Annotated in this window: 44 protein-coding genes, 1 tRNA gene and 1 pseudogene (2 of these 46 cut by a window edge); 21 read left to right on the forward strand and 25 right to left on the reverse strand. The window is 66.4% G+C overall.

The genetic code is table 11. The annotated features are described in order from the left end of the window. On the forward strand, positions 1-1,097 hold the 3' portion of the coding sequence (locus HNR15_RS01935; RefSeq protein ID WP_343048375.1) for an alpha/beta hydrolase. Its footprint begins 358 nt before the window's first position; the window shows 1,097 of its 1,455 coding nt (coding positions 359-1,455); the start codon falls outside the window, past its left edge; its stop codon occupies positions 1,095-1,097. Positions 1,098-1,260: 163 nt separating this feature from the next. Then, a tRNA-Thr gene (locus HNR15_RS01940) sits at positions 1,261-1,333 on the forward strand. Between the two features lie 78 nt (positions 1,334-1,411). Here the strand turns inward: HNR15_RS01940 and HNR15_RS01945 are convergent. From HNR15_RS01945 to HNR15_RS01955, 3 genes are all read right to left on the reverse strand, one after another. Further along, the gene (locus HNR15_RS01945) at positions 1,412-1,690 is read right to left on the reverse strand and encodes a hypothetical protein (RefSeq protein WP_179478687.1); all 279 of its coding nucleotides are present in this window, start codon (positions 1,688-1,690) and stop codon (positions 1,412-1,414) included. A 383-nt stretch (positions 1,691-2,073) separates the two neighbouring features. After that, a complete protein-coding gene (locus HNR15_RS01950) occupies positions 2,074-2,241 on the reverse strand; it encodes a DUF4236 domain-containing protein (protein ID WP_179478689.1) in 168 nt (55 codons plus the stop codon). A 6-nt stretch (positions 2,242-2,247) separates the two neighbouring features. Then, positions 2,248-3,273 (reverse strand): hypothetical protein, encoded by a 1,026-nt coding sequence (locus HNR15_RS01955; protein WP_179478691.1) that lies wholly within the window; start codon positions 3,271-3,273, stop codon positions 2,248-2,250. Between the two features lie 300 nt (positions 3,274-3,573). Here HNR15_RS01955 and HNR15_RS18040 point away from each other — a divergent pair. Continuing rightward, a pseudogene (locus HNR15_RS18040) lies at positions 3,574-4,313 on the forward strand (ISL3 family transposase); the annotation flags it as partial. Positions 4,314-4,543: 230 nt separating this feature from the next. Here HNR15_RS18040 and brxL read toward each other — a convergent pair. Genes brxL through HNR15_RS01995 form a run of 6 tightly spaced genes read right to left on the reverse strand, consistent with a single transcriptional unit; the run spans position 4,544 to position 17,389 of the window. After that, positions 4,544-6,703, reverse strand: coding sequence for a BREX system Lon protease-like protein BrxL (gene brxL / locus HNR15_RS01970; RefSeq protein ID WP_179478697.1), 2,160 nt, complete (start codon positions 6,701-6,703; stop codon positions 4,544-4,546). A 12-nt stretch (positions 6,704-6,715) separates the two neighbouring features. Continuing rightward, positions 6,716-9,205 (reverse strand): BREX-1 system phosphatase PglZ type A, encoded by a 2,490-nt coding sequence (gene pglZ / locus HNR15_RS01975; protein WP_179478699.1) that lies wholly within the window; start codon positions 9,203-9,205, stop codon positions 6,716-6,718. Continuing rightward, positions 9,198-12,701, reverse strand: a complete 3,504-nt coding sequence (gene pglX / locus HNR15_RS01980; RefSeq protein ID WP_179478702.1) for a BREX-1 system adenine-specific DNA-methyltransferase PglX — start codon at positions 12,699-12,701, stop codon at positions 9,198-9,200. Before pglX ends, pglZ begins: the two co-directional genes overlap by 8 nt. Beyond that, positions 12,701-16,171 (reverse strand): BREX system P-loop protein BrxC, encoded by a 3,471-nt coding sequence (gene brxC, locus HNR15_RS01985; protein WP_179478704.1) that lies wholly within the window; start codon positions 16,169-16,171, stop codon positions 12,701-12,703. Before brxC ends, pglX begins: the two co-directional genes overlap by 1 nt. A 4-nt stretch (positions 16,172-16,175) precedes the next feature. Next, entirely contained in the window at positions 16,176-16,790 is a 615-nt protein-coding gene (locus HNR15_RS01990) for a DUF1788 domain-containing protein (protein ID WP_425484495.1), read from the reverse strand. Then, entirely contained in the window at positions 16,787-17,389 is a 603-nt protein-coding gene (locus tag HNR15_RS01995; RefSeq protein ID WP_179478707.1) for a DUF1819 family protein, read from the reverse strand. Before HNR15_RS01995 ends, HNR15_RS01990 begins: the two co-directional genes overlap by 4 nt. A 594-nt stretch (positions 17,390-17,983) precedes the next feature. Between HNR15_RS01995 and HNR15_RS18740 the strand changes: the two genes are divergently transcribed. From HNR15_RS18740 to HNR15_RS02010, 4 genes are all read left to right on the forward strand, one after another. After that, the gene (locus HNR15_RS18740; protein WP_179478708.1) at positions 17,984-21,067 is read left to right on the forward strand and encodes a PD-(D/E)XK nuclease family protein; all 3,084 of its coding nucleotides are present in this window, start codon (positions 17,984-17,986) and stop codon (positions 21,065-21,067) included. A 55-nt stretch (positions 21,068-21,122) separates the two neighbouring features. Then, the gene (locus HNR15_RS17870) at positions 21,123-23,255 is read left to right on the forward strand and encodes a UvrD-helicase domain-containing protein (RefSeq protein WP_218883509.1); all 2,133 of its coding nucleotides are present in this window, start codon (positions 21,123-21,125) and stop codon (positions 23,253-23,255) included. Continuing rightward, the gene (locus HNR15_RS17875; RefSeq protein WP_218883510.1) at positions 23,252-24,349 is read left to right on the forward strand and encodes a 3'-5' exonuclease; all 1,098 of its coding nucleotides are present in this window, start codon (positions 23,252-23,254) and stop codon (positions 24,347-24,349) included. Before HNR15_RS17870 ends, HNR15_RS17875 begins: the two co-directional genes overlap by 4 nt. 971 nt (positions 24,350-25,320) lie before the next feature. Beyond that, positions 25,321-26,373 (forward strand): hypothetical protein, encoded by a 1,053-nt coding sequence (locus HNR15_RS02010; protein WP_179478709.1) that lies wholly within the window; start codon positions 25,321-25,323, stop codon positions 26,371-26,373. Positions 26,374-27,151: 778 nt separating this feature from the next. Here the strand turns inward: HNR15_RS02010 and HNR15_RS02015 are convergent. Beyond that, on the reverse strand, positions 27,152-28,018 hold the full coding sequence (locus HNR15_RS02015; RefSeq protein WP_179478710.1) for a T3SS (YopN, CesT) and YbjN peptide-binding chaperone 1: 867 nt from the start codon (positions 28,016-28,018) through the stop codon (positions 27,152-27,154). Positions 28,019-28,185: 167 nt separating this feature from the next. Here HNR15_RS02015 and HNR15_RS02020 point away from each other — a divergent pair, with 167 nt between their 5' ends. Next, the gene (locus HNR15_RS02020) at positions 28,186-29,694 is read left to right on the forward strand and encodes an SIR2 family protein (protein ID WP_179478711.1); all 1,509 of its coding nucleotides are present in this window, start codon (positions 28,186-28,188) and stop codon (positions 29,692-29,694) included. After that, positions 29,691-30,011 carry a hypothetical protein gene (locus HNR15_RS02025; protein WP_179478712.1) on the forward strand — a complete coding sequence of 107 codons (321 nt, stop codon included), beginning with the start codon at positions 29,691-29,693 and terminating at the stop codon, positions 30,009-30,011. The genes HNR15_RS02020 and HNR15_RS02025 overlap by 4 nt, the downstream gene beginning before the upstream one ends. 122 nt (positions 30,012-30,133) lie before the next feature. Here the strand turns inward: HNR15_RS02025 and HNR15_RS02030 are convergent, their stop codons facing one another. After that, entirely contained in the window at positions 30,134-31,033 is a 900-nt protein-coding gene (locus HNR15_RS02030; protein WP_179478714.1) for a LysR family transcriptional regulator, read from the reverse strand. Positions 31,034-31,249: 216 nt separating this feature from the next. On the opposite strand from HNR15_RS02030, the gene HNR15_RS02035 reads away from it, so the two are divergent. Continuing rightward, positions 31,250-33,388 carry a PLL family lectin gene (locus HNR15_RS02035; protein ID WP_179478716.1) on the forward strand — a complete coding sequence of 713 codons (2,139 nt, stop codon included), beginning with the start codon at positions 31,250-31,252 and terminating at the stop codon, positions 33,386-33,388. A 15-nt stretch (positions 33,389-33,403) separates the two neighbouring features. Here HNR15_RS02035 and HNR15_RS02040 read toward each other — a convergent pair whose 3' ends face one another. Further along, a complete protein-coding gene (locus HNR15_RS02040; RefSeq protein WP_179478718.1) occupies positions 33,404-34,252 on the reverse strand; it encodes a phytanoyl-CoA dioxygenase family protein in 849 nt (282 codons plus the stop codon). Between the two features lie 111 nt (positions 34,253-34,363). Here HNR15_RS02040 and HNR15_RS02045 point away from each other — a divergent pair, with 111 nt between their 5' ends. Further along, on the forward strand, positions 34,364-35,368 hold the full coding sequence (locus HNR15_RS02045) for a LacI family DNA-binding transcriptional regulator (protein WP_343048376.1): 1,005 nt from the start codon (positions 34,364-34,366) through the stop codon (positions 35,366-35,368). A 28-nt stretch (positions 35,369-35,396) separates the two neighbouring features. Here the strand turns inward: HNR15_RS02045 and HNR15_RS02050 are convergent, their stop codons facing one another. Both HNR15_RS02050 and HNR15_RS02055 read right to left on the reverse strand, forming a co-directional pair. After that, complete coding sequence (locus HNR15_RS02050) at positions 35,397-36,128, reverse strand: anti-sigma factor domain-containing protein (protein WP_179478720.1); 732 nt, start codon at positions 36,126-36,128, stop codon at positions 35,397-35,399. After that, complete coding sequence (locus tag HNR15_RS02055) at positions 36,115-36,666, reverse strand: sigma-70 family RNA polymerase sigma factor (protein ID WP_343048377.1); 552 nt, start codon at positions 36,664-36,666, stop codon at positions 36,115-36,117. Before HNR15_RS02055 ends, HNR15_RS02050 begins: the two co-directional genes overlap by 14 nt. A 177-nt stretch (positions 36,667-36,843) precedes the next feature. On the opposite strand from HNR15_RS02055, the gene HNR15_RS02060 reads away from it, so the two are divergent. Continuing rightward, positions 36,844-37,464 (forward strand): hypothetical protein, encoded by a 621-nt coding sequence (locus HNR15_RS02060; protein WP_179478721.1) that lies wholly within the window; start codon positions 36,844-36,846, stop codon positions 37,462-37,464. 142 nt (positions 37,465-37,606) lie between these two features. On the opposite strand, the gene HNR15_RS02065 is transcribed toward HNR15_RS02060, so the two are convergent. The 4 genes from HNR15_RS02065 to HNR15_RS02080 form a co-directional block, all read right to left on the reverse strand. Further along, complete coding sequence (locus HNR15_RS02065) at positions 37,607-38,620, reverse strand: NADPH:quinone reductase (RefSeq protein ID WP_179478722.1); 1,014 nt, start codon at positions 38,618-38,620, stop codon at positions 37,607-37,609. 85 nt (positions 38,621-38,705) lie between these two features. Beyond that, the gene (locus tag HNR15_RS02070; protein WP_179478723.1) at positions 38,706-39,407 is read right to left on the reverse strand and encodes a cytochrome b/b6 domain-containing protein; all 702 of its coding nucleotides are present in this window, start codon (positions 39,405-39,407) and stop codon (positions 38,706-38,708) included. Continuing rightward, positions 39,379-40,023 (reverse strand): molybdopterin-dependent oxidoreductase, encoded by a 645-nt coding sequence (locus HNR15_RS02075; RefSeq protein WP_179478724.1) that lies wholly within the window; start codon positions 40,021-40,023, stop codon positions 39,379-39,381. Before HNR15_RS02075 ends, HNR15_RS02070 begins: the two co-directional genes overlap by 29 nt. An 86-nt stretch (positions 40,024-40,109) precedes the next feature. Further along, a complete protein-coding gene (locus tag HNR15_RS02080) occupies positions 40,110-40,301 on the reverse strand; it encodes a hypothetical protein (RefSeq protein WP_179478725.1) in 192 nt (63 codons plus the stop codon). A gap of 135 nt (positions 40,302-40,436) precedes the next feature. Between HNR15_RS02080 and HNR15_RS02085 the strand changes: the two genes are divergently transcribed. Beyond that, a complete protein-coding gene (locus HNR15_RS02085) occupies positions 40,437-40,937 on the forward strand; it encodes a hypothetical protein (RefSeq protein WP_179478726.1) in 501 nt (166 codons plus the stop codon). On the opposite strand, the gene HNR15_RS02090 is transcribed toward HNR15_RS02085, so the two are convergent. The 3 genes from HNR15_RS02090 to HNR15_RS02100 all read right to left on the reverse strand — a co-directional run bounded on the left by HNR15_RS02090 (position 40,938) and on the right by HNR15_RS02100 (position 44,649). After that, on the reverse strand, positions 40,938-42,011 hold the full coding sequence (locus HNR15_RS02090; RefSeq protein ID WP_218883511.1) for a beta-eliminating lyase-related protein: 1,074 nt from the start codon (positions 42,009-42,011) through the stop codon (positions 40,938-40,940). 78 nt (positions 42,012-42,089) lie between these two features. Continuing rightward, positions 42,090-43,025 carry a DUF2515 family protein gene (locus HNR15_RS02095; protein WP_179478730.1) on the reverse strand — a complete coding sequence of 312 codons (936 nt, stop codon included), beginning with the start codon at positions 43,023-43,025 and terminating at the stop codon, positions 42,090-42,092. Between the two features lie 139 nt (positions 43,026-43,164). After that, a complete protein-coding gene (locus HNR15_RS02100; RefSeq protein WP_179478731.1) occupies positions 43,165-44,649 on the reverse strand; it encodes a DEAD/DEAH box helicase in 1,485 nt (494 codons plus the stop codon). A gap of 282 nt (positions 44,650-44,931) precedes the next feature. On the opposite strand from HNR15_RS02100, the gene HNR15_RS02105 reads away from it, so the two are divergent. Then, positions 44,932-46,383, forward strand: a complete 1,452-nt coding sequence (locus HNR15_RS02105) for a phytoene desaturase family protein (RefSeq protein WP_179478732.1) — start codon at positions 44,932-44,934, stop codon at positions 46,381-46,383. Between the two features lie 151 nt (positions 46,384-46,534). Here the strand turns inward: HNR15_RS02105 and HNR15_RS18055 are convergent, their stop codons facing one another. Continuing rightward, the gene (locus HNR15_RS18055; RefSeq protein ID WP_179478733.1) at positions 46,535-47,533 is read right to left on the reverse strand and encodes a helix-turn-helix transcriptional regulator; all 999 of its coding nucleotides are present in this window, start codon (positions 47,531-47,533) and stop codon (positions 46,535-46,537) included. 122 nt (positions 47,534-47,655) lie between these two features. Between HNR15_RS18055 and HNR15_RS02115 the strand changes: the two genes are divergently transcribed. Next, complete coding sequence (locus tag HNR15_RS02115; RefSeq protein ID WP_179478734.1) at positions 47,656-47,904, forward strand: hypothetical protein; 249 nt, start codon at positions 47,656-47,658, stop codon at positions 47,902-47,904. A 24-nt stretch (positions 47,905-47,928) separates the two neighbouring features. On the opposite strand, the gene HNR15_RS02120 is transcribed toward HNR15_RS02115, so the two are convergent. After that, positions 47,929-48,798: an alpha/beta fold hydrolase gene (locus HNR15_RS02120; protein ID WP_179478735.1), complete on the reverse strand. Its 870-nt coding sequence runs from the start codon at positions 48,796-48,798 to the stop codon at positions 47,929-47,931. Positions 48,799-48,857: 59 nt separating this feature from the next. Here HNR15_RS02120 and HNR15_RS02125 point away from each other — a divergent pair, with 59 nt between their 5' ends. Continuing rightward, entirely contained in the window at positions 48,858-50,168 is a 1,311-nt protein-coding gene (locus HNR15_RS02125; RefSeq protein ID WP_343048380.1) for an MFS transporter, read from the forward strand. Between the two features lie 74 nt (positions 50,169-50,242). Here the strand turns inward: HNR15_RS02125 and HNR15_RS02130 are convergent, their stop codons facing one another. Next, complete coding sequence (locus HNR15_RS02130; protein ID WP_179478736.1) at positions 50,243-50,833, reverse strand: inorganic diphosphatase; 591 nt, start codon at positions 50,831-50,833, stop codon at positions 50,243-50,245. A gap of 99 nt (positions 50,834-50,932) precedes the next feature. On the opposite strand from HNR15_RS02130, the gene dacB reads away from it, so the two are divergent. Beyond that, a complete protein-coding gene (dacB, locus tag HNR15_RS02135; protein WP_179478737.1) occupies positions 50,933-52,354 on the forward strand; it encodes a D-alanyl-D-alanine carboxypeptidase/D-alanyl-D-alanine endopeptidase in 1,422 nt (473 codons plus the stop codon). 128 nt (positions 52,355-52,482) lie between these two features. Here the strand turns inward: dacB and HNR15_RS02140 are convergent, their stop codons facing one another. Then, positions 52,483-54,153, reverse strand: coding sequence for a carboxylesterase/lipase family protein (locus tag HNR15_RS02140; RefSeq protein ID WP_179478738.1), 1,671 nt, complete (start codon positions 54,151-54,153; stop codon positions 52,483-52,485). A gap of 306 nt (positions 54,154-54,459) precedes the next feature. Here HNR15_RS02140 and HNR15_RS02145 point away from each other — a divergent pair, with 306 nt between their 5' ends. The 4 genes from HNR15_RS02145 to ftsH form a co-directional block, all read left to right on the forward strand. Beyond that, on the forward strand, positions 54,460-55,512 hold the full coding sequence (locus tag HNR15_RS02145) for a zinc-dependent metalloprotease (RefSeq protein ID WP_246305874.1): 1,053 nt from the start codon (positions 54,460-54,462) through the stop codon (positions 55,510-55,512). Between the two features lie 18 nt (positions 55,513-55,530). Continuing rightward, entirely contained in the window at positions 55,531-56,517 is a 987-nt protein-coding gene (gene tilS / locus HNR15_RS02150) for a tRNA lysidine(34) synthetase TilS (protein ID WP_179478742.1), read from the forward strand. A gap of 4 nt (positions 56,518-56,521) precedes the next feature. Beyond that, complete coding sequence (gene hpt / locus HNR15_RS02155) at positions 56,522-57,073, forward strand: hypoxanthine phosphoribosyltransferase (RefSeq protein WP_179478744.1); 552 nt, start codon at positions 56,522-56,524, stop codon at positions 57,071-57,073. Between the two features lie 173 nt (positions 57,074-57,246). Then, positions 57,247-57,671, forward strand: partial view of an ATP-dependent zinc metalloprotease FtsH gene (gene ftsH, locus HNR15_RS02160; RefSeq protein WP_425484497.1) — the 5' end (the start) only. Its footprint extends 1,615 nt past the window's final position; the window shows 425 of its 2,040 coding nt (coding positions 1-425); the start codon lies at positions 57,247-57,249; its stop codon lies off the right edge, out of view.

The following is a 57,671-nucleotide window of genomic DNA, read 5'->3' on the forward strand; positions in this document are numbered from 1 at the left end:
ATCCGATCGAGTGTGTGAGCGGTTCGCAGCTCGACAGCATCCTGGGCTCCGACCCCACGCCGGACGACGCAGCCGAGGTGGCGGCTGCCACCGCCACGGCCAAGGGCTTCGGCGCGGCCTGTAAGGCGAACGCCGGGCCGCTGCTCGGGCACGTGTCGACCGTCGAGGTGGCCCGGGATCTCGACGTGCTGCGTGCCGCGCTCGGCAGCCCGAAGCTGGACTACCTGGGCAAGTCCTACGGCACGCTCATCGGCTCGACGTACGCCGGCCTCTTTCCGCACAACGTCGGTCGGATGGTGCTCGACGGGGTGGTGCCGCCGGATCTCACGTCCGAGCAGGTCGCGCAGGGGCAGGCGGGCGGCTTCGAGCTGGCCACCCGCTCGTACGTCGCGAACTGCGTGTCGTCGGGGGACTGCCCGCTCGGGTCTTCCGTCGATGCCGGGATGGCGCGCATCCGGGCGTTCTTGAAGCAGGTCGACGCGGAGCCGCTGCCGGTCTCCGGCCAGGGCGACGTGAAGAAGCTGACGGAGGGTTGGGCCTCGCTCGGCATCGCGGAGGCGATGTACGACAAGGGGTCGTGGTCGACGCTCACGAAGGCGATGAAGCAGGCGTTCAGTGGCAAGGGCGACCGTCTGATGGCGCTGGCCGACCAGTACGCCGACCGCGGCAGCGACGGCAAGTACCAGGGCAACATCATGCAGGTGGGCAACACGGTGAACTGCCTCGACCAGCCGTCCAGCTCGAACCCGGCGACCTACGAGGCCGACGTGACGTCGTTCTCCAAGACCGCGCCGACATGGGGGCCGTTCCTGGCGTGGTCGGGGCTGACCTGCGCCGAGTGGCCGCTCAAGGCGACCGGCACCGCGCACCGCATCTCTGCGGCTGGCTCGGGCCCGATCCTCGTGGTGGGCACGACGCGCGACCCCGCGACGCCGTACGCCTGGAGCCAGCGGCTCGCCTCAGAGCTGTCGAACGGGCACCTGCTGACGTACGACGGTGACGGGCACACGGCGTACGGCCAGTCCGGCTGCGTCGACGACACGGTGGACGCGTACCTGCTGGAGGGCAAGGTGCCCGCAGAGGGCACACGCTGCTGAGCTCCTCCATCCTGACGGCCTTCCCGCCCGTTGACGGCGTTCGATCCCCGTCACTCGCCGCCAACGCCGTCACCGTGGCTGGGTGCTCGCCCGATTCGAGCCTGGGCCGGGTCCCTGCGTATACTCGGCCGCGCGCTCAAGCAGCCTGGCTGCTGGGGCGCACGCCGCTTTAGCTCAGTCGGTAGAGCAATTCACTCGTAATGAATAGGTCATCGGTTCGACTCCGATAAGCGGCTCGACACGCCCTCACCGCTGGTGGGGGCGTTCTTGCGTCCGGGCACCTCATCCAGAGCAGACCCAAATAATTCCCCGGCTCACTCCGGAGCCGGCGGAAGTACGAAGTGCGTGCCCAGCGCCGCATTGATGGCCTTGAGGATCGGCGGGGTGTTCTGCCGAACCGCCAGGTACTTCGCTGCTGCAGTCGATGCCGAGTCAGGCTCGATGTCGAACGCGTCGGAGCAGAAGTTCTGTGAGGTGACCAGCCGCGCTTTGTACGTCGCAGGGTCCGCGCCCGGGAGCCGGCCGTCGATGGTCTTGATCTCGTCGACGATCCATCCGGCCGTCTTCTTCGCCCAGGCCGCATCGAAGTCCAAACTTGGCGCGGACGGTGTGGCGGGCGCTGTGGTGGTTGGGGCATCGGTGGCGTGGATCGTGGAAGTCGGCGAAGGCGGCGAGGAGCTCGATGCCGAGGTCGACGGATCCGCAGTGGATGCCGGGGTGTGGTCGCCATCTCCGTGGTCGTCAAGGGGCTCGGCATAGTGCTCGTCGATGAGGGTGCGACCGAGGTGGCGAAGGCCGTCGCCGTGACCGTTCACTGTGGTGGCCGGGAGCGAAGCTCATTTCGACGGGCCCGAACAGGCGGTGACCGACATGAACGCCACCGTGGTCAAGGCCAAGCAGTAGCGCGCCCTGAGGCCAAAGGTTGGAATGTGCGCAGATCCCCTTTGACAATCCTGTGACGTGACGTGAGACGCAATCAGACCTTGCTACGCCAACGCAATCCACGACCGAAGTTGATGTTGATGCGTCCGCGGCTGTTGACGGTCACCCGGCCAGCCCGGTGCGACGCGCTCAGCCCTGACTTCGAGACGTTCAGCCAGGTCTTCGGTCCGACTCGGCGACGCTTCTGGAACGAGAACGCCATACCGTCTCACCCGATCCGATCGAGGAGCTTGGAAAGGGCTGGCGTGCCCGCGAGGCGTGGGCCAGCGGCGACGATTCGTTTCCACCCCGGGGACGTAAGGTGCCTGATCTCGAAGTCGATCGCGCGCTCTGAAGTGGCGAGATTCTTGGCATCTCGTCCGTCAGCTTTCGTACGGTCGTGGTTGATTGACGTTTTCAGCTCGCGAAGCCCCTCCACGACAGAGTCGCGGCTGCGTGGTTCAAGGCCGACCAGAACGTCGAGCTTTGCCAACTCGCTGATGAAGACCGTGGATGAGGATTTTGCGATTACCGCGCCGAGTAGTGCCTTGGACGCAGACTTCACACCGACGGCAGCCGTGTTAATTAGAAGCTGGCCACCAGCCATACCGAAGCCTCCGGCAGCAAGGCTGCCCCCGCCGATGAACGCAAGTCCTGCGCTGGTTGCCGCTGCTCCGGAGAGGCCGAGGACCTGAGTCCCGACGGCTGTACCAACCGCGTTTACCGCCCCGCCCGACAGCAGGGCCCCGGCAGCCATGAACGCCCCCATACCGACTTGCGCTCTCGGGCTGAGCGCGTCCTTGCGGAGGCGTTTGCTAGCACGTCTGTGCGCCCCGATGGTGGAACTCACATCGTCCGTAGTGAGAGCCGGGTAGAGGAGTGCTGCCGACGTTCGGATCGACTGCGCCCGGCTGAGTGACCACCGACTTCCCTTCGGCCAGTCTGCTCCGAGTGCAGACTCAATGAGGACGGCGGCAAACGCATCTTCGCTCAGGTGTGGCGCATGCGCCTTGAGCAGCGTGGTCGCGCTGGCTTCGAGCTCCTTTCCCAAGCTCAGTGCGGTTATGGGTGCCAAGTGTTCCGGCAGTTGAATCGAGGTTGCCCAATCGACTGTCGCTTGAATGAGGGAGTCGAGGTGTGACCGTTTCGCCCCGCGTGCTGCAAGATCGGAGTGCTGGTAGTCCAAGTGCAATGCGCTGATCTGGATCACTCGAACTGATGCAGCATCGGCGAATGTGATCTGGTTGAGTTGCATGGGTCCCCTCGTGGCGGCAGAACGGCGGATCTGCTGACAACAAGATACAGAGATCGCAACCCAATCGGAGGCCTCAGCGCCCGGTCGTGACCGGAGACGTTGTCGAATCGGGCAGCTATCGAATCGTCCCCGTAGGTTAGGTGAGCTAGCCGGGAGACATCACGAAGGGGCTCCGCAGTGTCAACGGTGGTGTGACGTGGATTGGAAAGTGGATCCTCGCAATCCTGGGTGTAGTCGTGTGGTCTCGTCGTCGAGGGCGATGCTCGACGTGCCGGGCTTGGGGTAGGGATCGAGGCGCGGACCGGGATCCGTGACGGGAGTGGCCCAGTGGGGTTGCTGCACATGGTGCGGGGCCGCTCCAAGCAGGCCCTTTAAGACCCGGCTCGCACAGCGCCCACAGGCCTGACGCAGTTGAGGTGGTGGCGCTGGAAGGCTCACCAGCTTCAAGACGGCGATGACTGAGGAATTACCCGACACGGTCGCGCTAGTGGACCCCGTCCAGGTGGTCCGGTTAGCCGGCGACGCGCTGGACCAGTTCCGGCGCCGGTGTATGAGCACACTCACGGCCACCGCGGCCGCACCAGCGACTCCCTCTACCGGGCGCGGCGGACCCTGCACGCCGGCACCGGTCTGCCCACCGACAAGCAGATGGATCGGCTGGCCGAGATCTCTAGGCTGTTGTCGACCACGTCGAGGTCGAGACCACCTGGGGAATCTAATTGCGGATGGTCACGGCCGACCGTGACCTGACTGCGCGCAGGGCATGGCCACAATGACCAGGCTGACCCAGACCATCGGCTCAGGCGTCCCGACGGCGCTCACCGAGATCATCACGCTGGGCCTGACCTTAAGACGCGCGCCGCCGCCGTGCTGTCCTACGTCGACTGGCCCGGCACGTCCAACGGCCCGACCGAGGCGGTCAACGGACGCCTGGAACACCTGCGCGGCTCCACCCTCGCGTTCCGCAACCTCACCAGCTATATCTCAGATAGCTCGTGGCGACCGGCGGCGTCAGATCACGACTATACCTTGGTTTGTGAAGAGCCACTGATGATCTCGAGGAGCGGTGGGGACGTCCTGTCGAACAGCCGACTATTTGGCTGGCACAGTCAACGAGCGTCACACCTAGCGCTCGGTGGTCGGTCGACGGCGCCCGTACGTTTTGATCGAGTGGGCGGTGAGGGCGCCTCATGGCTTTCCATCGACCCGCCCCACCAACCGACGAAAATGCACACCGCGCGTCGCTGGCACGAGGAGATTGGGGGGCCACCTAACCGTCGCCGACTGTTGACTCTCGGATATAGGTGACACCGAACGCCTTTACCTGTCGATATGACTGAAGCTTGGCCGCGAGCTCGAACGTGTCACTCGCAAAGTACTGGAAGATGTCGAGGCCGCGGCCGAGATTGATGCGCCAGCCGGAGTTCGCGACGATGGAGCGGTCGTGGATCGTTGCATCGAACTTCACGTCGAGATTAATTCCAGCAACCTCAGCGGCCTTCTTCACCCGAAGAAGGAACTCCATCTGCTTCTGGATCTTCTCGGGGCCTTCGGTGTTCTCGCTAGTGACGAGGAAGACCTTCACCTCATCGGCGGGGTCCTTGGTGCGCGCGATCACCTCGATCAGTTCCATGAGGTTGCGGGCCTGGTGGAACTGACGGATGTAGGGGTCGACGATCCTGATGTCTGTCGCTCTCCGCAGATAGGGCAGCAGCAGGCCCTCGTAGGAGACTCCCCGCTGGTTCTCCTGGAAGTCGCGGTGCCCCTCGAACAGCGGCTCGGGCTTCGGCGCTACCTCGACCGCCGCAGCCGTCGACGCCGTGTCGTCGGTAGAGCCACCGTCGGTCGTCACTTCGCCACCGGTCGCGCCACCCCGCTGGTGGTAGTAAGCCGGGTACTCGTCCTCCTCAAGCGTCGTGACGGCACGCCATTCGCCGGCTTTGTCGGAGTAACCAAACTTGACGTCAGCCATCGTGGAGTCGATCCGCAGGATCTGGTCCTTAACGCGTTTGCGGCCCTCGACGGCGAACCGGAGGATCTCCTCGATCTGATCCTCCGTCGCCTCGCCGTGGGGGTAGATGATCTTCATGAGACCCGAGAACGTCTTGTGGATCCCGTCGCGGTCGCGGGTGGAGATGTCTGAGCCCAGTGTGAAGTGGTCTTGGTACCGATCCGAGTAGTCGGCGTCGCGCATCGACTTCAGCACCTCGGCGATGTAGTCGACGACGAACCCATAGCCGTCGCAGAACATCTCGCTGCGGATCGTGTCGACCTCCCAGCCCGGGATGTAGCAGTGCAGGCGGTCGAGATAGGCCGAATCGTGATAGCTCTCGGGCAGCTCGTCGAACAGGTCGGAGTGCTTGAGCATAAACGGCACGTTGTGCGATGTGTTGCCGACGAAGACCATCGACGCCTCGGCACCTAACGTCTCGAGACCACGGGAGAACGACTTGTTCGCCATATAGTTCTTCATGATGTCGACGAGCGCCTTGTCGGTGCGCTTTTTCTTGCCCGCGAACTCATCGAAGGCGACGACGTCCCAGTAGCCGACGAGGCCGAGGCGACCATTGGAGTTGTTGACGAATAGCTTCGGGACCGTGACCTCCCCGCCAGAGATCAACATGCCGTGAGGTGAAAACTCCGAGAAGATGTGTGACTTGCCGGTGCCCTTGGGTCCGAGCTCAACGAGGTTGTAGTTGCGCTCGACGAACGGGATAAGGCGCACCAGCTGGATGAGCTTGGCTCGGCGACCGAACAGCTCCGGGTCGAACCCGATGGACTGGATTAGGAGGTCGATCCACTCGTCGGTGGTGAACTCACGGCGCGAGGTGATGTAACCGTCGAAGTCGAAGTTCGACAACTGGATCGGCTTGATGGAGCCAAGAATCCACGGGACGACGCGGGCGTTCTCGCTGTGCTGGTACTCGATGTCGCAGATGCACCACACGCCGCTTACGAGCAGCTTCGGGTGCGCCTTGATAGTCGCTGGCGAGACGAGGATCTGCTTGATACCGAGGTTCGCGAACTCGGCCTCGTAGGTGTCGTCCTTTTCGTTGAGCTGGACCTGCACCTTGTCGATGACGCGGTAGCGGCCCTTCTCACGAATGTTCGACTTGATGAGCTCGGCCTGGTTTCGGTGGACGTAGTGGTCCGCAAGGATCTTGCGAACGCTCTCGATCCCGGACTGGATTGTCGCCTCGTCGTCTGAAGCGGCGTACTGGCCCAGGAGGTACTCCAGGACGAACGAGGGCACAATGGCGTTGCCCTTGACGGCCTTGACTAAGTCTTTGCGTACAACCGCGCCGCCGAAGACGTCGTTGATCTTCCGGTCGAGGGCGGACTTCGCAGGCGGGCCCGTAGGAGCTGACGCGTCATCAACGCCGTCGGGAAAATCGTCCACGGCCTCAGCAGGGTCGGTTTGTTCGGTCATCGCAAGAACCTCCTAGAAGTCGAAGTCCGTCGTGAACGAACGCTTGATGGTGTAGTTGCCCTTCGAGAACGACTTCCACTGCGTCGTATTCGGGATGGGCTCTTCGAGACGCAACTCGACCGGGCGGTTGTTGAAGTCGTCGGCGTCCTGAGTCAGGTAGAGGGTCGTCGACTGGTATCGCTGGCGCTGATCCTGAGATGCGCTATCGAAGGTAAGGATGGGCTGGTCGGAGATCAGCGTCTCACCGACATACAGGCCGAGGCGGACCTGGCGCGGCTGGATCTTGTCCGCCACCGGCTCCCGCTGAAGCAGTCTGACGGCAAGCTGGCCCGTTGTGATCTTGTCGGTCTCAGGCATCAGGTCGACGTTGACGCGTCGGACGTCGCTCTTGCGCTTCTTGTTGACCGTCACCACCGGGACGACGATCTCCTGGAGAGATGCGCCACCGTGTACGTAGCGGGTGCCGGCGCCCGGCAGTGGGATGCGGTGGACCGACTTCGGGATCTGGATGTCGATGTCGCCAGCGAGACCGGCCTGGGCCGACGTGAACGTCATGAACGACGGGGAGCCCTTCAGCGTCCGACCCAACACGAAGCGACGGTTGATCTTCGTGACTGCCTCACCCTGGGGTGACTCCGAGACGTAGTACGACTTCTCCAGCGGGATGTCCTGATAGAGGAACCCGTGATCCGCCGTGAGCAGGATGTTCGTTGCGTTCGCGTTTGTCCACTTTTTCACTAAGAGCATCAACTCCCGAAGGGTCTCTTCCGCAGCCTCGAAGACGGTCCGCTCGGTCGGAGCCTTGTCTCCGGCCGCATCGATGCGGTCGTGGTAGACGTAGAAGATCTGGTGCTGCTTATAGAGCTCACGCAGCTCGTCGCCGGGCATTGCCAACACGCTGGCAGCTAAGATTGCGTGGCCCTTGACCCCTTGCAGGATCTTGTCGCGGTTCACCGTGCCGTTCGTAGGCTTCCCGTCGGCCAGAACCGGCAACGCCTCAGGGTCCAGCTCCAGCGTCGATTGAGGAAGCAACGAAGCCATACCCAGCTGGGTGTAGCTCGGGACCACCCCCAATTGAGCCGAAATCGACGCGTCGAAGCGGTCTTCGTTGCGGATCAGCGAAGCGAGCTCTTCCGCCACCTCGTAGCGCATGCCGTCCGAGATGATGACCACCGCCTTGGTGCGGCCGTCCTTGACTACGGGAGCGACGTGGTTGTCGAAGAACTTCGCTTGAGGGGCGAGCACCTCCGACTTCCACTCGCCCGTCGGCTCCATCGCTTGCTGCCACAGCCCGCCGAAGTCATAGAGGAACTTGTTGGCGTACTGCTTATCCACCTCTGTCTTGAGCGCCGCTAGCGGCTGCTGGTAGTCAGCGGTCTGGTAGGCGTAGGTGAACCAGCGGTAGTGCTGGTCAAGACGGAACCAGTCGGACTGGTACTTCTGAAGTCCAAGGTCCAGGGAGCCGATCGCGTTCGGTAGGGCTGCGATGGTGGCCAGGAGTTCCGAGGCGCTCTGGATCGCCTCGTACAACTTGGCGTACTTGTTCTTCCAGAGGCTCTCCTGGCGCTGGCGCACCACATGGGCGACCTCGCGGGGTGCCACGGATTGAGCCGCCACAGCGGCCGCGAGGTCGACGATGACCTTGCGGTCGACCTCCTCGAAGATCGTGACCGGGACCAGCTCGCGGTAGTCGCGGTGCTCGATCTTCGACTTGATGTCGAGTGCATCAGCGGCACGTGAGGCCAGTTTCGCCATCATGTCTTGGCCACGGACGTCGTACCGCAAGCTGTTGAAGTCGATCCGGATGTTGCGGTACTCGCCTGGGACGTCGGAGGCGAAGTCCTCGGCAGCCCGGCTGAACGTCCACAGGATGAAGTCGTCGATTGTTGGGGTCGCACTGGGGTACTTGTAGATGCTGGCGAGCCCGTCCCAAAGGAATTGGTCGAGTCCGAAGTTGACGAGGTCATCCAGCTTCGCTGTCCTGCTTGCGGCATTCTCGGCCAGCAGTTCCCGAGTGATGTCAGTCAGCCTGTTGCCTGATGCCTTCACCAAGACCTGGCTCATCTTGGCGCGGAGGCGAGTGGCGTCGTCCCCGTCGGCCAGGAGCTTCTCGAGCGCCTGCTTACGGTTGTTCGCGGCAAAGAATTTTTGATGCTGCTCGATGACTGGTGCGAAAGCCGGGTCGTTGAGACCGAGCTCCTGCTGAAGCATCGAGGTCTTGTCCGCCGTGAAGACGCCATAGGCGAGTTCCAGGTCAAGCAGCCAGTTACCCGTTCCTCGCGGCGTGACGCCCGTGCGATACACGAGGTGTGGGGTGACGTGGTCTGCGAGGAGCCTGCTCTTCACGCTGAACTCGTCGTCCTGCACGCGGATGACGCTGACGCCGAGATCGAGGGCGTCAAGGTCCGCGGCATACTCGCCCGCCGGGTCATGCCAGAAAACGATCCGTTTGGCGGCGAGCCGACTTCGGAGGACGTCCTGGACGGAGGTCACGTCAGTCACTGGAAGACTCCAAGCCTGTGATCTTCTTCAGAGCGGTGCCGAACTTCGGGTAGTTGACCTTGACGCCGTCGTCGAGGTCAATGACGACGTTCTGGGATGCCTTCGGGTAAAGCGTGTCGTGCTCATACTCGTTCAACTCAACAAGGATCTTACGGAGCCGATCGGCTTCCTTCGCGTTTCCAGCGCGCTCCGCCTGCTGGAGGGCCGACTCCAGTTTCGTGACGTACTCCCGGAGATAGGACAGAACGGTTGAGACGGTCGAGGGTGTATAACGGTGCATGTAGATGAGGGCGTTGAACGAGCCCCTGGGGCTGGAGAAAAGCCAGTAGATCGGGCGCTTCTTGTACCGCCGGACGTGGTCGTCATAGAACTTCGACTTGCCCGCCGTGGTGATGAAGTAGTCCCGCAGGTTCCGCACTCCGAGCGACTCGGTGACGAAGTTGAGGTTTTCCTCAAAGTGCTGCTCACCGAACGCATTTCGCAGGAACCGCCGGCAGAGGCCGACAATGTCGTCCTCGAACCAGTCGCCGTCCACGATCGGGATCACATTGTCCGCTTCTGGCGTGAATGTCGGGCTCGGAACTTTCGCGAGATAGTCCTGCAAAGTCGCGCCCTGATCCACGAGGATCAGGCCCGGCTCGTCGGGACTGTAGCGCCCGAACATGCAACCGGCCGCATAGGAAATGAGGTCGCGCACGGCATCATCTCGCTGGGCGCGAAGCGCTTCTTGCTCTGCGAGTCCGCGATATGTAAATGCCGTGTTAGTTGTCAGTGAGACTCGTTCCAGCGACGAGACTTCGACGTCTCCGTTGAAGCCGAACAACTCTGCAAAGTGAAGATCGTTCTCCTGCTCGATCTGGTGCAACTCGCCGACCTGCGACGACCAGTCGGCCTGCACGGCAGCGACAGCAGATTCGATCGAGGGTCCATGTTCGGTCAGGGGGCTTCCTTCAAAGTCCCACGACCGTTCCTGAGTGTCCCAATCCGCCTGAGACAACTTCACTGCGCGTGCAGCCGAGGCTCGCGCCGCGTCGCGGGCACTATCGAACGGCGCGGGTACTGCTCCCAGATAGCCGGGGTGAAGGTTCATTGTCGGGTTCAGTCCGGCGAGCACCTGCTTGACGGACGAGGAATTTAAGAGAGCGAGCGTGTACTCGTCGTCGGTGGACTGACACAGACCCGCTGCGGCGTCGAATAGGTAGCCAGTGTCGACCTTGCGGAATGATGGGTCGTTGGTGGTGACGACTGTCCACGCAATTCCAGGCTTGAAGATTCGGTCAAGATTGAAGTTGGTTGCCCTGACTCGAGATCCATCATTTGTCAGCGTTTTCTGGATCAAGTTCCCGTCGCCTTCCCAATTGACGACCGCCTCAAGATTCCCAGCCCAGCGTCGGAAATCGCCCCCCTTTGCGTACGGGAACCAACGCGTGCCGGAGGCTTTGGCGGTCGCCCGGTCTGGATAGTCGAACCCGATGCGCGACCTCGCTACCTCCCACCATTGCCGAACAAAGGTCGCGTTATCGGCAGTAACAAGGCCTTTCGCGGTGCGGGCAGTCGTGTCGAGCGACGGTGAGTTCTTGAACGCGTCCAAGAGCGTGGGAGGGAACCAGTACGCCAACGGCGTACCGGGCAGCGCTATGAACGAGGCCGGAACGACGTTGTAGACACGAGAATCCCCAGGATCTCGGACGGCGTTTCGAATCGACGCTGCCTTCTCGGCCTCGTTTCGTCCGTCCACCACACGCAGATAGGTGCCATGCCAATATTGGCCTCGCTGCCGTTGCAAGACAAAGGCCGTCGTTGATACGACGGACCCGCCGATCGTATCAAAGGCGCGCTCTCCCAGATGGGCCATCGTCAGTGGAGGAGCTAGGTTGAGGAGCGTCGCTCGAAGCTTCTCGAAGGATGCCAAGAACATCCACGAGTGCATGGTGATCATCGCAACCAACCCGGCCCCGTTGTCTACAAGGGCCAGGCAGCGTTCGATGAACATTGCGAAGAGGTCTGCCTTGGAGTCTGTGTAGAACGTCTGGGCGAATTGGACAAGCTGCGAATCCATGTTTTTCATGCCCATGTACGGGGGATTCGCGATCGCAACGGCGTAGCGTGGCGTCAGGAACTCCGCTTGGCGAATCGCCTGCCGAGCCCAGAGGAGCGCATCGGCCCGATACAAGTCGCCCGCGTCGCTCAGCGTCTCCAGGTGAGTTGCAAGGCGGGTGACCAAGGCTGGGTCTGGCGTGATCAGAGATCCGAAGGTCTCGGCCTCCGCGAATTGATTCCAGAACGCCTCCTCCGCGTAACGATCACCGTCCTTGGTAACGAGGTAGTCGAGCTCGTCAGGACTGAACGCGATCGGGTCGAGGACGCAGATGTTCGGCTCGACCGGGTTCTTGAGGAAGACCTTGCGCTTGGCTACGGCCTTCATTGTGAGCGCGAACGCTGCGAGTGCGCCCGCGCGCGGGTCAATCTCCGTACCATGGAGATTACTGGCCAGGATCAGCCCCGGAATCTCTGAAGGCGCGTAGCCCTCCTCCTCGTAGATCGCGTATAGGAGGTCGAAGGCATACGTGAGCATGTGGCCGGATCCGCAGGCCGGATCGATGACCTTCAGGTCTTCGGGCTTGCTGATCTCTAGGAAGTCGGTCTCATCGTCGACCGGAGCGATGTAGTACTCCATGTGCTTCCCCAGACCCGACGCCGGTCGGTTGAGCATCCAAAGCCTGCCGAGAGAATTCTCGACCAGATAGCGGACGATCCAGTGAGGGGTGAAGAGCTGGGTGGCCGCGGGGATCTCATCGGCGCCGGCCTTCTTGTTCTTCTTAAACCCGGCGAAGACCTCGTCCTTCCGCTCCGAGATGTAGAACTGGTAGAGCCAGCCGATGACCTCGACGTCCTGGCAAACGTCTTTGGTCAGCACTGTGACGGACCGGCTGAGGACAGAGCCGTCGGCGAGCAAGTTCGCCGGGATGAGCAGCTCTGTGTAGTCGCCCTCGCGCTCGAACATGAAGGGCATGGCAGCGTTCCAGAAGCGGCAGTAGTCCGCTAGGAGGAGCGCGTATGCCTCGGCCTGGGCATCAACTCCGGGGCGCGGCTGACGGGTGCCGTCGAGCAGCCCAGTGATGGTCGCAAGGTGCGTGCCCTTGACCACGTCCTCGTCGACCTGGCCACGCTTGGCGGCGGCGAGCACCTCGGGCTGGCCGACTTGATCGGCCGCCGGGGAGACAACGCCCATCCCGGTGTAGCCGTTGGCGTCCATAAACCGCAGCGCGATGATGCGGTTGAACCAGGTGTACGCAACCTTGTCGGCGACGTGTGCTTTGCCCTTGTCGCCTCCGCCTTCGCCGGCGATGGCCCGCTCCAGCGCGGTTACGGCATTGGCCTGCTCCACACGCTCGGGCGCGCCCGGGGCCAGAACGGCGGTGATCCGCGCGCCCACTTCGCGAATGAGCTCGGTGCGCGCCGAGGTGGCGAATGACTTCAGCGGTGCGGTGTGCATCAGAGCGTGATTCGCTTTCCGGCGTTCAGGGTCTCAACGAGTGCTGCGCGGAGCGCTGCCAGGTAGTGACTCAGATCGGTCTCGTTTTCGATGAGTGCTGGCCCACTGGTCACCTTGATTGTGTTGAGCGCTACGGATGGCTTTACCGGCACAGTTGGGTTCGCGGACTCTGCCAGCTGGTCGACAAGGCCTGGATAGATCGTCGTGACAAATCGCGCTCCAGTCTGTTCCATCACCGCGACGAGTCGCTCGTCTTTCAGGCTCGCGAACACGATGTCGACGTGTCCTGCAACCGCCTTCTGCGCCTCGGCCGTTGCTCCGGTGTAGATCGGTTCCTCCAGCAGGCTCGCCAACTTGTCCTCGATGGCGCTCCGCACCGCCGCTCGGCGTTCGCTGATCTTGCCGTCTATCAGGCCACGGAGCGAGTCCACCGCCACCCTCAGCTGGTTCATCTTGTTGCCACGAAAGGCGTTGGTGTCCGCAAGGAGCGTCTTCACCGGATCGGCGCTGCCTGCGGGAAGGTAGCCGAGATTCCCGGTGTTGGCGCTCAGGAGGGCATTCGCCTCGTCGAAGATCTTGGCCTGTTGGCCGTTGAGGAAGGACTTGATCGGATCGACCAGGTCCCCCTTGGCCTCGATCAGCTCGTCGGCCTTGTCGAAGTCGCTGAGATACCAGTCGATGGGCTTGCCGACGACCTGGTCGAGCAGGGTGACGACGCCCGAGAGCTGGCCGACAAACGGATAGCGGCTACTGCTCGCGAGGGCGTTGAGTTCTGCGCGCTTGGCCGCGAGCTTGTCTTTGCCGAAGCGGGCCAGCTCGGTCGAGTCGGTTGGTACGGAGCCCTCGTCGAAGAAGTCGGTGCAGAACTTTTTGAACTTGGCGATTTTCGTCGCGTCGTACGCCGTCTGCGGCGCGACGACGGTGTGCTGCTGCTTGCCGGTGTTACGGATGATGGACGCAGCCTCGGTCCGCACGACCGGGTTCGCATCGACCGCAAGCGCGACTTTTCCGTTACCGACCAACCAACCGAGCACGACCTCGACGGAGCCGAGGTCCCACCCGTAGGGCTTGGACTCGAACCGGTCGACGATCTTCTTGACGGTGACCTGCTCGCCAAGCTTGGCCTGGGCGATGATCCACGACTCCATCTCGGTGCCGGGCGAACTGAGCGCGCTCAGAGATTCCGCGCTGAACAGGCCTTGGTCGTTCTGGATGACCGCCGCGACCTGCTGCTCCGGGTAGACCTTCCCGCCGAGCAGCCCGAGGTTCGTGTAAGTCCGCTTGACGAGCTCTTGGAATCCGTCGCTCACGCGCGTGACTGCATCCTGAGAGCCGGAGGTGATCTCCGCGGCATTGATGGTCAGTTGCGCCTTGCCGACGGACTGGCGGAGGCGCTCGATAAGCTCCTTCTCGCGCTCGGCGTTGAGCACCTGCTTGGATTGGAGGATCGCATGCGTCGAAGGCAACGCACCCGAGTTGGTGCGCTGCCTAGCGTACTTCTCCGTCTTCAGCAGCAGACGCAGGTCCGCGAGCAGCCGCTTGTCGCGGCCAAGGAAGACGCGCAGTTCGTCCTTGCCCATGCTCTGAGCGGCGATCTCGGTGTCGGTGTAGTTCGTCTCGGGCGTGATGAAGTGAACGGTCAGCTCGCGCTGGTTGCCCTGGACGACGTCGTCGAGCTTGTAGCCGAACGGGAAGTCCTGGCCGTTCTTGACGTACCTGAGCTTGTTCGTCTTGAGGATGTCGGCGTAGAGGTACTTGAAGAGCTTGCCTGAGACCTCGGACGAGTCAACGTCGACCGACTTGATCTCCTTCTCGATCTCCTGTTCCTCATTTGTCAGGTACTCATAAACATTGCCATTGCGCTGGACGTATGACTGCGTCTCTAGCAAGTTGAGCGCCTCCTGCACCTTCTTGCCGAGCGCGTTGAGGTCAAGACTGAAACGGTCGTAAACGAGCACGGTGAGGTTGCGGGGGGTGGCCTTGAACGTGTCGACGTACTTGACCAGGAATAGCGCCTTCAGCAGTCGGTTGGCGAGGACCGTGACGTCGGATCCCGGGTCGGGAAGGTGCTTCTCGGCCTGAAGGATGGCGCTTTGAGCTGCAGACTTCAGCGCCGCGCTGATCCCGGCGAACATTTGGTCAAACGTGGCCAGGTAGCCCACCTGCTCCGCACCGATGCGCTTAGCAACCTCCTGAACCACACCGAGCATCGACCGCTCACCGACCGAGCTGTTCTTACCCTCAAACATGTTGTGGTCCGACAGACCCTCGATGGCGGCTTGGAACATTGGGATCTGGTAGGTCACGAACGGGTAGGTGCTGATGAAGCGCCCGCCGTCAACGTAATTGCGGTAGGTCTTCGCACCGTCGACGAAGTCAAAGATCGTCTTGAAGTTCGCACCCTCCTTGACGTGGATGGCCATAAGCTCGGATGCACCCGCGTCGTTCTTCTCGAGGAGGCGCTTGCTAATGACCTCCTCCACGTCCTGGCTGGTGAGCTTCACCTTTGCGCTGAACCGTGCCTGGATCTTGGAGAAGTCGTTCCCCTGCTGCCTGGTCCGGTCACCGATGACCTTGTCCATGTCCTCCTGGGAGGTAACAAAGACCCACGACTGTCCCTTGCACTTTGTGTCGAGGGACTCGGCGATCGTCTGAAGGTTGAGCATGAGCTTCACGTCGTCGGCGATGAACTGGCCGACCTCGTCGACAAAGAAATTAAGCCGGAAGCCCGGCTCCTGCTTGTCGATCCACGCCTTCACGGCTGTGGCAAAGTCCTCGATGGAGACAGCGTAGGACTTCTGGTAATGCGTGATAATGCCGGGATTGGCCTCCCCGTTGACGTCGGCGAACGCCTTATCGATGTTGTGGCCTTCGAGCGCCGTCTGCTCTCGTCCCTGCGCCCAGTCGATGCCGGCGTGCTTCACGAACGCGGCCTTGAACGCGTCGTACTGGCCGCGCTTGTCGAGATCCTCCTCGAAGCGCGCGACGGCCCCGTCGTTGCCAAAGTAGCCGCGGCTCTCGTCGAATACCTTGACGAAGACTTTGAGAAGCGCGTCTGACTGATCCTTGGCGATCAGGGTGGCTTTTTGGTCGATGTTGAAGAGCAGGCTCTTCGCCGGGATGGCGGCGGCCTTCTTCAGTGAGGCGATGAGCATCGCGTCATCAGTCTTGCCCAAGAAGCTCTCGCTCACCTCATCGCGCGGGAACGCCTGACCCTCAACGCCGCCGAGGAGGTGGGCGAGCATTTTCAGGAGGTGCGACTTACCAGAGCCGAAGAAGCCCGAAATCCACACGCCATTGGCGTTCGTGTAGTTGGTGTACTCCTCCAGCAGCGGGGCCACACCCTTGGCCGCGTCGTTCGTGAAGACATACTCCTCGACCTCGATGCCAAGGTGGTCGACGTCGTCGGCCTTGACAACACCCTCGATCGATCGGGTGACGTCCTTGAGGAAGATCTCGTTGAGTTTCATCGGGTCATGCTTCCTGGTCGAGGATGCGCTTAGCGCGGTAGAAGGAGTCGTCCTTGAGCTGTCCAAACAGAACAAGTGATGATCCCTGCGTCGCCGACACTTCGTAACGTCCTGGGAAAAACATCAGCATCGGTTTGTCAGAGACGACGGTTTGAAGGTTGTTGAGCACGGTGTGCGAGCGAATGAACGGGAACACCTCGCCGATACCCGTGAGGAAGAGGATCTGGAACGACTCCGCCTCGATGCGTGCCTTGATGGCCGGCGCCAGGTGAATCTGAGGGTCCAGCATGTTCTGGAGCATCTTGAGGAAATCGGGCTTGTCCATCGTCGGCTCCGCGGCCAACACGCGATCCCAGACGTTGCGCTCCTTGAGAAGAGCGACGCATAGGTCGTACAGGTTGATCTCTAAGACCTCGATGCCCAGATCGGTGTCGAGCTTGGTCTTGATGCGCTTCTTCGCTTGGGCGACGTCGAGCGCCCACGCCGGGTCGTAGTCGTAGATGAAGTGGGCGACCTCGTTGCCCAAGCCCTCCATCTTCAGAAAGCGCTCGCTGCTCAGCACCCTGAACAGGTGCTCCTCCTGCTGGGTCAGCGTCGTCCTTGAATGCACGGCTCTCACGCCACTCTCGTTGGGAAGAATCGAATATCGCTCGGCGTATGCTGATTCAGGCACTCTGCGACGCAGGAAGACAGGAGAGCCGGCTCGATGCGGCCCTGCTTCGTCAACAGCCCCGCCTCGACCATCATCTTGAACAGAACCTGCCGTAGCTTCTTGTAAGAGTCGTCGGTGACGTCGTAGAGCTCGTCGTGCCACATGGCTTTGGAGCGATAAAAGGAGTCGTATTCCTCGTAGGTGAGCGTACCCGCCAGCGTCAGAAATCGCTCCCGTAAGACCTCCTCGGCGAACTCCCCGATGAGGGAGTAGAGGTGGCATGCGGCCACCCACATCACGTGGCCGCGCTCGGTGGACGTGCCGTCGGCGACGATCTGAAGTTCGGCCTCGTTGAGGAGTTGAAGGCGTGGGATGAGTGCGCCAAGCATGCGTGTGTTCGACCTGGCAACACGGCTCTGGAGGACGTTCTCCTCTTTGACCTGAGCGCGAGTGGCCGTCCAGTCTCGCGTCCGCAGATATATGGGAGCAACCACAGCTGCTTGCGCGGCGAGCAGGGTGCCACTAGTGAACGACAGCGCATACCGCGTCGATGAATTAGTCATCATGGGCACCTCCTTCGTTGGCAACGGCAAAGTTGATCAGAGTATCGCCTGGGGCGGACACCTCTGGCTGCGGGCGGCGCGAGCGGGTCAACCTGGAGGTGCCGCGTCCCTGGTGGCGGGTGCTCCACCACGCACTCGGCGACCACATCTGACTCCACAGCTTGGTGCTGTTCGTGGCGCCCAGGTGGACGAAACATGGTTGTCGGCGCACAGACGACGCGCCGAGAGGTCGACAGGTGCCCCGCCTGCTGACCACCTTGATCTGGCTGGCCATCGACACACTTGGAGACCCGTCGATCACGGATGTGCACCAATTCGGAGGGGAGGGGCTCTAGTCGGCAACGAGGTGCTCATGAACGTTGAAGACATCCGCGACGGCGCTAATCCCCTCCAGTGCTGACGTTCTCGTAACCATATAGTCGCCGACGGCGTCTTGCCCTGCCGGGTGGGCCCAGACTGGCGCGTAGTTTGGATTGGCAGCGGGGCAGGGCACCGACAGCTGACGGCGGATGCATCCGAGCGGTGCTGACGAAGGAGGCTTAAGTGTCGGTCGGGGTCCGTACAGTGCCGGTCAACGTCGGGCTGAGGGGGAGTGACGTGTCTGTGACGGACTGCGGTGCGGCATGTGGACGATCGGCGCTGACCGCGCTGCGTGAGGCCCTTGCAACGGTCAAGGCAGCGGATCCGCTCGCGCCGGTCACCGTCATCGTCCCGAACAACATCGCCGGGATTGTCGCGCGGAGGCATCTAGCGCACGGACTGATAGACGGCGGCAACGGTGTAGCGGGCATCTGGTTCACGACGTTGCGCCGGCTGGCAGAGTTCACAGCTGCTCCTGCTCTGACAGCCGAGGACAGGAAGCCGGCGGTGAGCACGGTGGCGACTGCAATCCTCAGTGAGCAACTTCGCTCGGCACCGGGACTGTTTGCGTCGGTGGCAGGACATCCCGCTACCACGCGGGCGTTGCTAAAAGCAGGACGCGCGTTGCGGGACGTCGATGCAACCATCCTTGACGAGATCGCAGGGGCCAATGCCCTGACCGCCGACGTCGTACGTCTGCACCGCGGAGCCGTCGACCGGCTCAGCACCGATTGGTACGACGAGGCCGACCTGCTGCGCGAGGCGTGCTCCCAGCCGTTGCCGGAGGTCGGGACGGTCGTCTTCTACCTGCCCCAAGACCTGACCCGCGCGGAGAGCGCGTTCGCTGAGCGGCTTGCTGCCGAGAGCGACACCCACGTGATCTTGGGCGCCACGGGCGACAGCCGGGCGGACCGCGGGCCTGCGACGGCAGCGAGTGCCCTCACTGGCGAGCTGCCCACGGATGCAGTCGCGCTCGCGCAGCCGACGGCGACCAGAGTGCTGCACGCCTCGGACGCGGACGACGAGGTGCGCGCCGTCGTACGTGAGGTCGTCTCGGCTCTCTCGACAACGGCCGCCCACCGCGTCGGGATTCTTTACTCACGGCGCGTTCCGTACGCACGCTTGCTGAATGAGCAACTTGTCGCCGCCGGTGTCAGGTTCAACGGACCAGGGGCCCGGCCCGTTGAAGAGCGTGCCGTGCCTCGCCTTCTGCTGGGTCTCATGCGGGCGCGTGCGGGCGGCTACCGACGGGGTGATGTCATGCGCGCATTCGGGGAGGCGCCCGCCCGGGATGTGACGGGCGCGCGGATCAGTGTCTCTCGCTGGGAGCGCATCTCGCGGGGCATCGGGATCGTGGATGACACAGATTGGGACGAGCGGCTCGAAGCCTTCATCACTGAACAGCGCGCAGCTTCGGCCGAGGTCGCAGAGGGCGACCTCGCCTGGCGCGAGCGAGATGCCCAGGATGCCGAGCAACTGCGCGACACGGTCCGTGCCGTCGGAGAGACGTTCGACAAGGTGGATCGCTCGACGTCGTGGGCAGACGCCGCCGTTCTGCTGACGGGTTTATTGGACTGGATGGTGCCGGAGTCAGAGTCCACTCGGCTCCCGCTCGAGGAGCAGTACGCCGCGGTCGCGACGCGCCGCGCCCTGGCGGGTGTCGCCGACCTCGACCTCACCGACCTGTCGCCCTCCATGGTCCTCGTCGAGGAGACCGTCCAGCAGCAGCTGGAAGCCGGGAGCGAGCGGGTCGGACGATTCGGCGATGGAGTCTTCGTCGGGCCCGTGGCCGACGCTATCGGGCTCGACTTGGATGTGGTGTTCGTGGTCGGCCTCTCCGAGGACCAGTGCCCCGGCCGGGTGACGGAGGACCCGTTGCTGCCGGAGCGTATTCGCGCGCGGACAGGCGGCCAGCTGCCCGGTATCCGCGAGACGATCGACCGACAGCACCGCAGTGTCCTTGCGGCATTCCAGTGCGCGCCCACCGTCGTGGCGACCTTTCCCCGCGGCGACCTTCGCCGGCAGACCGATCGCATCCCGAGCCGCTGGCTCCTGCCCACCCTGCGACAGCTGTCAGGGGATCCGACGCTTGCCGCGACGGCGTATGCGACCGCCGGCGGAATCGAGTCGGTCCCCTCATTCGCGGCAGGTCTTCTGTCGACGTCGCATCCCTCGACCGAGCAGGAATGGCGCACCCGAGCCGTGGCCACTCACACGACGTTCGACGACCCGACCATGACGGCCGCTCGAGAGCTCCAGCAGGGCCGATCTGGTGAGACGCCGACAAGGTTCGACGGGCTGGTGGGTACAACGCCGCCGTTGCCCGCCGTCACCGGCGCGGATGCGATCGTCTCCCCGACCGCTCTCGAGTCGTTCGCGGTCTGTCCGTACGCGTATTTCGTCCAGCGGATCCTCGGGGTGCGTCCCGTCGAGGAGCCGGAGGATGTTTTCGAGGTGTCCCCCGCCGAGGTCGGCACGTTCATCCACCGTTGCTTCGATTCGCTCATCGCGGAGGCGGCCGAACAGGACACGCTCCCGGGGTACGGGGAGCCGTGGACCTCCCAGCAGCGCGCACGTATGCAGATCATTGTGGGGGAGGAAGGACAGCGGCTGGTCGCAAGCGGGCACGCCGGCCACCCGCTCATGTGGGAACGACGACTCATCGAGATCAGGCGGCAGCTCGACGACATGTTGACGGACGACGAGCGCTGGCGGGCCGAGCACGGTGCCCGCATCGTCGGTAGCGAGGTGAGGTTCGGGTTCGATGACGCACCCCCGATGGAGCTCGCGCTCGGTGGCGGCGACGTCGTGCGCATGCGTGGATCTGCCGACCTGGTCATGGAGACAGAGACTGGGGCGCTCATCGTCGTGGACATTAAGACGGGTAGTCCCACGAAATTCGAGGACATCAGCACGGCGAATCCCGTCGTCGGCGGTACCAAGTTGCAGCTGCCGGCGTACGCGCACGCTGTGCGGGCGAAGTACGGCGATCCGAGCAGTGAGGTCGAGGCGCTGTATTGGTTCCACAGCCCGCGAGCTAAGAAACGCATCGCCCTGGAGCTCACCGAAGATGTCCAAGCGCAGTACGTCAACGCGGTCGAACGCCTTGCCACCGCCATCAACAGCGGCATCTTCCCGCCACGACCGCCCGAGAAGGCCGACTATCTCTGGGTGCAGTGTCCCTATTGCAACCCGGACGGCCTCGGACACAGTGACGTACGAGAACGCTGGGAGACCATCAAGACAACACCTCAGTTACGCGAGCTGGTGACATTGATCGAGCCCGGAGCGGTCGTCTCTGAGGGGACTCAACATGACTGACGCTCTGAACGACGCTGCTGCGCGGGACGCGATCCGCACGCGCACGGACGCCACCTTGTTCGTCGATGCCGGCGCGGGGTCCGGCAAGACCACGGCCTTGATCGGCCGGATGCTGCGGCTGCTCCTGGTCGATGAAGTGCCGATCGGCGCCATCGCTGCGGTGACCTTTACTGAGCGCGCGGCCGCTGAGCTTCGCGAAAGACTGCGGACGGCGCTCGAGCGTGAGCATGCGGCGGGCGCGGAGGCGCAGGGGCTGATCGACGATGCTCTGGACGGTCTCGACCTCGCAGCCATCGGCACGCTGCACGCGTTCGCCCAGCAGCTGCTCCTGCAGCACCCGATCGAGGCTGGCATACCGCCTCTGGTCGAGGTGCTCGAGGCGGTGGGATCGTCGGTGGCATTCGAGGCACGGTGGGTTCAGATCCGTTCCCGACTCTTGGAAGACCCCACGATCGCGGACGCTCTGTCCGTGCTGTTCGGCACCGGGACCAAGATCGATCAGCTGCGCCCGGTCATCACGGCACTCAACAACGACTGGGACCTGGTCGAGTCGCACGTGTTGGCCAACCCGACCCCGCCCATCACTGTCCCGGATCTGACCGCTCTGGTCTCGCTGGCACGACGGATCGCATCCGAGGCCGACACCTGCAAGGACCCGGAAGACAAGTTCGTGCCCTACCTGCGCGCGCTTGGAGCGTGGGCCGAAACGGCCGGTGTCGCGGACGGTCTGGCATCCGCACTGCTGACCCTCCAGGCCGGCGTTGAGTTGAAGTTCAAGTATGGCAAGACGTCGAACTGGAAGGATCTGAAAGCCCTCAAGACGGACTGCGGGGACTGGCAGGACGCCGTTGTCCTCGCACGCCAGCGGATTCTTAATACGGCCTTGCGCGTGCTGGTGCAGTGGTGTGGTCGCGAAGTTCTCGATGCAGCCCATGCTCGGCAGGCAGATGGACAGTTGGAGTTTCACGACCTCCTTGTGCTCGCGCGCAACGTGCTGCGCGCCGATGCCGGTGTCCGGCAGAGCCTGCACGAGCGATACCGGCACCTGTTGCTCGACGAATTCCAAGACACCGATCCGATCCAGGTGGAGATCGCCATCCGGATCGCCGGAGGCGCTGAAGCCGGGGAGGCCGACTGCCGCGACGCCTACGCCCACGCCCCGGCTGGATCCCTTTTCGTCGTCGGCGACCCGAAGCAGTCGATCTACCGATTCCGTCGGGCCGACATCGCGGTGTACCTGGATGCCCGCGCCGTCATCGGCGAGCCGTTGTCGCTCACGACCAACTTTCGATCGAGCGACCAGATTCTCGAATGGGTCAATGGCGTCTTCGGGCAGGTCATCCAACCGGTCGCCGGCGGACAGCCCGACTATGCGCCCCTCGATGCTCATAGACCCGCGGCCACCGTCGGAGCTGCGGTCACGGTGCTCGGGCCGGAGCCACACGTCCTGGACGGCGGTGGTCGGCTGTACGCGGATCAGTTGCGCGCCGTGGAGGCCGAGGACGTGGCCGCTGCGATTACTCGTGCTCTGCACGAAGGCTGGACCGTCTTCGACGAGGCGCTGAGCGAATGGCGCACCATCCAGCACCGCGACATCACCGTCCTCATACCTGCCCGCACCTCGCTGCCAATGCTCGAGAACGCCCTGGATGCCGCAGGGATTGAATACCGCACTGAAGCAAGCTCGTTGGTCTATTCCGCCCCCGAGGTGCGCTCCCTGATGGCCGCTGCCAGAGCCGTCGCGGACCCGACCGACGCGTTGGCGTTGGTCACTGCTCTGCGTAGCCCGCTCTTCGGCTGCGGCGATGACGATCTCTGGTCGTGGCGCGCGCAAGGTCAGTCATTCAACATTTTGACGCGCGTCGACGAAGACTCCGGACATCCGGTCGGCAAGGCCGTCGCCTACCTCGGAAGTCTGCACCGGCGCTCACGATGGCTCGCGCCCAGTGAGGTGCTCGGCCAGATCGTCCACGACCGCCGAATGCTAGAGGTCGCCGCGTGGGGCCCTCGCGCTCGCGACTCGTGGCGTCGTTGCGGTACGTCATGGATCAAGCCCGCGCGTGGGTCGACGTGGAGCACGGTGGGCTGCGCGCGTACCTGTTGTGGGCAGCAGCACAAGGTGCGGAAACTGCCCAGGCCGCCGAATCGGTGCTCCCGGAGTCCGACGTGGACGCCGTCCGGGTCATGACGATCCACGCCGCGAAGGGCCTGGAGTTTCCGATGGTTGTGATGTCCGGTCTCGGCGCACAACACCGCAACAGTCCCGGAGTGCGGATCCTCTGGAATGACAACGGATACGAAGCAGCCATCAACAAGAAGCTCACCACGGGTGAGTTCGACGCGCGGGTGCCGATCGATGAGCAGATGGGGCATCTCGAGCGGGACCGGCTGATGTACGTCGCAGCGACCCGTGCCCGTGACCATCTCGTGGTGTCGCTCCACCGGTCCGGACCGGTGGACACGAACGCCGGTCGCCTCGCCGGCTGTGGGGCGAGTGGGTTCGGTGCGGTCACGCTGGTCGCGGATCCGTCCCACGCGGTCCCCGCTGCGTCGTCGCGCACGGCGACTGCGCCACCCGACTTCGCGGAGTGGTCTACGCGTCTGCGCGAGGCGCTTGCACGTACCGCTGTTGCGTCGTCGGTCAGTGCTTCCGGTCTGGAGGGCACCGAACCGGATGCACTGCGGGCACCCACGGTCGGCGTCCCTCCAACGGCTGGGCATGAGACCCCTGACGCTGAGGACTTGCCGGCGGGCACGGCGAAGGGCTCCAGAGATCTGGGCGCCTCTCCGTGGACCAAGGGGCGGTACGGGTCAGCCGTGGGCCGCGCGGTGCACGGCGTTCTGCAACTGGTGGACCTACAGTCCGGTGCCGGTCTCGAAAATGCGGTGACGGCTCAGGTGCTCGCCGAGGGCGTGGTCGACTTCGAGGTGCTGGTCACGCAACTCGTGCGGGTGGCGCTGGCGTCGGACATCGTGCAGCGCGCAGCCGTGCGCCCGCATTGGCGTGAGTCATTCGTCGGCATGGAACAACCCGATGGGACCATCCTCGAAGGGGTCATCGACCTGATGTACCGAGAGGACGACGGGTCGATCGTCATCGTCGACTACAAGACCGATCAGATCCCTGAGGCGGCGCTCTCCGCGCGAGCAAACTTCTACGCACCTCAGGTGGCGGCGTACCGATGCATTGTGCAGACCGCAACTGGCGCCGAAGTAGCAAGGCCTCACCTGTTGTTCGTCGGTGAGCGCGGAGCGTTCGATGTGCCGGTCGAGCCTTCATGAGGGTGCTCAGCCCTCTGCACTGTCCTGGCGGAGTCGTTCGCGTTCGCGGCGACGATCGTGTCGGTGGGTTCGGCGCTTCACCCTCTTGACCGCGCCCGGTCGCTGCGCCCAGGCAACCACAAAGCGCCAACGGCTGTATACGTCTACTTCGTCGCCGCTGACAGGGCGCTGGTCAGTCTTCATCGCGCAATTCTGCCCGGCATTCCTCCGAGCTGGACTTCGACGGGGCCATTCGACGCTGCTGGCGGTCACTGTCTGCCTGCGCTTCTACCTCAGGCGAACGGTGCATCACCAAAGCGGTTCAAGGTTGCTATCGCTGAGTGCGACGCAAAGCCAATCTCCTTGGATTGGGTCGGCTAGCGCGTCGGCAATGGCCCGAAAGGTGCCGTGACTGCGAAGCCTTCGCGCAGCAGGGCCCCGGCAGCTGAATTGATCGCGAAGGACGGGGCCGTGGTCACGAAATGCGCCCACTCGCTGTCGCGTGCTTGGTGCAAGCACTTCATCGTTGTCTGATTGGCTTTCGCATGGAGGAGGCACGTCGTCCTAGTACCGTTCGCGCGATCTCACTCCCCGAGATGTCGCCGACACCGGAGGCCGCACTCACTTCGTACCCTTCGAATATCTGCAGCGCAACGTCACTAGTTCCATCTGGTACGCGTTGGGCTGGTCCGAGAAGCACGCTGCGATTCGCCTAAACGCATGACGGTGAACGGCGTGGGATCAGAGCGTGGCCATGCGACGGTGGCGAGGACAGGCCAGGACGAAGTAGCCATAATCTGGGGGCCAAGTTCCCGACCTCATGCCATGCATAGGGGTCCCTTGATGGTCCTAGACGCCGGAACGTCCATCTAGATGCTGATCGTCCAGCGTCTCTGGGGCTCATGCTTCCGACAGCGCTTCCCAGTCGACTGTCGATGAGGAACGTAGGGTGTTGGAACATGCGTCTTGTGAACGCTTCCAGGAGGGGACAAGTGGCAAGTACAGAGAGCGCCGAAACGGGTGCTGATGCATCGGAGTGTGGTCGGATGTGGCCGCATGTCGCTGACCACCTTGCGCGTTACTTATCGATGGATCCGGAGTGGACTCTGCTCTACACCGGTGGCTTGATGTGGTGGCCCGGGCCCCTCCCGCAGCGTATTCAAGTTATCGACGAGCACCCCGCGCCCAAGTCAGACGAGATTCTTCTTCTGGAGGCAACAACTGACCTCTTCTATATACCTGGGGACGAGGAGCTCGGCTCGCAGGTTGCCCTCACGCTCAACGAGACATTCCACTTCGGATCGTTCTATTGGTCCGACGACGTGGTGCGTGCATCTACAACCCTCGCTTGGACCCGTGGCGATGAACAGATGCTCGGAGTGCTCCGACAAGCATGTCTGCAGCAGGCAACCCGCGCAAACCAGGTCGCGCTCTGTTACCTGGGTGTGCCGTCCGCGATCGCACCCGAGTCGGATGCTCCCTTCGAGCATGATGGATTCGTCGTTTGCGAACAGCCCCACCCGGGTTATGGAATCCGTTACGAGCCTGATGAAATTCTTACTATCTACGCTGGCTTGCAAACGCTCGCCCCCGAACCTGACGACCTAGTGGAGCGCGTGGCAGCAGCACGCGAGTCTTCACGAATCGCTCTACAGAAAGAGGGTTTTCGATCCGAGCACGGTCCTGGCGCGGCTGAGTGGCTGACTCGAGACGACGTTGATATCCTGATTCGGCCGTTGCATGAGCCAGCACAGGTCGCAAAATACGGCACCGGCCTGATGCTCCGCGTGCCAGTGCTCCACACCTCGGAACCAACCTCCTCGATAGTGCTGAACTCAGCGAACGTCTCCGCCGTGCTCAATTCCGAAAGGGGTTACAGCCAGCTGGGTCCAGTCGCGTGGGATGAGCGTTTCGGCATTCATGTCCGCGTAATTCTCGATGCGGCAGCTCTAACCAGCAGCGAAAATCTTGCTTCGCTCCTCACGTCCGTCGTCCTACAGGTCGCCGCCGCAGCCAAAGCCCTTCGACCGGGTTCTGGTGGATGATCGGCGAGGGCTGCCACCGGTTAGTGCGCACCTGACGTTGCGGAACCCCCAATGGTCCTCGCGTCAGCGATACGCTCGCGTGCGCAATTCACCTTCCGCCACTCTCAACAATAGATCGGGGAACGACGTGCCGATCGGAGCGCGCTTGCCACAGGTTCCATCGACCACCGGATGGTTGGTAGTACTGCCCCAAGACGACGACCCACGTCTTGGATACGCCGACCTGGAACTTGAGCCGCACAGGAGCCTCGAGATCAGCTTCTTCCTCGAGAACACCGCGTATGGAGAGCTGCAACAGACGTGGTCGCTGCGTTACTCGCGGGCACGGGCCACCATCACGCACTGGGTCCAGCTGGACCTCCTGGATCCGTGGACGTGTGAAGAAGTTCGTACGATTCCTCTGTCTCGGCGAGCCGACCTACGACAGCTCCTCGATGACGCAGCCGTGCCCCAGTTGTTCACCGCCCTGTGCGCCGAAGTGCCAGACTTGATCGGGTCGGTGCGGCCGGATCAGCTGCCAGCCCATCTACCGTCGGGCGACAATGCACCTCGGCGCTCGCAGGTATGGCAGCCGATGCCGGGATACGACGTGACCGAAGTTCGCGGCGGTTGGTCGTCCGTGGCACCGGTCAAGTACCTGTCCGCCGGATCCCGATTCTCTGAATGAATTGGATCGAATGTCACTGACCTCTTGGTGAGCAGGTTGCATCGCGATATTCGCTCCTTGCGAGAGACTCGTCCTCCCCACAACAACGTCAAACGCTCAAGCCCCGAGGCGTCAAGCCTCAAGGACGGTCCCGTGCGTCCGCCAGGCGAAGTCGCCGGCGATCCGATGGGTCTCGGCGTACAGAGCGGTGATCGTGTCGATGAGGTGCTGAGGCAGGAACGGATTGGCTGACAACCGGGCCTCCGCGATGAGCCACCCACCGTTGAGGTAGTAGCGGCCGTAGACCGCGTCACGGTTGAGCAGCGCGACTTCGCGCGTCGCGACTGAGGTGTTACGGGTCTTCACGGGAGTCTGAAGCACCCACACCGCTCTGCTGTCGCCGTCGACTCGAATCGTGATCGCTCCCTCTGCGTCACCCAGCCGGAAGTAGTTGTCGTTAAGACGACTGACTTTTGGACAAATTTCGGCCAAGGTGTGTTCTACGGCGTCGGCGAGCTCGGACGGCCCTTCCGCGGCGATCGGCTCGCGAGTGTCAAACGACGCTTGAGGCTCGTCCGGGGCGGGGATTGTCAGCGTCCCCGCATCGAGCACGACGGGAGACGGGACGTTGTAGACGTCCCGCAACAGTCCCACCATCACCCATGAAATGTGGTCGGCCAGGTGCAGCTTTCCGTTGTGCACGAGGCGCCACTCGAACGTTGCAGGATGTGTCGTAATCCCGAGCGCTTTAGTCACTCGGCGCTGCTCCTGCCCCAGGTCGAAGCTGCTGAGAGCAGGAGCTGTGAGCTCGAAATTCGACAGCTCGTCCTCCCTGGTCACCACTACCAACGGCTCGTCGTGTTGATCGAGCGAATACACCTCGTATCGCTCGGTCCTCGACAGTTGTGCCAGGTGATCACCGAGCGCCACCTCGAAGGTGGCCCACTCCTTGGCCACCTCGGCGTCGAAACCGCGTGCCTGTGTTGCCTGCTCGTCCATCTGCTCTCCTCAGTCGGTCTTTATCCTCACTTGGAACATAACCGGGGGTACCGACAACGGCTGGATGAGCGCAGCGATGCACACCCGTCGCCGGTCGACGACACGTAGGTTGACCTTGCCGGCGTGAGCACGTTGGACGCTGAGCCAGCTATCAAGGATTGGTGCTTATGGCAGATCTAGGTCATCTCTTCGTCGTGCGCGGCAAGCTCGAGAGTGTCTACTGCGACGCCTTGATCGTGCCCACCGACAGCAGCGCCCAGTTGGAGCGAACGTGGGATGGCGTGCTAAGCGGGGTGCGCCGACCAAAGAGGCTCGAGAACGGCTTCGCTCGGGCACTTCGCGACGACTCCGGCGTACCTGTTTGGTACCTGGATGTCACCGAACGTGGCGATGTGAGTATCGACGCGCTTGTGAAGCACCTGTCGTCTGTACTCGAGGATGTCGCCGCCGCGAATCTCGAAACCACGCGCGCGCGTCCGCTGGTGGCGGTGCCCGCGCTGGGGCTCGCGGGTGGCGGGCACCATGGATCCGCGGGAGCAGCTATAGGGCGAGTCATGGAGGCGCTCCAGGCAGGAGCCGATGGCATCGACATCGCCTTCGTGCTGTTCTCTGAATCGGACTACGCCGCTGCCCAATGGGTCCGCCGTCAAAGCGGTGCCTGCGACACAGATGACGCACTCCACAAAACCCAATCGCGGCTCGCAGACCTAGCTCGCAAGGGCGGTCTGTCGCTTTTGATCGGAGCCGGCGTGAGCATAGGCGCTGGCCTCCCCAGCTGGACCGACCTGATCGAAGACCTTCGTTCCTACCTCACGCAGAGTCAGAAAGATGCCCTCGGGAAGCTCAGCGTTCTGGATCAGGCGGAGTACCTGGCTGCCGTCAAGGGAACGAAGCTCGGGTCGGTGGTGGCCAACAAGATCAAGGTTGTGCAGCGCCCGGCCCTTGGTCACCTGCTCCTTGCATCGCTCGGATGCAGGGCAGTGGCGACGACGAACTACGACACGTTGTACGAGAACGCAGTGGCTGCCCAGGCCGGCGCGCCTATGCCCACGCTGCTGCCGTACGACGGTCCTGCGCCTGGAGGATCCTGGGTGCTCAAACTGCATGGCGACGTCGACCACCCCGAGGACGTAGTCCTTGCTCGCAGTGAGTTCATCGCGTACGACGCGAAGAATGGACCTGCCGGCGCGATCTTCCAGTCGATGCTTCTGACGACCCACCTTCTGGCGGTCGGAGTCTCGTTCAGGGACGACAACATCCTTCGGTTGACCCACGAGGTCGCCGGGTTCGTCGAAGCGGGAGGCAGCTCTCAGAAGAATGAGTTGGGGACGGTTCTCGCGTTAGGTGGGGATGAGCTCCAGGCGGCTATTTGGGGCGGCCGGTTGCATTGGGTCGCGATCGGCGAGGATTCCGACGAATCGTTGACGCAGGCCAGGGAACTCGAGATCTTTCTGGACCACTTAGCGATGCACGCGAGTGTGTCGTCCAGCTACCTGCTCGATCCGCGGTATGCCGCGCTCACTGAGGAAGACAGCGAGGTCATCGCGGCTGCCCGGGCAGTCGCGGACATCGTGCCCAAGAAACCGAGCGCTCGCGATCGGTGGAAACCCCTTCGTGACTCCCTTGCGGCGCTCGGCTACAAGCACCCCGCTTCTGAACTTCCGGAGGCACCGTGACGACAGTCGATTTCTCCGTCGAAGGGCAGGCTGACGGTGGGTCGCTCTCCTTCCACAATGGAATGTGGGGACCAGCGACCACTCTCCTCTACCAAGCAGTTGAACTCGCGAGGTCAGGCGTTGTCGACGCGCCGACGTGGAACGTTGCCGAGGTGACCGGAACGATCCGAGGTGGTGATCTGCACTGCCTCCTGGATGCGCTCGATGACTCGGATTTCGCAGGCTACGAGGGGACGGTGAAGCGAGAGGACGTGGGGCTATTTCTAGCTGCGGCTCGGCCGGCTGAGGTATACCGCATCAGCGGTTTTGAGGTGTGACGGCGGCTTCCGGAGAACGTTGTCGGCGTCGATACGGCACTCCCATGTGCCACGAACGTCGATGGCCTGTTCGAAACGGCTCACCTTGGCGTTGGTGAGGGCAGCGTGTACTAGTGATGGGATCAGGCGAAAGTTTGCTCGGCGGGTATTGACGCGAGGAGCCGTAGGACCTCAGTCACAACGCGCCTCGGCTCGTCGTGTCGGGTGTGCGCGAAGTACCACGCAGGCGGGGCGCCCTCGAGCCTTACGTATGACACGGGCGGAGGCAGGACCGGGCCGACGAGAGTGGGGCTGACCGCCACGACAGACCCGCGCGCGACGCTGCCCAGGACGTCGGACATGGACCGCGGTGCGACCTCGACCATGCGAGCCTCGCTCATCGGCCGCACGTCGCCCAGGCACCACAGCGACATCCAGTCGGGCGGAGCGGCGGCCGATCGCAGGAACGGGAGGGTCGCGAACTGCTCCACCGGCACGGTACGACGGCCGCTGAGCGGGTGTGATCTGGCCACCAGCCCGATGCGATCCAGGGGCCACAGGCGAGTGGAGCGGATCCCCGGCTGAGTGGACGCACCCGCGGTCAGCATGATGTCGACGCGCTGGCTCTTCAGAGCAAGATCGAGGTGATCGAAGGCGATGCCGACCCAGCACACGAACGTCGCGAGCGTCTCGCGGACGGTGGGCGGTTGGTTGCGAGCCCAGTGCTCGAAAACCCGGGCGCCATCGAACCCGGGCACCCCGACGACCACCGGCGCGGCCGGCTCGTGGGCCGAGGTGGCGAGACGGCGCGCGTCGTCGAGCAGCCGCTCGGCCCGGACAGCGAAGAGCCGCCCGGTGCCGGTGATGGCGAGCACCCCTCCTGGTCCCCGCTCGACCAAGACCGTCCCCAGCTGGCTCTCCAGGCGCTGGATCCGTTTGGTGAGGCACGACGTCGACACGTGCAGCTCGTCGGCAGCTCGACCGTAGTGACCTTCACGGGCCAGGACGGTCCAGCTCAGGACCTCGGTGAGATTGAGTTCCACGCTGTCATCGGCTCCGGGCTTCGCCTCATCAAAGCAATCTGGTGCGAGCTATTTCCGACTGAGCGGGCCCGCGGAAAACTGTGTCCGATCTGGAAACACCCTGCGAAGAATATCGTCCGTCGCCTCTAGTTTGAGGGCGATCAGGGAGGAAATCGGCGAGGCCACCGCCACCGTTCACGACGTTCCGTGGACGCGACAACGACACGGAGGAACGTCATGGCGACACCGCAGGAGCCGGGGTCAACGTCAGAGACCGTCCACACGCCCGGCGGGCCGCGACCTGCGGATCACGTGCACACCGTCGCCCCGGGCGAGGTCGTCGCAGCCGACGAGGGCGGCCGGTACCGGGTGGCGAAGAGGCCACCCCTGACGCTGCGGCGCACCCGCGCACTGCTCGCGACCGGCGACTACGCCATCACTCCCGGCGGTCTGCGGCCGAAGTCGATGATCCATCTCGTCGGACCCGACGAGATCGTGCGCCCCGACGGTGGACGGATGAAGCGCTTCAACACCCGCACCGAGACCTTCGTCGAACCACCCGAGACCACCGCGGAGATCGCGGAGCTGCCGGGCCTGGGCAGCGGATGGATCACGTACGCCGCGTACACCGAGGCGTCCACGAACGTCATCAGGTCGATGACCACGACGTGGACCGTGCCGCCCGAGCCGATCGCGGAGGACGGGCAGCTGCTCTACCTGTTCAACGGGCTGCAGGACAGCCCCGTGACCCAGATCCTGCAGCCGGTGCTGCAGTGGGGCGTGTCCCCGGCCGGCGGTGGCAACAGCTGGGCGTTGGCCAGTTGGCTGGTCGTCGGCACGAACGCGTTCCGCACCCAGACCCTGGTCACGGTGCAACCGGGCGACGTGCTGACCGGCGTGATGAAGCTGGTGTCCCGACACACGACCTTCGACTTCTGGACGTGCGAGTTCGTCGGCTTCCCTGACACGGTGCTGTCGGTGAACGTCACCGGGCAGTTGGTGATGCCGGTGCAGACGCTCGAGACGTACACGGTCGCCCAGTGTCGTGACTACCCTCCGACGCTGATGACCAGCATGCGCGACATCAGCGTCAACACCGACAGCGGTGCGTTGACAACGGCTTTCGCGGCCTACGACGCCATCACGGACTGCGGTCAGCACACCGACGTGGTCAGCAACACCGCGGGGGCAGGGCAGATCGACCTGAACTACTCGCAGCAGTTCCTGAGCCTGGCGCCCGCGCCGGTGGCGTCCATCAGTCGCACCCAGGATCAGATCGATCTCTTCGCCGTCGGGACCGACGGCAGCGTCGACTCCACCTTCTGGAACCCGGCCGGCGGCTGGCTGCGCACCTGGTTCCGGCTCGCGGACGGCCGCTTCGGGGACGACTTCACGATCGCTCCTGGCTCACCCATCGGCGTGCTCAGTCGCTACCCCACCCACCTCGATCTCTTCGCGACCGGCCGCGACGGCCACGTCTACAGCACGTACTGGGACGCCTCCAGCGGCTGGAGCGGACAGTGGTTCTGGCTGGGTGGCGACAACTTCGCCGACCAGTTCAAGATCCCGGTCGGCAGCCAGGTCAGTTGCGTCGACCGGGCGCCCGATCTGATCGACCTGTTCGTCGTGGGCCTCGACGGAGGCGTCTACAGCACGTTCTGGAACGCCGGAGGCGGCTGGAACAACCATTGGTTCCGGCTGGCTGACGGCCGCTTCGGCGACGGGTTCACCGTCGCCCCCGGTACGCCGGTCGGCGTCCTCTCGCGCTACACCGAGCACCTCGACCTCTTCGCCACCGGCCGCGACGGCCACGTCTACAGCACGTACTGGGACGCCAGCAGCGGTTGGAGCGGTCAGTGGTTCTGGCTGGGTGACGACAACTTCGCCGACCAGTTCAAGATCCCGGTCGGTGCGCCGGTGACCGCGTTGTCACGCTTCCGCGATCAGATCGACCTGTTCGTCAGCGGCCTCGACGGTGGTGTCTACAGCACGTACTGGAACGCCGGCACGGGCTGGAACAACCACTGGTTCCGACTTGCGGACGCCCGTTTCGGCGACGGGTTCACCGTGCCGCCGGGCTCGCCGGTGACCCCGATCTCGCGCTTCGAGGGTCACATCGACCTGTTCGCCAGCGGTCGCGACGGCCACGTCTACAGCACGTACTGGGACGCCAGCAGCGGGTGGAGCGGGCAGTGGTTCTGGCTCGGCGACGACCGATTCGCCGACCAGTTCACGATCCCGCCGGGAGCTCGCGTCACGGCGCAGTCGCGCGAGCAGGACGTCATCGACCTCTTCGTCACCGGCAAGGACAACCACGTCTACTCGACGTACTGGAACGCGGCGGGCGGTTGGGCCGGTCAGTGGTTCAGCCTCTGACGAGGTAGCGCGGCCTCACTCGGCCTCGCCCATGACCAGGCCCTCGATGGTGTGCTTCTGCACGATCGGCGTGAGCTGGTCGACGACCGGGCAGTGCAGGTGCCGGCGTACGCGCTCGGGCAGCTTGGCCCAGTAGCCCTCCGTGACGGCCAGGTCGTGGTGTTCGGCGTTGCCGGCGCCGGGTGCGTCCATCCCGATGACCAGCACGGGCCGGGACTTCTGGGAGTGGTTCGTGGTGCCGCGGTGGATCGTCAGGGCCGAGCGCACCGACATGTCGCCCATCTGCGGGTACTTGCGCACCGCGCGCTCCTCATAGCGCGACCACGTCGAGCGGTCGGGAAACATCTCGTGCTCGAAGTCCTCGCCGGTCTCCCACTGGGTGCCGGGTGCGATCTCGAAGGGGCCCATGTCCTGCTCGGTGTCGACCAGGGTCACGTTGAAGGCCAGGCTCGTCAGCCGCTGCTCGGTGCGCGTCACTTCGGGGGAGGGGAAGTCGCGGTGCCAGGGCTGGTTGTGCGCGCCGGCGAACGGGATGTCGAAGCCGACCTCGACGATCTCGTAGTCCGGCCCGAGGATCGCCTCGCTCACCGCGCGCACCCATGGGTGATCGACCAGCTCGACGAAGCCGCCCAGCGCCTCGGGGTGCATCTCCGCGTACCACCGGTTCGGGCCGCGGCCGACGGCGCCGTTCTCCAGCGATCGCGCCTCGCGGAACGCCTCCTCGACGTCGACCCGCATCCCGGCCACGAAGTCTCGCGACAGGGCACCCTTGCGCCCGATGATGCCGTCGGTGCGCAGCGCCTCGACCGCAGCCCGTACGTCGGTCTCCGTCACGTCGGGGCGCTGCGTCTCGGTCTCGCTCATGATCGGTTCCCTCTCGTGCAGCAGGCGTAGCTGTAGCGTTGTCGAAATTGCAACGTTGCAAACGTACGCCGGAAAGCGCCGCTGCGGTAGGTCTCACGAGAGGATTCAACGGTGGTGGGTCTTCGAGAGGTCGCCGAACGCGCAGGGGTGTCGGTGCGCACGGCATCCAACGTGGCCAACGACTTTCCGCACGTCGCCCCCGAGACCAGACGGCGCGTGCAGGCCGCGATCGAGGAGCTCAAGTACCGCCCGAACACCGCCGCCCGGCAGCTGCGTCGCGGACGCACCGAGGTGATCAGCCTCGTCGTCCCCGAGATCAGCTCGCCCTACTTCAGCGAGCTCGCCGCGATCACCGTGCGGGTCGCGGCCGAGCGCGGATGGACCGTGCACATCGACCAGACCGACGGCGACGCCGACCAGGAGCGTCGGATGATCCTCGGCCCGGCCGGTCGCAGCGTGGACGGCGTGCTGTGCAGTCCGTGGGCCGTGTCGCCGGCTGAACTCGTCGAGCTCGCAGCCGGCCCGGTCGTGCTGCTCGGTGAACGCGAGACCGACGGTGTCCTCGACCATGTCGCGATCGACAACGTGCGGGCGAGCCGGGAGGCGACGCAGCACCTCCTTGCCCGCGGGGACCGCGTGATCGGGGCGATCGGTGCGCAACCGCATCTGCAGAACGGCACGGCGGAGCTGCGTGTCGAGGGCTACCGGCAGGCGTTGGAGTCGGCGGGGCTGCCGTTCCGCGAGGAGCTCGTCATCCCCGTCCGGTCCCTGCACCGGCCGGACGGGGCCGCCGCCGTCACACGGCTTCTGGAGGTGGAGCCGCACCTCGACGCGGTCTTCTGCTTCAGCGACGAGCTCGCGCTCGGCGCGCTGCGCACCCTGCTCGAGCAGGGCCGCCGCGTGCCGGAGGACATCGCGGTGGTCGGCTTCGACGATATCGAGGACGGCCGCTACAGCACCCCGACGCTGACCACCATCGCACCGGACAAGACCCAGATCGTCCGGGTCGCCCTCGACCGGCTCGCAGCCCGCATCAGCAGTCCGGCCGAGTCCGATGACGACGGCCCGCTCGACCTGGTGGTGCCCCATCAGCTGATCGTCCGAGAGAGCACCTGAACACCTCAGAGGGCCAGGCCGACTCGGGCTACCAGGTGAGACCGCCGCGCAGCACGCTCTGCTGGTGGGCGGGGTTGCCGTTGTAGTCCTGTGCGGACACGTCCACGAGGTGGTAGCTGGTCACGTCCAGCCCCGGCGGCACCGGGTACGTCGCGGTGCCCGTCCGCGGCAGGGTGCCGACCGCGACCATCTTGTTCGCGACCGGGTCGAACAGCCAGACCTCGTAGTAGCCGTTGCGCAACGGCAGGTTGCTGGTGCGCACGGACAGTTGTTGGCCGGTGGACGTGCGGTGCACGGTGGCGCTGCCGTGCACGCCGGTCGGACCGCCGGCGATCTGCGCGAGGGTCGCCGACGCGGCGACGGCGGGTGAGCCTTGGTGCCGGGCGATCGCGTAACCGCCACCGAGTCCCGCCGCGGCGATCAGGACGGCGGCAGCCGCAAGGCCGGCGCGGCGACGCCAGGGCGGGCGGGGCGGCGTACGGCGCCCCGCCCGGACCACCGGCTCCTCGAGGCCGAGCTCGGCGGAGATGCCGGCCCAGACCGCCTCGGACGGTGCGGGACCGTCGCCGTACCCGGCGCCGCTGGTGCGGCCGAGCTCGACCGTGCGACGCAGTGACGACAGCTCACTGCGGCACTCCGCGCAGCCTTCGACGTGGCGCTCGAGCTCCGAGGGCTCGCCGAGCGCGAGCAGGCTGAGGGCCTCGAGCCGGGCGGAGTCCTCGCCCGGTCCGTGATGGGCGCGATGGTCAGGCGAAGGCACTGTCCTGCTCCCATCGTCGTCGTAACCGGATCAGCCCGCGCCGTACGTGACTCTTGACCGTCCCGACCGGCATCCCGGTGGCCGCGGCGATCTGCGTGTGGGTGAGGCCGTCGTAGAACGCTAGTTCCAGCACGCGCCGCTGGGTCTCGGGGAGCCGGGCCAATTCATCGGACACCAGGGTGCGCTCCACCACATTGTCCACCGACGCCGAGCTGTCCATCGCGGCGAAGTGCTGCGCCACCGAATTCCACGCGCGGCGCTGGCGGCCGATGTCACGCAGCTGGTCGACCGACCGGCGGCGCACGATGCCCACGAGCCACGCGGGCAGCGAACCCGCCTCCGGGTCGAACGTCGACCGGCCGCGCCACGCCGAGACGAAGGTGTCCTGCGTGACGTCCTCGGCGTCCGGCACGGAGCCGACGATCGCCAGCGCGATGCGGAAGACGAGCGGGCCGTAGCGGTCGTACATCACCCGCAGCGCCGCCTGCTCGCCCGCCACGAACAGCGCGGCGACACGTGCGTCGTCGTCGGGGTCCACTGCGTCGTCCGTCCGGTCGGGAGACTGCCCTCCGGCACCGTGGCGTGCCGGCAGGACGAGTCTGGCACCGGACGGGGCGCGACGGCGGAGGAACGCCCGCAGTGCATCCGCAACGGCCCTCGCGCCCGTAGAGCAGGTGTCATCCGTTCACGGGCAACACCCACGAAAGGCATGTTCATGCGATCACGCGTCATCACCGCCACGCTCGCCATCGCTGTCGCCGCAACCACGGCCTCCGTCGCGCTCGCGGGCCCGGCCGAGGCGAGCGCCGCCCACCGCGCTCGACCCGCCGCGGCGAGTCTGTCCGGCACCACCACCGTGACCACCGCCCAGGGCATCGCGCCCACGCTGCTGAAGGCGGGCATCCTGCCGTTGCCCGTGCCTGACACCCGTCTCGGCCTGCGCCTGTTCCCGTACCTGGCAGTCAGTTACGGCTTCCCGATCACCGGCGGCAACCCGAACCTGTCGGGTCCGAGCAGCGACATCCTGCACCGGGGCGGCATCGACTTCGTGTCGCTGCGGGGCAAGTCCCTGGAGATCGGCAAGTTCGACGTGTCGCTCGCGGACAAGAAGGTCTACGCGACCCAGGTGAACTTCGCCGCGGCGCGCATCCCCGTACTCGACCTCGACTTCTCCGGTCTGGTCGTCAAGCAGCGCAACGGCACCACCAACCTCTCCGGCATCACAGCGCGCCTCGACCCGGCGGCCGCCGGGGCGCTCAACAGCACCTTCGGCACCGCACTCCCGGCTGACGGCAGTCTCGTCTTCGGTTCGGTGAAGGTCACGCTGAAGAGCTGACCGTCCACAGAGACCGGCTCGAGGCGGTACGCGGCACCCCATCGCTGTGTGCCGCCTCGAGTCTTGTCGGGGTGCGGATTTTGCGTTTGTGGCCAGTGCTGCAGCACTGGCCACCGACGCAAACCGTCAGGCTCGGCCGCGATCAGTCGGTGACGTCGAGCAGCACCTTGCCGACGGCGCCGTCCTCGACAGCCGAGTGGGCCTCGGCTGTGTGCTCCAACGGGTAGTGGTGCAGCGGCAGGCCGTGCTCGTCCCCGATCGCGAAACCGCCGTCGGCCACCGCGGCGGTGACGTCGTCGGCCGCGGCGCGCAGAGCGTCCTGGCCGACGGTGTAGAGAAGCACCCACTGGATCCGGGCGTTGGTCGAGAACGTCTCCCGGACGTTCAACGTCACCTCGTCTCCGCCGTTGTTGGCGTAGACCGCGATGGTGCCGCGCGGTCGGATGACCTGCAGGTCGAGCGCGAGGTTCTGCGCGGGCGCCACCTCGACCACGATGTGCACGCCCTCGGGCGCGATCTTGCGGATCGCGGCGGCTGTGTCGCCTTCCCGGTAGTTGACGACGTGCTGCGCGCCGGCCGCCGTCGCCAGGGCTGCCTTCTCGTCCCCGCTGACGGTGCTGATCACCGTGGCTCCCGCCCACCGCGCGAGCTGAATCGCGGCGTTGCCGACCGCGCCGGCACCACCGGCGACGAGCACCGTCAGCCCGTCCATGGCGCCGCGGTAGAGCCGGTCCGGTCCTCCCTCGGAGGTGGTCAGTGCGCGGTGGGCGGTGACGGCGGGTACGCCGAGCGCCGCACCTACGTCGTACGACGCGCCGTCCGGCAGCGTGGTGACGTTGGCCGCCGGCAGCACGACCTGCTCCTGGGCGGTTCCGCCGGGGCGCTGGTGCTGGGCGAGCATCGTCCACACCCGGTCGCCGACATGCAGCCCGTCGACCTCGGGGCCGACCGCGTCGATGGTGCCCGCGCCGTCCTGACCCGGGACGATCTCGGGGAAGGCCAGCTCGCCGCCGGCACGGAACTTCCAGTCGGTCGGGTTCACCCCGGCACGCTCGATGCGTACGCGCACCTCGCCGCGTCCGGGGTCGGCGGCCTCGCGCTTGACCAGGTGCAGGACGGAGGCGTCGCCGCCCTCGGTGTAGACCACGGCGCGCATGAGAATCCCTTCGTCGACAACGGTGTACGCACGGTGCAACGTCGGGACCGGCTCGCGTTATGCCGTGCGGCGGGTCCGGCGGACGCTAGGAGTCCACTCGTTCGTTCGTCGGGTCGCCGTCGGCCCCATCGCTCATCTCGTGGAGCCACGCGGCGTGTTCGCGGCGCGCCCAGTGTCGAGACACCCAGCCCGTGCGCATCCCCTCGCGCGCCTCGGGGTCCTTCATGGCGAAGGTGATGTGGCCGATCACGAGCAGGCCCACGGCGATCGAGAACCAGTCGTGGACGAACGTAGCGCCGGTCCGCCAGGGCAGGGGCGCCAGCGTGACGAAGTACATGATGATGCCGGTGGCGAGGAGGACCAGGATCGAGCTGGAGGTGAGCGCGCCGTTCAGCTTCTGCCCCGCGTTGAACTTGCCGACCCGGATCGTGCCGTCACGCCGCGTGCGGGAGCGCAACCAGCGGCGGTCGGCGGTCGAGAACCGGCCGAGGCGGTTTAGGTCCGCCCGGTACGCGACGGAGACCACACCCAGCAGCATGGGCACCGGCAGCGCGAAACCGCAGTACACGTGGATCAGTTCGACGAGGTGCCGATGCCCGATCGCGACCGACAGCGAGCCGTTGTAGAGGACGGCGGCCGTCAGGATGCAGACGATCATCAGGACGGCCGTGACGCGGTGGACGATCCGCTCCGCGAGGCTGAATCGAGGGATGCGTCCGTCGTCGCCCTCCGATACGGAATCGAACGACGCGGACGCGCTACGCGGGGAGTCGTCCGTCGATGGCATAGCCCCTCGGTTCCCAGTAGCCCGGTATCTGGTGGTCGGTCAGCTCGATGCCCGAGAGCCACTTCGTGCTCTTGTAGCCGTAGTTAGAGCCGACGTACATGCGCACCGGCCCACCGTGGTCGTGGGTCACCGGTGCCCCCAACATCTCCAGCGCCACCAGGACGTCGTCGGCCCGCGCTTCATCCAGGGTCAGCGACTCGGTGTAGGTGCCGTCGAAGGACCGGAACCGCACTGCTCGTGCCTGCTTGCTGGGTTGGGCGCGTTCGATCAATTCGGCCAATCGCACGCCGGCCCAATGAACTTCGGGCACCTGCCATCCGGTGACGCACTGGAAGGTCTGCACGAACGCTGTACGCGGCAGCGCCTGCAGGTCGGCGTAGGAGTAGGTGTGCGGCGCTTCGACCAGACCCGACACGGGAAGTCGGTACGTCTGCGCCGGTTCGGTGCGCACCGCGCCGGTCACCGAGTAGTAGCGGAAAGTGTCGCCGAGGGGGATGAGGGAGAGCAGACCGGTGGGGTCACGTTGTTCAACCGGCCCGAGGAGGCTGGACAGTCCGTTCGACACCCGGCTGCCGGCCACGATGCCCACGGCGCCGAGCCCCAGCACACCGAGCATGACCCGCCGACCGACAGGCGCGCCCTCGTCGACGTTGGACGCTCGGGAGTCTCGTGACGCATGATGACGGCGAATCTGTAGGCGGCTCAGCGGGATCGGCCCCTCGCGCCCGCCGCGGCCACTGCGAGACCGACGATGATGATGATCGGGCCGGCCACGGCCCAGAACGTGTTGTTGCTCATCGAGGACCCCTTCATCACCCCGATGCCCTGCAGGGTGAACACCAACCCGAGCAGTGCCACCACGACTCCGAGAACGACCCAAGCCGGCTTCTTCAAGGCATCCACTCCTGCGTCGACGGTGTCGTTCGATAGCTGCTCGATCGATGCTACGCGGGGCCCGGCGCGACTCATCCGCTGATCACGTCCCACCTGGGGAGCAGTGGGCCAGAGGCACCGTGCGAAGCTTCGATCGTGGGGTTGTGGGGGCGTGCACGTACGGCCGTCTCGACCACGGGGCACATCGTCGTGCTGGTCGTCGTGGCCAGCGGTTTCGTCTTCTTCGTGGCGCTGGGCGTGGACGGCCTGGGCGGTCTGCACCGCCCGGTCCATTGGGGCACCTTCACGGAGACATCGAGCAGCTGTGATGTCTGGGACCGGCAGTGCACGACCACGGGGGACTGGTTGAGCCAGGACGGGTTCACCGTGAAGTCGGGAGTCACGCTCGATGGCAGCACAGGAGACGACGGGTCGGTGCGAGCCGGGTACCAGGTGGGCGGGATCTCCGATGACGAGGATGCGAACGTCGTACACACAGCGTTCTGGATCGCGGCAGGACCCTGGGTGGCGTGGCTGATGGCTCTGGGCACGGGAGGGTGCCTCGGATGGCAGGTCCGGCACTGGCCCCGAAACCGGGGCAAGCCACAGCGAAATGCACGCAACGGCATTGTGCCGAGGCACGCTGCGGCTGAATGATCAGCCGATGAGTTCTGCGATCGCGGCGGCGATCTCGTCGGGTGAGAGCTGCAGGGTGGCTCGGCCGACGTTCAACTCCACCTTCATGACGTGCGGGTCGATCGTGCTCTGTGCCCCGCGGAAGGTCTGCAGTCCGTCGCGCTCCAGGATGCGAGCGGCGTTCGCGGTGAACGTCGGCTCGTCGACCCGCAGCAGCAGATGCATCATCGAGGTGTGCGGCGGATCGGGGACGACCGTGACGCCGGCGACCGGGCGCAGCGCGTCGGCGATGGCGCGGGCGTGCGCCAGCCGGGCAGGCATCTCCGGCAGCCGTTCCGGGAGCAGCGCGAGGGCGGACGCGGCGAGCGGCCACAGCCCGTACAGGGTGCCGCCGAGTCGGCGACGCCACTCGCGTAGTTCGTCGGCCACGTCCGTCGCGCCCACGACGCAGCATCCGGACAGCGCTCCGATGCCCTTGTAGAACGACACGTACGCGGTGTCGAAGAGCGCTGAGATCTCAGCGGGGGAGCGGTCGTACGCCGCCGATGCCTCCCAGAGACGGGCGCCGTCCAGGTGCAGGCTGACCTCGTGGTCGCGGGCCCATTCCACCTGGGACGTCAGCTTTTCCCACGTCGGCAGCTGGCCGCCGATCTCGCGCTGCGGGAGCTCCAGCAGCAGGACGGCGAGCGGCTCGGGGACGGCCTCCAGGTCGGAGAGCCGTAGCAGTCGCGTCGGGTCGCCGACGGTGCGCGTGGTGAGGCGGTGCAGACGGGTGATCGTGTCCAGCTCGTGGATCTCGGGGTGCGCGAGGGGGTGCCACGCGACGGTCGAGGAGATGTGCCGCGCCGCGTGCACCGTCAGCGCCGCGCCCTGGCCCATGATGCCGCTGGGGAAGAACACCGCCGCAGGCTTGCCGAGCAGCTCGGCGGTGTACTGCTCGAGCTCCTCGACGGCGCCGCCGTTGCCGTACATGTCCGTGCCGGTGTCGGGCGGGATGGTGGCGAGCAGGTCGGCGGCGGATTTCGGGCCGTCGCCGTTGAGGAACCGTGTGGGAGGTGCGTCGGTCGCCGGGGGTTCGTGGGGAGTGGTCGTCACGGACCCATCGAACACCTCGTCGGCCGCAGTGCGTGCGGGAGACCGTGCCGAGGGTCCTCGAGTACCCCTGCGGTTCATTTACTCGGTGAGCGTTCCCCGACCGAGGTAGTTGGGTGGAATGAGGCACGGCATCTCGCCGTACCGCTTCCCCGCTTCGACGACGCGACCGAGCGTCCGCGTCACGAGGGCCTGGTCGGAGTCCAGTCGGCGGAACCGGGGAACGACACTGGCTTCGAGCCACGGCCAGCGGTCCTCGAACCGCGTGATCCTCGGCACCGACCGGGCGCGCAGCGCGGCCGTGAGTCCACGGGTCAGCGAGTACGCGGAGAACGACGTGAAGTACCGGACCTGCTGGCGGACGCCGCGTACCTCGAACGTCGTCGTCGCGCCCATCGAGATGAGCCGTGCGAACATGCCCGACAGGCTCTCGAAGAGCGGCTGCACGACGACGCGCTGCTCATGCTCGAGAAGAGCGAGGTTGCCGGCCCAGACCTGGTCGGCGGCATCCCGTCGGTCCTCCTGCGACGACCGTTCGTCCGAGAGAACCGCGGCACCACGGTCGATCGTCTCGAAACCCGAGAGCAGGCCAGCGTATTCGCGGTACGGCCCCAAGAGACGTCGCAGGCCCTGGATGCCGTCACCGGACGCAAGGTAGGCGAGGTGGACCCAGAAGATGTCGTCGTAGATCGCGTTGTTGATCTGACGCATCCTGTTCGCGTCGCCCGTCAGCAGCCGGCGGCTCAGGCTGCGAGGGAGGTCCACATAACCGTTGCGGTCGGCGTCCAGGCGGAAGGGGAACAACACCAGGCGCGCATGGTGGGAGGCGATCGCAGCCATCCCGGCCCACTTGAAACCGGTCGGATGCTGGGCGTTCAGCCACGCATAGCGCGAGGAGATCTCCATGTTGCGATGGAAGGCGCAGCACGGCGGACTCAGCAGGGCCTGGGCAGCGGCGCGCCATCCCTCGACGCTGTCCGGTGGACCGTTCGGCAGCGCCAGGTCCAGAGCTCCCACGGTGGGTCACCCCTTAGCAGCGGGGACGAACTGCGCTTTGCGCCCAGTGTGCACCCGGACGGCTCAGGTGCGCCCGACGAATCGGCCGACCCGGCGGATGCGCAGTCCCAATGGCCCGCGGGGCGTCAGGCCGTATCGGTCAGCGCGAGCGGCGGCTGAAGTTCGCCGCCGAGTGGTTGCCACCCGACGCCGCACCCGCGCCACGAGAGCCGGAGCCCCCGGTGCGGGAGCCGGAGCCACCGCCGGAGCGGCGAGGACCCGAACCCGATGCCGAGCCCCCGGAACCTGAACCGGACCCGTTGCGGCGCTGGCCGCCGCCCGAGCCGCCCGCGGGGCGTCCCGAGCCCGAGCCGGCACCGCGACCACGTCCGCGACCGCCCGCCTGGCCGTTGGACGAAGGCTTCTTGGCCGAACGCTGCTGCTGCGGCGCGGCCGGCGGGACGTACCCCTCGACCAGGACGCGCTCGCCCGGGGCGAGTTCGCGCAGCACCGGGTGCTCGGTGTTGGTGACCTGCGTGGTCGTCGGGTGGATGCCCGCGGCCCGGGTGAGGCTGCGGACGTCGCCGCGCTGATCGGGGGTCATCAAGGTGATGACGGAGCCCGCGGCGCCGGCCCGCGCGGTGCGACCCGAACGGTGCAGGTACGCCTTGTGCTCCGACGGCGGGTCGGCGTGGATGACCAACGCGACGTCGTCGACGTGGATGCCGCGCGCCGCGACGTCCGTGGCGACGAGGGTGTGCACAGCGCCGGAGCTGAAGGCCTCCATGTTGCGAGTGCGCGCGTTCTGGCCGAGGTTTCCGTGCAGGTCAACTGCCGGGACGCCGCGGCTGTTCAGCTGCCGCGCAAGGGCTTTCGCGCCGTGCTTGGTGCGGGTGAAGACGATGGTCCGGCCCGGTGCCGAGGTCAGGTCGACCAGCACCGGCACCCGCAGGTCCTTCTCGAGCCCGAGGACATGGTGGGACATCGCGGCGACGGGGGACTGGGCTGAATCGGCCTCGTGCGTCACCGGTTTGCGCAGGAACTCACGGACCAGGACGTCGATCGCCTTGTCCAGGGTGGCCGAGAAGAGCAGCCGCTGGCCGTCCTTCGGCGTCTGGCGCAGCAGGCGGCGTACGCCGGGCAGGAAGCCCAGGTCGGCCATGTGGTCGGCCTCGTCGAGGATGGTGACCTGCACGTCGTCCAGGCGGCAGAATCCTTGAGAAATAAGGTCTTCCAGGCGACCCGGGCAGGCGATCAGGATGTCGACACCGGCCTGCAGGCCGCGTACCTGCGGGTTCTGGCCGACCCCGCCGAAGACGGTCAGGGTGTTCAGACCCATGGTGCGGGCCAGCGGCTTGATCACGGCGTCGATCTGGGTGACCAGTTCGCGCGTCGGGGCCAGGATCAGCGCGTGCGGTTTGCGAGCCACGCGGGGGCGCTTGGACTCGGCGAGGCGCGCCACCAGGGGGAGGGAGAAGGCCAGCGTCTTGCCGGAGCCCGTGCGGCCGCGGCCGAGCACGTCGCGACCTGCGAGCGAGTCGCGCAGGGTCGCGGCCTGGATGGGAGTGGGCTCGGCGATGCCTTGGCCGGTCAGTACGTCGACCAGGAGAGCGGGCACGCCGAAGTCAGTGAAAGTTGAAGTCATCAAATCGCGATCTAGAAGAAGTCTCCCCGGACCGGCCGGTTCTCCAGGCTGGAGGGCCGCGCATGGAGCGAACTCGACATGCGGATCAATTCGTGGGTGAGACAGACGCCGAACTGATGCACCTCACGATACCGGCGCGAAGGCTGTGAGCCGAATCGGCGCGTGCACGCGGAGTGTCTGGACCCCAGTGGCAGACATCTGCGTCGAGCGGCATATCTGCAGGAGGTGCACTGGAGGCATAGGTATGCCACTCGGGAGGAGGGTGCTGCAAGACTCGGTCGTATGGCGGGGGAGCGGGACGCGGTCGTCGTGGGAGCGGGTCCGAACGGGCTCGCCGCGGCGGTCACCTTGGCGCGCGCCGGGCTGCGGGTCGACCTGCTCGAGCAGGCCGGCCGGATCGGCGGGGGAGCGGGCACGCGCGAACTGACGCTCCCGGGCTTCCATCACGACGTCGCGTCCGCGGTGCACCCGATGGCCCTGGCGTCGCCGTTCTTCCGGCAGTTCCAGATCGAACGCCGCATCGACCTGCGCGTGCCGGAGATCTCCTTCGGCCACCCGCTTCCGCACGGGCGCAGCGGCATCGCCTACCGCGACCTGGACCGCACGGCAGAGGCGCTGGGGCGTGACGGTGCGGCGTACCGGCGGCTCTTCGCCCCCCTGGTCCGACGGGTGGAGCAGCTGACGCGGTTCACCGGGGAGTCCCTGCTGCAGCTCCCGACCGAACCTGCGGTGACACTCGATTACGGCCTACGAGCGCTCGAACAGGGCTCTCCTGCATGGCGACTGCGTTTCCACGAGGAGGTCGCCCCCGCGATCCTCACGGGCGCAGCCGCGCACACCATCGGGTCGCACCCACGGCTCGCGATGGCCGGCGCCGGGCTGGCGCTCGGCACCCACGCGCATGCCGCCGGGTGGCCGGTGCCGATCGGCGGCAGCCAGGCGATCGCCGACGCGCTCGCCGCGGACTTCGAGGCCCACGGCGGACGCATCGTCACCGGCACGCGGGTGCGCGACCTGAGTGAGCTGACCGACTACGACACGGTCGTGCTCGACGTGTCGACCAGGCTGCTGGCGAGCATCGGGCGAGACCGCCTGCCGGCCAGATATCTGGGCGCGCTGCGACGCTTCCGGCACGGCAACGGCGTGGCCAAGATGGACCTCGCCCTGGACGGGCCGGTGCCGTGGACCGACACGGAGCTACGGCGTACACCGACGATCCACCTCGGGGGCACCCGCCAGCAGATCGCCGCGAGCGAACGGGACGTCGCGAAGGGGCGACTGCCGGACCGGCCCTATGTGCTGCTCGTGCAGCCGAGCGTCATCGATCCCACCCGCGCGCCGGAGGGCAAGGCCACGCTGTGGGCCTACACACATGTGCCGTACGACTGCCCGGTCGACCGCACCGAGGCGATGCTCGACATGGTGCAGGAGCACGCGCCCGGCATCCGCGATCTGATCCTGGCCCGATCCGCAACGCCGGCAAGCAGATTCGCCGACGTGAGCCCCAACTTCGCCGGCGGCGACTTCGCGACGGGTGCTGTCACGATGGCCCAGTTGATCAAGCGGCCCGTGGTGTCCCGCACGCCGTGGCGCACCCCGATCGACGGCCTCTACCTCGGCTCCTCGGCGACGTCACCCGGCCCGTCGGTGCACGGCCTGAGCGGCTGGTACGCCGCCCGCACGGCTCTGCGTGACCGCTACGGCCTGGGCGCACCCGAGCTGGGCATCGAATGAGGAACGCAGCACCGGCCCAATACCTACTCGCACACCCGCGCTCCCCCTACGGCACACGGTGGGTGCTCCCCCTGGCTCGGGCCGGTGCGGCCTTCCCGGGCTCCATCTTGGAGTGCCGTCACGCCCCGACCCATAGGACTGAGGCCTAGGTTTACGCCTCGGATAGTCCTAGGACCGTGGATGAGGCGACATATCGCAGCTCCGAACGTTGGCTCACGCCCACCTTCTGGAACACGTGGGACAGATGCGTCTTGACGGTCTTCTCGCTGATGACGAGTCGGGACGCGATCTCGGAGTTGGACAGGCCCTCCTGCACGACCAGCCGCGCCACGGCCGCCTCGCGGCCGGTGAGGGGCGCGTGCGGTCCCGCGGCTGCACCCGGCTCCGTTGCCAACAGTGCCAATTCGGTATCGAAGCGTCCGCACAGCAAGCTGATCGAGCGCAACTGATCGGCTACGGATTCCACGTCCGCGGCCGATGAGCTGCCCTCCAGGGACGAGGTCGACTGATCGACCTTCGCCTGCAGCCGCCTCAGTCGATCGGAGATGGCATGCACCAGATCGGCGCTGCGGTCCAGTGCGGTCTCGGACCCCGTGGTGACCAGATCCAGATCGGTGATGTCCTCGGCGTCCCGACTGATGGCTCGGCGCAGTTGCCGCGCCAGCCATTCCACGACAGCCACGCTCTCCTGCGAGAAGTGGCGGGAGGTGTAGCTGAGGGCGGCCAACATGCCGGACACCGAGCCGTCCGGCTCCAGCAACGGCGCCACGATCGCATCCTGGACGGTCCTGGGGTCGCCGTCCTCGCCGAACGACTTGCCGGAGTGCACGAGACGGCCCCTGTCCTGCGCGAACGTGTAGGTCTTGCCCCAGGTGCGCAGCCAGTGCGACAGGCCGAACTCCCCGAACGACATGACGTCGGGTGCCCCGGGCTTGCCGCGGTCGTAGAGGTAGGGGATCACCAGCCGGTTGCTGCCGCGATAGTGGCCGACGTAGCACGCGTCGACGTCGGCCACGTGGATCAGAGCGCCGCGGGCCGCCTCGTACAGGCCGTGCACGTCCCCCTGCTCGGTCTGTCGCATGAGCTGACCTGCGCGCCGCAACGCCTGCGCCGTCGCCGGCGAGAAATCCACCTGTGTCCCCGTGCTCATGGCACCGATACTGACATCGAGCACCGGGTCAGGTGCTCCGCTTCCCCTGGAACGTTCGCGCGTCGCCGTGAATCGCGACGGCTCGCAGAGGGGACCCAGGCCGATGCGCGACAATCGACCTCGTGGTCACCGCATCGCTCCCCGCCTACTCCGCCAAGCTCGACGAGGGCTCGGGTCATGCCATCGGCATCGGACTGGGCTTCTTCGGCCTCGCTGCGATCTTCGTGATCCTCTTCCTGCTGATCGCGTGGGTCGGGCGGATGCGCGATCGGCGGCGCGGCGGTCCGCGCCCTGGGCCGACGCTGCCGGTGCTCGGCACGCCCGGCGACGAGCACGACCCGAAGAACCGTCACCCGGGCGCGTCCCGCTAGGACCAGCCGGCTCGACGCGTCCCGTTAGGACGCGCTGCCGGCCCGCGCCAGGACGGCGTCGGCGACGACCTGCGGCTGCAGCTCGGGCACCCAGTGGTTCTCGTCCACCTCGACGAATCGGTAGTCGGCAGAGACGTAGTCGGCCGTCTTCTCCGCCGCGGCCCTCCCGAGCGCCGCGTCGCGGGCACCCCAGACGAAGGTGGTCGGCACGGCGATCCGCCGGTCGGGTCGCGGAGCGCTCGAGGGCGACTTCTTCTTCCCCGGCAGCATGCTCTGGCGCATCGCCTTGCTGGCCGGCATCGCGCGATACCAGCCGAGCGGGCCGGTGAGGCTCTGCGGCGTCGGGAAGCGGGCGACGTACGCCGCGGCGCGCTCCTTGGGCATCCCGAGCGCGCGGTAGATGCCGAAGAGCCGCTTGTGGGTGAGACGTTCGGCGAGCCACGGCACCTGGAAACCGAGCATGTACGCGCTCTTTCGCGCCTGGTCGCCGTGCCGGAACGCCCACGCCATCGCCTTCGGGTGCGGGGTCGAGCAGACAGTCAGGGACTCCAGCCGGTCGGGATGCCGCCCGGCCATCGCCCACGCGACCGCCCCGCCCCAGTCGTGGCCCACCAGGTGCACCCGCTGCGCGCCGCTCGCGTCGATCAGGGCGAGCGTGTCGCCGAGCAGCTTCTCCAGCGTGTACGACGAGCGGCCGTCAGGGGTCGCACGCGGGGAGTAGCCGCGCTGGTCCGGCGCCAGGGTGCGCAGGCCGGCGTCGTTCAGTAGCGGGGTCACCTCGTCCCACGCGGTGCGGTCCTGTGGGAAGCCGTGCAGCAGCACCACCACCGGGCCGTCGGCCGGGCCGCGGTCGGTGACGTCGAAGGTCAACCCGTCATGGGTGAAGGTGTCCATGCCCCCACCCAACCGCCTCGACGGCGTCGGGGGAAAGTCGCGCTGAGAGAATCGCTCCCGTGACCGACCCGACGCTGCGCTACCCGATCGGCGGACGTCGCGCGTACGCCGTGTGGGCGGGCGGTCTCGCCATCTACGTGCTGGCCGTCTTCAACCGCAGCTCCCTCGGGGTCGCCGGGCTGATCGCCGCGCACCGCTTCCACATCAGCTCCGCGCAGCTGGCGACCTTCGTGATGGTGCAGCTCGGGGTGTACGCCGCCATGCAGGTGCCGGTCGGCGCGCTCCTGGACCGGGTCGGCTCCAAGGTGCTGCTGTCGGTCGGCGTGGTGCTGATGAGCCTGGCGCAGCTGGCGTTCGCCTTCGCGCACTCCTTCGCGGTCGGGATCATCGCGCGGGTCTTCGTCGGCATGGGCGACGCCATGACCTTCGTGTCCGTGCTGCGGCTGGTCGCGCTCTGGATACCGCCGGCGCGAACACCCCTGGTAACGCAGATGACCGGCGTCATCGGTCAGCTCGGAGCGCTCGCGGCGGCGACGCCGCTGGTGGCCGTGCTGCGCGGGTACGGCTGGGAGACGAGCTTCCTCATCGCCTCGGCCACCGGCCTCGTCCTCGGGGTGGTGATGGTCCTGGTGGTGAAGGACACGCCGTACGCCGCCGCGGAGCGCACCGAGCTGAAGCTGCGTGCGGTGGCGCGGGCCGTGCGTCTGTCGTGGCGTGAGCCGGGCACCCGCCTCGGCCTGTGGTGCCACTTCACGCTGCCGTTCTCCAGCAACCTCTTCACGATGATCTGGGGATTCCCGTTCCTCACCCGCGGCGAAGGCCTCAGCTCCGGCGCGGCGAGCCTGCTGCTGTCGCTGATGGTGATCGTGTCGCTCATCACCAGTCCGCTGCTCGGGATCTACCTCGGCCGGTTCCCCTACTCTCGCTCCACGCTGGTGCTGGGAGCGCTCGGCGCCATCGTCGCGGTGTGGACCGCGGTGCTGCTGTGGCACGGGCGAGCGCCGCTGTGGCTGCTGATCGTCCTCGTCGCGGTGACCGCCGTCGGGTCGCCCGGCTCGATGATCGGCTTCGATCTCGCGCGCAGCTTCAACCCGCTGGAGCGGATCCGCAGCGCCACCGGCATCGTCAACGTCGGCGGGTTCGCAGCCTCACTGGCCGCGGTCTTCGCCGTCGGGCTGGTGCTGGACCGGATCTGCCCGGGCGGACCGTCGGCGTACACGACCGCCGGTTTCCAAGGTGCGCTGTCGGTGCAGTACGCCGGGTGGGCGCTTGGGATCGCGATGATCGTGCGCTATCGCCGCAAGACCCGCGCCGTCGTGCACGGCGACGTGGACCAGTGGGCGCATCTCCTGCCCGCTCGCCACCGCTAGACCCTGACCTGCGAACAATGGGGGGTACGTGCGCGCCCGATCGAGCGCGCACGTACCCCCGATGTCGTGGCGGGTCAGCTCTCGGGCTGGGCCGCCTGCGAGCCGTCGCCGGCGCGGTCGATGCCGTGCGCGGTCTCGCCCGCCGCGTGGCCCGGCATCGCCCAGCGAGCGGTCGTCACGCCCTCGGCCTTCGCCTTGTCGAGCGCACCCTGCACGACCTTGTCGGCCTCCTCGACGCCGATCCAGTGCGCACCCTCCTCGACGCTCTTGCCGGGCTCGAGCGCCTTGTAGGTCTCGAAGAAGTGCTGCACCTCCTTCAGCAGGAAGTCGCTGACGTCGCCCAGGTCCTTGACGCCGTCCTGGCGCGGGTCGCCCGCGGGCACGCAGAGGATCTTGTCGTCGCCGCCGGCCTCGTCGACCATCCGGAAGACGCCGATCGCGCGGGCGCGCACGACGCACCCCGGGAACGTCGGCTGGTCCAGCAGCACGAGCGCGTCCAGCGGGTCGCCGTCCTCACCGAGGGTGTCCTCGATGTAGCCGTAGTCCGAGGGGTAACTCATCGCGGTGAACAGCAACCGGTCCAGCCGGATGCGCCCCGTCTCGTGGTCGACCTCGTACTTGTTACGGGTGCCACGGGGGATCTCGATGGTGACGTCGAACTCCATGCGACTTCCTCGAATCTTCGGGTGTGATGATGTCTGCGGCAGGCAGTCTCCCGCACCCGCGGGCCGATCGCGAAACGCCTGCGTGACGAGGGGGTGAGGATGCGCCGTTCCGGCAAGGTCGGGCTCGCCGCAGGGGGAGTCGTGGCCGCGTTGGCGGCGTACGCCACCCTCGACGTGTACGACGTGGTGCCCGGCGTCCTCACCCGTGCCGCGGCCACCCGGCCCGCCGTGCCCGTGCCGGGCCGATCGACCGTCGGTCCGTCGGTCGCCCCGCCGCGCGCGCCGACCGCACCCGACGTCGCCGGCGTCGACACCGGACCGGAGCCGGGCGCCGCCTCCTTGAAGGCACGGATCCAGGCCGCACAGAAGGCCGTCGGCCTCACGTCCAAGGTCACCATGACCGTGCGCGACGCGACGACCGGCACCGACCTCTACGACCAGGGCGCGGGCACCGCGATGACGCCCGCCTCGACCACCAAACTACTGACCGCCTGGGCGATCTCGCACACCCTCCCTCTCGAGGGGACGTTCACCACGAAGGTCGTCTCGGCCGCTCCCGGATCCATGGTGCTGGTGGCCGGCGGCGACACCTGCCTCAACCCGAAGGCGGGCAACCCGAACGCCGTGTGCGGTCGCGCCGGGGTCGGGGATCTCGCGACCCAGATCGCCGCCGGGCTGAAGAAGCAGGGACTCAACTCCGTGCGTCTCGCGTACGACGCGTCGTACGCCCCGGGGCCGGCGACGGCACCCGGGTGGGGACAGGACCTGCTCGACATGGGTTTCACCACCCGGATCGCGATGCTCGGGCTGTCGACGCAGCACGCGGAGAGCGGGCCCGCCGTCGCGAACCCCGACGCCAGCACGACCGCCGCGCTCGCAACAGCCCTGCGGGCCAAGGGAATCGCGGCGACCGTCGGTGCGCCGGCGACGGCTCCGGTCGGCGCGGCCACCGTGGCCTCGGTGCAGTCGGCGCCGCTGCTCGACCAGCTCGGTTACGCCCTGCAGGAGAGCGACAACGCGATGATCGAGTCGCTCGCCCGCCAGGCGGCGTACCGCTCGGGCACCCGGGCGGACTCCGAGGCGGCGCTGACCCGATGGCTGTTGGCGCGCCTGGCCGCCGGCGGGTTCGATCTGACCGGCGTGAAGCTCGCCGATGTCTGCGGCCTCTCCGACGGCACCACCCTGACGGCCCGGTTGCTCGGCGATCTGCTGGTCGGGGCTACCTCGGGCAAGGACCCGCAGTTCGCCCCGGTGCTCACCCGGCTGGCCGTCGGCGGCTGGAGCGGCACCCTGGGCAACCGGTACGGCACTCCCGCGACGAGGGACGGCGCCGGATGGGTGCGCGCCAAGACCGGCAGCCTGCCGTCGGTGAACTCGCTGGCCGGCACCGTGCTCGACGTGCAGGGACGGCTCCTGGTCTTCGCGATCATCAGCAACGGTCCGCAGCCGCAGGGACCCACGGGGGCCAGGGCGGCCCTCGACACGGTGGTCACCGCCATCCACGAATGCGGTTGCCCGTAGACAGTCCGCGGTCACCTCGCAGTCGGGGGGCCACGTACGACGCTGACGGCGTTCACGTTCGTTGACGGCGTTCTAACACCGTCAACGAACGCGAACGCCGTCAGCGTGCGGCACGACCGATCACGCGATCAGTAGTGCGTGACCCTGTCCCAGAAACCGCACTGGTGCAGGGATGCGATCGACGCGGCCGGGCTCACCGAGCTGGACCCGGCGGGCCGCAGCTCCATCACCGGCTTCGAGTACGTCCGGTAGAGCGGCCACGCCGGGGTGTAGTCGGCCATCGGGTTGCCCGTGTGGGCGAAGTAGGTCCACTCCAGCAGCAGCTGGGTCTGCAGGGCCTTCTGGTTGGGATCCAGCTTGGAGGTGGCGAAGTGCACCAGTCCGTTGGTCTCGCTGTGCTGGGCGCCCAGGATCTCGGTCAGTCCCTCGCCTGCCGGGTTGTCGGCGTCGTCGTCGATGTCGGCGTACGTCGGGATGTAGCGCGACACCTTCGCGTCCGACTGCAGCATCGGGCACACCGACGCCGAGTCGGCCATGATCGTGCGGTAGGCCACGAACGGCGAGGTGTAACGGATCAGCGGGTAGAGCCGCTCCACCGTCGCAGCGAGCCCGCCGAACTGCTCACGGACGAGCAGCCGGTACTGGGCCGGCGTCTCGGCCACGACCGGGTGCAGTCCGGGGGTGTTGGTGTAGACGCCGCCGTTGAACTCGTCGCGCCCGATGTCGGTGATGAGATCGACCTTGTTGACATGCCCGGTGGCGAACGCCTTGGCCGGGGACATGGTCAGCGTGGTGCCGTTGACGATCGGGCCGATCGTGCCTCCGGCGGTGGGCTCGACGAACTGCCCGCCCGCGGAGACCAGCTTGTCGACCGGGACCTTACGCAGGCACGCGGCGACGTCCGCCACATCGCCGCAGCCGACCTTCTTCGCGTACTGCGCGCCGGTCCTCTGGGCCTGCGCCTCGGTGTAGTAGGTCGACTTGCAGTCGGCCTTCGACCACACGATGTTGTTCTGGTAGTTGTAGTAGCCGCTGACGCTGATCGCGTGCTGGAAGAGGCCCTTCGCGGTCGGCGAGGCGACCTGATCGCAGGTGCTGGCGCCGCCGGCCGACTCCCCGAACACGGTGACGTTGCCCGGGTCGCCGCCGAAGCGGGAGATGTTCTGCTTCACCCAGCGCAGCCCCGCCTGCTGATCCTGGATCCCGTAGTCGCCGGAGTGCGCGCCCAGCGCCTTGTCGGCGAGGAACCCCAGGATGCCGAGCCGGTAGTTCACGAAGACGTAGACGACCTTGCCGGTGCGCACCAGGTTGGAGCCGTCGTCGGTGCGGGCCTCGCCGAGGAAACCGCCACCGTGGATCTCGTACATCACCGGCAGCCGCTCGCCCGGCTTGGCGCCTGCCGGGATCTGCACCTTGACGTTGAGGCAGTCCTCGGTGGTGTTCGTCGTGGGAGGAGACCCGGGCGGGAACCCCGGGCTCGGACACTCCTGCACGGGAGTCGTCGACCGGATGGTCGTGGTCCACGCCTTGTGCGGCACCGGAGCCTTCCAGCGCAGGTTCCCCACCGGCGCCGCGGCGTACGGGATGCCCTCGTACGTCGTCACCCCGTCGGCCGTCGTACCGCAGACGGCCCCCTTGGTCGTGTGGACCAGGGTGCCCGAGCTGCACGCGGGCGAACTGGTCGCGGCCGTGGCCGCGGGTGTCAGCGACCCTGGAGCTGCTGCCGTCAGTGCCACGGCGGCCGCGATCGCGGCCGTACCGGCCAGGGCGGCGTGCACCGACCGTGCTGGAGTGTTCATGGGGTGACTCCTTCGAGATCAAGGTGTCGGCTCGGGGCGGGTCGGCACCGAAAAGGGGATGGCCCGACGGCCACCCCCGGCGAAAGATCGGTGAGCGATCTTTCAACCCGCCACTCTGCGCCGGGCGCCCGGATGTGGTCAAGATCACACTCGGGCCGTGCGAGCTGCGGTGTGTTCGAGGAGCGGATCGCGGCGACGCGACGGTGGCGGCGTTCGGCCTGGTCGACCGCGTTCGAGGACCGTCGACCGATGCGAACACCGGCAGGGAGGCCGCGTGCCGCGCAGCCGCGGCATACGGTTGAGGGCATGGCCACTTCGGGACGCTCGTACGTCGACTGGGATCTCGCGCGCACGACCGGTCGACGGCTGGTGAGCGACGGCCCCGAGACCACCGCGAAGGATGCCGCGGCCGTCGTCGCGGATCTGCGCCAGGCCGCGGCGAATGCCGCGCAGCCGGTCGCCGACACCGCACGGATGGACACCGGCGGGGCCGCGCGGTCCGACGTCCACGTGGTCGACCGCGGCGGGTGGATCGACGTGAACGTCGACTCGACCGCCGCGCTGCTCTCCCCGGTGCTGGAGAAGGTCACGGCCAAGAAGGCCGCCGGGCCCGTCGCGATCGCGGTCGGCGCGAAGATCACCGGCGCCCAGATCGGGGCGCTGCTCGGCTTCGTGGCGCCCAAGATCCTGGGCCAGTTCGACCTCGCGCCGGGCGGCCGCCCGAGCCTGCTGCTGGTCGCGCCCAACATCGTGTCCGTCGAGCGTGAGTTGGACGTCGACCCGACCGACTTCCGCAGCTGGGTGTGCCTGCACGAGGAGACCCACCGGGTGCAGTTCACCGCGGTGCCCTGGTTGCGCGGGCACGTCATCGACCGGTCCCGCGGGTTGATGACCGACCTGATGCCCGACCCGGATGACCTGCAGGAGCGGTTGCAGCACGCACTGAAGGCACTGCCCGACGCCGTACGAGGTGGCGGCAACGGCCTGATGGACCTGTTCACCACGGCCGAGCAGCGCGAGCAGTTGGCCTCGCTCACCGCCGTGATGTCGCTGCTCGAGGGGCACGCCGACGTGGTGATGGACGACGTCGGGCCGAAGGTCGTGCCGAGCGTGGCCGAGATCCGCCGCAAGTTCGACCAGCGGCGCAAGGGCGCCGGCGGCGTGGACCGGCTGCTGCGCCGTCTGCTCGGCCTGGAGGCCAAGATGCGCCAGTACCGCGACGGCGCGGTCTTCTGTCGCGCGGTCATCGACAAGGTCGGCGTCGACGGGTTCAACGCCGTGTGGTCCTCGCCGGACACCCTGCCCAGTGCCCGCGAGATCGAGGCACCCGCCGACTGGGTCGCCCGCGTGCACGGCTGAGCACGTCCCCCGCACGAGATGCCCGGCCCGCACCCCGCCGTCGCCGCGACCCGCCTCGCCGTACGACGAGCCGTCGCCGACGCACCCGCCGGGAGCCTGGTGCTGGTCGCCTGCTCCGGTGGGGCCGATTCCCTGTCGCTGGCGGCAGCGGCGGCGTTCGAGCTGCCCAAGCAGGGTCTGCGGGCCGGCGCCGTGGTGGTCGACCACGGGCTGCAGGCCGGCTCGGCCCAGGTGGCGCGGACCGCGGCCGACCACTGCCATGCGCTCGGCCTCGACCCGGTCGATGTGATCCGCGTCGAGGTCACGACCGCCGACGGTGACGGCCCCGAGGCAGCGGCCCGCGCGGCGCGGCACGCGGCGTTCAGGGCCGCGCTCCTGCGCCACGACGCCACCCGGCTGCTGCTCGGCCACACGCGCGACGACCAGGCCGAGACCGTGCTGCTGCGGCTGGCACGCGGGTCGGGCACCCGCGCCCTCGCCGGGATGGCGGCCGACGGGCCGGGGCCGCTCCGGCGGCCGTTCCTCCTGAGCGTTGGAAGGGCCCAGACGCGCGCTGCCTGTGCAGCACTGGACCTGCCGTGGTGGGACGACCCGCACAACGAGGACCCCCGCTTCACCCGCGTCCGGGCCCGCCGCGCGCTGCAGCTCCTGCAGGACGACCTCGGACCGGGCCTGACCGACAACCTGGTCCGCACCGCGACCTTGGCCCGGCAGGACGCCGACCACCTCGACGCGCTCGCGGCGGTCGAAGCCCAGGCCCTCGGTGAATCTCCCTGGCACGTAAAGGATCTGGAGTCGCTCCCGGACGCGTTGCGCACACGCGTCTGGCGGCTGCTGATGGCCCGCGCCGGCGCGACCGCCGCGGATGTGGCCGCCGTGCACGTGGCGTCGCTCGATGAGTTGGTGACGCGGTGGCGCGGACAGGGAGCGGTCGACATACCAGGTGGCCTGCGGGTGGCTCGACGTGAGCGGCTGATCGAGGTCGCGCCCCGTCCGGTTGAATAGCGCCATGGATGCATCGGACGCCGGCACCGACCTGGACCACGTGCTCTTCACGGAGGCGCAGATCCACGACAGGCTGCAGGAGCTGGGCGACCGCATCTGGGCTGACTACAAGGACAAGGACCTGCTGCTCGTCGGGGTCCTCAAGGGCGCGGTCCTGGTGATGGCCGACCTGATGCGCACGCTGCCCGGGTCCGCGCCGATGGACTGGATGGCGGTGTCGTCGTACGGATCGGGCACCAAGTCCTCCGGCGTCGTACGGATCCTGAAGGATCTGGACACCGACATCTCCGGCAAGCACGTGCTGATCGTCGAGGACATCATCGACTCCGGCCTCACCCTCAACTGGATCCGCAGCAACCTGCTCTCGCGCGATCCGGCGTCGCTGGAGATCTGCACGCTGCTGCGCAAACCGGACGCCGCCAAGGTCGCGATCGACTGTCGCTACGTCGGATTCGACATTCCCAACGAGTTCGTCGTGGGCTACGGGCTCGACTACGACGAGCGCTACCGCAACCTGCGCGACATCGGCACCCTCGCGCCGCACGTGTACTCCTGAGGCGAAATTCCCTGCATACTCCGCGGAACGTATGACGCACAGCGTGCGTTGGACGTATCGATGCCGTGTCAAGTCTTCGGGCTGGCGCGGTTTAGGATCGTTCGGTCCTCGGTTGTCGGGCTCCTTGCCCGCCGAGCGCCCATGAGCAGGAGGTACGGGGACCACCCCGGCACATGTTGACTATGAAGCGCCTCGTCAAGAACCCCGGCATCTGGATCGTCCTGGTCGTGGTCGTCGGATTCATGATCTACACGTTCGGCAAGGTCGGCGGGTATCAGCAGATCGACACCTCCCGCGCCGAGACACTGATCTCCACCGGCAAGGTGGAATCGGCCAAGCTCACCCCCGACGCGATCAACCTCACCCTGAAGAAGGGTGACGAATTCAGCGGCGACGGCGTCAAGGACGCCTCCCGCGTGCAGTCCAACTACGTCAGCGCGCGCGGCAGCCACCTCGTCCAGCTGCTGGAGAAGACGCCGCCGAGCCAGGGCTTCACCGACGACCCCGGCAAGCAGAACGTCTTCGTCAGCCTGTTGCTGTCGATCCTGCCGTTCATCCTGGTCCTCGGACTCTTCTGGTTGATCCTCAGTCAGATGCA

Origin of the sequence: Allobranchiibius huperziae (genome assembly GCF_013410455.1) — a bacterium.
Classification (GTDB): domain Bacteria; phylum Actinomycetota; class Actinomycetes; order Actinomycetales; family Dermatophilaceae; genus Allobranchiibius; species Allobranchiibius huperziae.

Excerpts from the sequence above, each read along its gene's own strand:
- HNR15_RS01950 (WP_179478689.1), bottom strand. The coding sequence starts at position 2,241 with ATGGCGTTCTCGTTCCAGAAGCGTCGCCGAGTCGGACCGAAGACCTGG.
- HNR15_RS01955 (WP_179478691.1), bottom strand. The coding sequence starts at position 3,273 with ATGCAACTCAACCAGATCACATTCGCCGATGCTGCATCAGTTCGAGTG.
- brxL (WP_179478697.1), bottom strand. The coding sequence starts at position 6,703 with ATGACCGAACAAACCGACCCTGCTGAGGCCGTGGACGATTTTCCCGAC.
- pglX (WP_179478702.1), bottom strand. The coding sequence starts at position 12,701 with ATGCACACCGCACCGCTGAAGTCATTCGCCACCTCGGCGCGCACCGAG.
- brxC (WP_179478704.1), bottom strand. The coding sequence starts at position 16,171 with ATGAAACTCAACGAGATCTTCCTCAAGGACGTCACCCGATCGATCGAG.
- HNR15_RS01995 (WP_179478707.1), bottom strand. The coding sequence starts at position 17,389 with ATGATGACTAATTCATCGACGCGGTATGCGCTGTCGTTCACTAGTGGC.
- HNR15_RS17875 (WP_218883510.1), top strand. The coding sequence starts at position 23,252 with ATGACGATCCACGCCGCGAAGGGCCTGGAGTTTCCGATGGTTGTGATG.
- HNR15_RS02015 (WP_179478710.1), bottom strand. The coding sequence starts at position 28,018 with ATGGACGAGCAGGCAACACAGGCACGCGGTTTCGACGCCGAGGTGGCC.
- HNR15_RS02020 (WP_179478711.1), top strand. The coding sequence starts at position 28,186 with ATGGCAGATCTAGGTCATCTCTTCGTCGTGCGCGGCAAGCTCGAGAGT.
- HNR15_RS02035 (WP_179478716.1), top strand. The coding sequence starts at position 31,250 with ATGGCGACACCGCAGGAGCCGGGGTCAACGTCAGAGACCGTCCACACG.
- HNR15_RS02040 (WP_179478718.1), bottom strand. The coding sequence starts at position 34,252 with ATGAGCGAGACCGAGACGCAGCGCCCCGACGTGACGGAGACCGACGTA.
- HNR15_RS02060 (WP_179478721.1), top strand. The coding sequence starts at position 36,844 with ATGCGATCACGCGTCATCACCGCCACGCTCGCCATCGCTGTCGCCGCA.
- HNR15_RS02065 (WP_179478722.1), bottom strand. The coding sequence starts at position 38,620 with ATGCGCGCCGTGGTCTACACCGAGGGCGGCGACGCCTCCGTCCTGCAC.
- HNR15_RS02070 (WP_179478723.1), bottom strand. The coding sequence starts at position 39,407 with ATGCCATCGACGGACGACTCCCCGCGTAGCGCGTCCGCGTCGTTCGAT.
- HNR15_RS02075 (WP_179478724.1), bottom strand. The coding sequence starts at position 40,023 with ATGCTCGGTGTGCTGGGGCTCGGCGCCGTGGGCATCGTGGCCGGCAGC.
- HNR15_RS02100 (WP_179478731.1), bottom strand. The coding sequence starts at position 44,649 with ATGACTTCAACTTTCACTGACTTCGGCGTGCCCGCTCTCCTGGTCGAC.
- HNR15_RS02105 (WP_179478732.1), top strand. The coding sequence starts at position 44,932 with ATGGCGGGGGAGCGGGACGCGGTCGTCGTGGGAGCGGGTCCGAACGGG.
- HNR15_RS18055 (WP_179478733.1), bottom strand. The coding sequence starts at position 47,533 with ATGAGCACGGGGACACAGGTGGATTTCTCGCCGGCGACGGCGCAGGCG.
- HNR15_RS02120 (WP_179478735.1), bottom strand. The coding sequence starts at position 48,798 with ATGGACACCTTCACCCATGACGGGTTGACCTTCGACGTCACCGACCGC.
- HNR15_RS02130 (WP_179478736.1), bottom strand. The coding sequence starts at position 50,833 with ATGGAGTTCGACGTCACCATCGAGATCCCCCGTGGCACCCGTAACAAG.
- dacB (WP_179478737.1), top strand. The coding sequence starts at position 50,933 with ATGCGCCGTTCCGGCAAGGTCGGGCTCGCCGCAGGGGGAGTCGTGGCC.
- HNR15_RS02140 (WP_179478738.1), bottom strand. The coding sequence starts at position 54,153 with ATGAACACTCCAGCACGGTCGGTGCACGCCGCCCTGGCCGGTACGGCC.
- HNR15_RS02145 (WP_246305874.1), top strand. The coding sequence starts at position 54,460 with ATGGCCACTTCGGGACGCTCGTACGTCGACTGGGATCTCGCGCGCACG.
- tilS (WP_179478742.1), top strand. The coding sequence starts at position 55,531 with ATGCCCGGCCCGCACCCCGCCGTCGCCGCGACCCGCCTCGCCGTACGA.
- hpt (WP_179478744.1), top strand. The coding sequence starts at position 56,522 with ATGGATGCATCGGACGCCGGCACCGACCTGGACCACGTGCTCTTCACG.